The sequence below is a fragment of the Actinoplanes sp. M2I2 genome, assembly GCF_023544445.1.
GTDB lineage: Bacteria > Actinomycetota > Actinomycetes > Mycobacteriales > Micromonosporaceae > Actinoplanes.
This window is the reverse complement of the sequence record NZ_JALPVJ010000014.1, coordinates 224382-280771: the sequence shown is the minus strand read 5'-3', so window position 1 is coordinate 280771 and position 56390 is coordinate 224382. Positions and strand designations below refer to the sequence as shown.

Annotated in this window: 51 protein-coding genes (2 of these 51 cut by a window edge); 35 read left to right on the top strand and 16 right to left on the bottom strand. The window is 72.7% G+C overall.

From position 1 onward, the window contains the following. Positions 1 to 886 carry the 3' portion of a diacylglycerol kinase family protein gene (locus HJC40_RS28650; RefSeq protein ID WP_250005713.1) on the top strand. It extends 386 nt beyond the left edge of the window, so the window shows 886 of its 1272 coding nt (coding positions 387–1272); the start codon falls outside the window, past its left edge; the stop codon is at positions 884 to 886. Here the strand turns inward: HJC40_RS28650 and HJC40_RS28645 are convergent. Beyond that, entirely contained in the window at positions 866 to 1633 is a 768-nt protein-coding gene (locus HJC40_RS28645) for a metallophosphoesterase (RefSeq protein ID WP_250005711.1), read from the bottom strand. The two genes, HJC40_RS28650 and HJC40_RS28645, sit on opposite strands and share 21 nt — an antisense overlap. Positions 1634 to 1745: 112 nt before the next feature. Between HJC40_RS28645 and HJC40_RS28640 the strand changes: the two genes are divergently transcribed. From HJC40_RS28640 to HJC40_RS28610, 7 genes are all read left to right on the top strand, one after another. Continuing rightward, positions 1746 to 2594: an MEDS domain-containing protein gene (locus HJC40_RS28640; RefSeq protein WP_250005709.1), complete on the top strand. Its 849-nt coding sequence runs from the start codon at positions 1746 to 1748 to the stop codon at positions 2592 to 2594. Between the two features lie 52 nt (positions 2595 to 2646). Further along, the gene (locus HJC40_RS28635; protein WP_250005707.1) at positions 2647 to 6429 is read left to right on the top strand and encodes a P-loop NTPase fold protein; all 3783 of its coding nucleotides are present in this window, start codon (positions 2647 to 2649) and stop codon (positions 6427 to 6429) included. A gap of 47 nt (positions 6430 to 6476) precedes the next feature. Further along, positions 6477 to 7592 (top strand): nuclear transport factor 2 family protein, encoded by a 1116-nt coding sequence (locus HJC40_RS28630; protein WP_250005706.1) that lies wholly within the window; start codon positions 6477 to 6479, stop codon positions 7590 to 7592. After that, on the top strand, positions 7576 to 9588 hold the full coding sequence (locus HJC40_RS28625; RefSeq protein WP_250005705.1) for an AAA family ATPase: 2013 nt from the start codon (positions 7576 to 7578) through the stop codon (positions 9586 to 9588). The genes HJC40_RS28630 and HJC40_RS28625 overlap by 17 nt, the downstream gene beginning before the upstream one ends. A gap of 88 nt (positions 9589 to 9676) precedes the next feature. Continuing rightward, positions 9677 to 10333, top strand: coding sequence for a DUF3159 domain-containing protein (locus HJC40_RS28620; RefSeq protein WP_250005704.1), 657 nt, complete (start codon positions 9677 to 9679; stop codon positions 10331 to 10333). Positions 10334 to 10392: 59 nt separating this feature from the next. Beyond that, positions 10393 to 10566, top strand: a complete 174-nt coding sequence (locus HJC40_RS28615) for a CsbD family protein (protein ID WP_203821349.1) — start codon at positions 10393 to 10395, stop codon at positions 10564 to 10566. A gap of 304 nt (positions 10567 to 10870) precedes the next feature. Next, positions 10871 to 11452, top strand: a complete 582-nt coding sequence (locus HJC40_RS28610; RefSeq protein ID WP_250005703.1) for a DUF3455 domain-containing protein — start codon at positions 10871 to 10873, stop codon at positions 11450 to 11452. 74 nt (positions 11453 to 11526) lie between these two features. Here the strand turns inward: HJC40_RS28610 and HJC40_RS28605 are convergent, their stop codons facing one another. From HJC40_RS28605 to HJC40_RS28595, 3 genes are read right to left on the bottom strand one after another with little or no spacing between them, the layout of a single operon-like run. Beyond that, on the bottom strand, positions 11527 to 12615 hold the full coding sequence (locus HJC40_RS28605; protein WP_250005702.1) for a sensor histidine kinase: 1089 nt from the start codon (positions 12613 to 12615) through the stop codon (positions 11527 to 11529). Next, a complete protein-coding gene (locus HJC40_RS28600; RefSeq protein WP_250005701.1) occupies positions 12612 to 13685 on the bottom strand; it encodes a hypothetical protein in 1074 nt (357 codons plus the stop codon). The genes HJC40_RS28605 and HJC40_RS28600 overlap by 4 nt, the downstream gene beginning before the upstream one ends. 15 nt (positions 13686 to 13700) lie before the next feature. After that, the gene (locus tag HJC40_RS28595) at positions 13701 to 14204 is read right to left on the bottom strand and encodes a hypothetical protein (protein WP_250005700.1); all 504 of its coding nucleotides are present in this window, start codon (positions 14202 to 14204) and stop codon (positions 13701 to 13703) included. Between the two features lie 78 nt (positions 14205 to 14282). Here HJC40_RS28595 and HJC40_RS28590 point away from each other — a divergent pair, with 78 nt between their 5' ends. The 6 genes from HJC40_RS28590 to HJC40_RS46700 all read left to right on the top strand — a co-directional run bounded on the left by HJC40_RS28590 (position 14283) and on the right by HJC40_RS46700 (position 21354). Continuing rightward, a complete protein-coding gene (locus HJC40_RS28590) occupies positions 14283 to 14987 on the top strand; it encodes a response regulator (RefSeq protein WP_374272953.1) in 705 nt (234 codons plus the stop codon). 136 nt (positions 14988 to 15123) lie between these two features. Next, positions 15124 to 15948: an alpha/beta fold hydrolase gene (locus tag HJC40_RS28585; RefSeq protein ID WP_250005696.1), complete on the top strand. Its 825-nt coding sequence runs from the start codon at positions 15124 to 15126 to the stop codon at positions 15946 to 15948. An 85-nt stretch (positions 15949 to 16033) separates the two neighbouring features. Next, positions 16034 to 16987 carry a trypsin-like serine protease gene (locus tag HJC40_RS28580; RefSeq protein ID WP_250005695.1) on the top strand — a complete coding sequence of 318 codons (954 nt, stop codon included), beginning with the start codon at positions 16034 to 16036 and terminating at the stop codon, positions 16985 to 16987. 147 nt (positions 16988 to 17134) lie between these two features. Next, positions 17135 to 18115: an ATP-binding cassette domain-containing protein gene (locus HJC40_RS28575; RefSeq protein ID WP_250005693.1), complete on the top strand. Its 981-nt coding sequence runs from the start codon at positions 17135 to 17137 to the stop codon at positions 18113 to 18115. Then, the gene (locus tag HJC40_RS28570; protein ID WP_250005690.1) at positions 18112 to 18939 is read left to right on the top strand and encodes an ABC transporter permease; all 828 of its coding nucleotides are present in this window, start codon (positions 18112 to 18114) and stop codon (positions 18937 to 18939) included. Before HJC40_RS28575 ends, HJC40_RS28570 begins: the two co-directional genes overlap by 4 nt. A gap of 234 nt (positions 18940 to 19173) precedes the next feature. Beyond that, on the top strand, positions 19174 to 21354 hold the full coding sequence (locus HJC40_RS46700; RefSeq protein WP_374272950.1) for a DUF222 domain-containing protein: 2181 nt from the start codon (positions 19174 to 19176) through the stop codon (positions 21352 to 21354). 993 nt (positions 21355 to 22347) lie between these two features. Here HJC40_RS46700 and HJC40_RS28555 read toward each other — a convergent pair. The 3 genes from HJC40_RS28555 to HJC40_RS28545 form a co-directional block, all read right to left on the bottom strand. Then, positions 22348 to 22980 (bottom strand): uracil-DNA glycosylase, encoded by a 633-nt coding sequence (locus HJC40_RS28555; RefSeq protein WP_250005689.1) that lies wholly within the window; start codon positions 22978 to 22980, stop codon positions 22348 to 22350. A 16-nt stretch (positions 22981 to 22996) separates the two neighbouring features. Next, positions 22997 to 23575, bottom strand: a complete 579-nt coding sequence (locus tag HJC40_RS28550; protein WP_250005687.1) for a dihydrofolate reductase family protein — start codon at positions 23573 to 23575, stop codon at positions 22997 to 22999. 67 nt (positions 23576 to 23642) lie between these two features. Continuing rightward, a complete protein-coding gene (locus tag HJC40_RS28545) occupies positions 23643 to 24482 on the bottom strand; it encodes a helix-turn-helix domain-containing protein (RefSeq protein ID WP_250005685.1) in 840 nt (279 codons plus the stop codon). A gap of 134 nt (positions 24483 to 24616) precedes the next feature. Here HJC40_RS28545 and HJC40_RS28540 point away from each other — a divergent pair, with 134 nt between their 5' ends. Continuing rightward, positions 24617 to 25531, top strand: coding sequence for a cytochrome P450 (locus HJC40_RS28540; protein ID WP_250005683.1), 915 nt, complete (start codon positions 24617 to 24619; stop codon positions 25529 to 25531). Between the two features lie 145 nt (positions 25532 to 25676). Continuing rightward, a complete protein-coding gene (locus HJC40_RS28535; protein ID WP_250005681.1) occupies positions 25677 to 27314 on the top strand; it encodes a PAS domain-containing protein in 1638 nt (545 codons plus the stop codon). 76 nt (positions 27315 to 27390) lie between these two features. Here the strand turns inward: HJC40_RS28535 and HJC40_RS28530 are convergent, their stop codons facing one another. After that, positions 27391 to 28512 (bottom strand): NAD(P)/FAD-dependent oxidoreductase, encoded by a 1122-nt coding sequence (locus HJC40_RS28530; RefSeq protein ID WP_250005678.1) that lies wholly within the window; start codon positions 28510 to 28512, stop codon positions 27391 to 27393. A 29-nt stretch (positions 28513 to 28541) separates the two neighbouring features. Here HJC40_RS28530 and HJC40_RS28525 point away from each other — a divergent pair, with 29 nt between their 5' ends. The 3 genes from HJC40_RS28525 to HJC40_RS28515 are packed head-to-tail and all read left to right on the top strand — an operon-like array spanning position 28542 to position 31339. Next, positions 28542 to 29285 carry a TetR/AcrR family transcriptional regulator gene (locus HJC40_RS28525; protein ID WP_250005676.1) on the top strand — a complete coding sequence of 248 codons (744 nt, stop codon included), beginning with the start codon at positions 28542 to 28544 and terminating at the stop codon, positions 29283 to 29285. A gap of 19 nt (positions 29286 to 29304) precedes the next feature. Further along, entirely contained in the window at positions 29305 to 30051 is a 747-nt protein-coding gene (locus tag HJC40_RS28520; protein WP_250005674.1) for a bifunctional 2-polyprenyl-6-hydroxyphenol methylase/3-demethylubiquinol 3-O-methyltransferase UbiG, read from the top strand. 4 nt (positions 30052 to 30055) lie between these two features. Beyond that, entirely contained in the window at positions 30056 to 31339 is a 1284-nt protein-coding gene (locus HJC40_RS28515; protein WP_250005673.1) for an MFS transporter, read from the top strand. Between the two features lie 6 nt (positions 31340 to 31345). On the opposite strand, the gene HJC40_RS28510 is transcribed toward HJC40_RS28515, so the two are convergent. Beyond that, complete coding sequence (locus tag HJC40_RS28510; RefSeq protein WP_250005671.1) at positions 31346 to 31930, bottom strand: sensor histidine kinase; 585 nt, start codon at positions 31928 to 31930, stop codon at positions 31346 to 31348. Between the two features lie 161 nt (positions 31931 to 32091). Between HJC40_RS28510 and HJC40_RS28505 the strand changes: the two genes are divergently transcribed. Together HJC40_RS28505 and HJC40_RS28500 are read left to right on the top strand one after the other, a co-directional pair. After that, positions 32092 to 32823: a phosphotransferase enzyme family protein gene (locus HJC40_RS28505; RefSeq protein WP_250005670.1), complete on the top strand. Its 732-nt coding sequence runs from the start codon at positions 32092 to 32094 to the stop codon at positions 32821 to 32823. A gap of 78 nt (positions 32824 to 32901) precedes the next feature. After that, positions 32902 to 33570 carry a GPP34 family phosphoprotein gene (locus HJC40_RS28500; RefSeq protein WP_250005668.1) on the top strand — a complete coding sequence of 223 codons (669 nt, stop codon included), beginning with the start codon at positions 32902 to 32904 and terminating at the stop codon, positions 33568 to 33570. A 15-nt stretch (positions 33571 to 33585) separates the two neighbouring features. On the opposite strand, the gene HJC40_RS28495 is transcribed toward HJC40_RS28500, so the two are convergent. Then, positions 33586 to 34329, bottom strand: a complete 744-nt coding sequence (locus HJC40_RS28495) for an SDR family NAD(P)-dependent oxidoreductase (RefSeq protein ID WP_250005666.1) — start codon at positions 34327 to 34329, stop codon at positions 33586 to 33588. Positions 34330 to 34449: 120 nt separating this feature from the next. On the opposite strand from HJC40_RS28495, the gene HJC40_RS28490 reads away from it, so the two are divergent. Then, a complete protein-coding gene (locus HJC40_RS28490) occupies positions 34450 to 35184 on the top strand; it encodes a hypothetical protein (RefSeq protein WP_250005664.1) in 735 nt (244 codons plus the stop codon). Positions 35185 to 35192: 8 nt separating this feature from the next. Here the strand turns inward: HJC40_RS28490 and HJC40_RS28485 are convergent, their stop codons facing one another. Then, entirely contained in the window at positions 35193 to 35966 is a 774-nt protein-coding gene (locus HJC40_RS28485) for a P-loop NTPase (protein WP_250005662.1), read from the bottom strand. A 116-nt stretch (positions 35967 to 36082) separates the two neighbouring features. Between HJC40_RS28485 and HJC40_RS28480 the strand changes: the two genes are divergently transcribed. Continuing rightward, on the top strand, positions 36083 to 36586 hold the full coding sequence (locus tag HJC40_RS28480; RefSeq protein ID WP_250005660.1) for a hypothetical protein: 504 nt from the start codon (positions 36083 to 36085) through the stop codon (positions 36584 to 36586). A gap of 20 nt (positions 36587 to 36606) precedes the next feature. Here the strand turns inward: HJC40_RS28480 and HJC40_RS28475 are convergent, their stop codons facing one another. Next, the gene (locus tag HJC40_RS28475; RefSeq protein ID WP_250005658.1) at positions 36607 to 39894 is read right to left on the bottom strand and encodes a BTAD domain-containing putative transcriptional regulator; all 3288 of its coding nucleotides are present in this window, start codon (positions 39892 to 39894) and stop codon (positions 36607 to 36609) included. A gap of 210 nt (positions 39895 to 40104) precedes the next feature. On the opposite strand from HJC40_RS28475, the gene HJC40_RS28470 reads away from it, so the two are divergent. The 7 genes from HJC40_RS28470 (at position 40105) to HJC40_RS28435 (ending at position 46465) form a co-directional block, all read left to right on the top strand. Then, positions 40105 to 41025 carry a tripartite tricarboxylate transporter substrate binding protein gene (locus HJC40_RS28470; RefSeq protein ID WP_250005656.1) on the top strand — a complete coding sequence of 307 codons (921 nt, stop codon included), beginning with the start codon at positions 40105 to 40107 and terminating at the stop codon, positions 41023 to 41025. A gap of 40 nt (positions 41026 to 41065) precedes the next feature. Continuing rightward, a complete protein-coding gene (locus tag HJC40_RS28465; protein ID WP_250005654.1) occupies positions 41066 to 41563 on the top strand; it encodes a tripartite tricarboxylate transporter TctB family protein in 498 nt (165 codons plus the stop codon). A 1-nt stretch (position 41564) separates the two neighbouring features. Then, positions 41565 to 43073: a tripartite tricarboxylate transporter permease gene (locus HJC40_RS28460; RefSeq protein WP_250005652.1), complete on the top strand. Its 1509-nt coding sequence runs from the start codon at positions 41565 to 41567 to the stop codon at positions 43071 to 43073. Positions 43074 to 43205: 132 nt separating this feature from the next. Continuing rightward, positions 43206 to 44405 (top strand): hypothetical protein, encoded by a 1200-nt coding sequence (locus HJC40_RS28455; protein ID WP_250005726.1) that lies wholly within the window; start codon positions 43206 to 43208, stop codon positions 44403 to 44405. A 234-nt stretch (positions 44406 to 44639) separates the two neighbouring features. After that, positions 44640 to 45173: a hypothetical protein gene (locus HJC40_RS28450; RefSeq protein WP_250005650.1), complete on the top strand. Its 534-nt coding sequence runs from the start codon at positions 44640 to 44642 to the stop codon at positions 45171 to 45173. 153 nt (positions 45174 to 45326) lie between these two features. Further along, entirely contained in the window at positions 45327 to 46151 is an 825-nt protein-coding gene (locus HJC40_RS46695; RefSeq protein ID WP_374272964.1) for a helix-turn-helix domain-containing protein, read from the top strand. Between the two features lie 17 nt (positions 46152 to 46168). Continuing rightward, complete coding sequence (locus tag HJC40_RS28435; RefSeq protein WP_250005648.1) at positions 46169 to 46465, top strand: hypothetical protein; 297 nt, start codon at positions 46169 to 46171, stop codon at positions 46463 to 46465. Here HJC40_RS28435 and HJC40_RS46275 read toward each other — a convergent pair. After that, positions 46435 to 47373, bottom strand: a complete 939-nt coding sequence (locus tag HJC40_RS46275; RefSeq protein WP_250005646.1) for a TetR/AcrR family transcriptional regulator C-terminal domain-containing protein — start codon at positions 47371 to 47373, stop codon at positions 46435 to 46437. The two genes, HJC40_RS28435 and HJC40_RS46275, sit on opposite strands and share 31 nt — an antisense overlap. Before the next feature lie 117 nt (positions 47374 to 47490). On the opposite strand from HJC40_RS46275, the gene HJC40_RS28425 reads away from it, so the two are divergent. The 3 genes from HJC40_RS28425 (at position 47491) to HJC40_RS28415 (ending at position 51618) form a co-directional block, all read left to right on the top strand. Next, positions 47491 to 48225: an ABC transporter ATP-binding protein gene (locus tag HJC40_RS28425; protein ID WP_250005644.1), complete on the top strand. Its 735-nt coding sequence runs from the start codon at positions 47491 to 47493 to the stop codon at positions 48223 to 48225. Further along, positions 48222 to 49523, top strand: a complete 1302-nt coding sequence (locus HJC40_RS28420; RefSeq protein ID WP_250005642.1) for an FtsX-like permease family protein — start codon at positions 48222 to 48224, stop codon at positions 49521 to 49523. Before HJC40_RS28425 ends, HJC40_RS28420 begins: the two co-directional genes overlap by 4 nt. A gap of 214 nt (positions 49524 to 49737) precedes the next feature. Beyond that, positions 49738 to 51618 carry a translation factor GTPase family protein gene (locus HJC40_RS28415; RefSeq protein WP_250005640.1) on the top strand — a complete coding sequence of 627 codons (1881 nt, stop codon included), beginning with the start codon at positions 49738 to 49740 and terminating at the stop codon, positions 51616 to 51618. A 36-nt stretch (positions 51619 to 51654) separates the two neighbouring features. Here HJC40_RS28415 and HJC40_RS28410 read toward each other — a convergent pair whose 3' ends face one another. Next, on the bottom strand, positions 51655 to 52218 hold the full coding sequence (locus HJC40_RS28410; protein ID WP_250005639.1) for a TetR/AcrR family transcriptional regulator: 564 nt from the start codon (positions 52216 to 52218) through the stop codon (positions 51655 to 51657). Positions 52219 to 52304: 86 nt separating this feature from the next. On the opposite strand from HJC40_RS28410, the gene HJC40_RS28405 reads away from it, so the two are divergent. After that, a complete protein-coding gene (locus HJC40_RS28405) occupies positions 52305 to 53417 on the top strand; it encodes a zinc-binding alcohol dehydrogenase family protein (RefSeq protein ID WP_250005638.1) in 1113 nt (370 codons plus the stop codon). Between the two features lie 137 nt (positions 53418 to 53554). On the opposite strand, the gene gap is transcribed toward HJC40_RS28405, so the two are convergent. Continuing rightward, a complete protein-coding gene (gap, locus tag HJC40_RS28400) occupies positions 53555 to 54559 on the bottom strand; it encodes a type I glyceraldehyde-3-phosphate dehydrogenase (protein WP_250005637.1) in 1005 nt (334 codons plus the stop codon). 97 nt (positions 54560 to 54656) lie between these two features. After that, positions 54657 to 55610, bottom strand: coding sequence for a GlxA family transcriptional regulator (locus HJC40_RS28395; RefSeq protein ID WP_250005636.1), 954 nt, complete (start codon positions 55608 to 55610; stop codon positions 54657 to 54659). 67 nt (positions 55611 to 55677) lie between these two features. Here HJC40_RS28395 and HJC40_RS28390 point away from each other — a divergent pair, with 67 nt between their 5' ends. Beyond that, positions 55678 to 56390, top strand: partial view of a thioredoxin gene (locus tag HJC40_RS28390; protein WP_250005635.1) — the 5' portion only. The gene runs 220 nt beyond the window's last position; the window shows 713 of its 933 coding nt (coding positions 1–713); its start codon is at positions 55678 to 55680; the stop codon falls past the right edge of the window.

Genomic DNA, 56390 nt, shown 5'->3' with positions numbered 1-56390 from the left:
CGTCCTGCTGATCAACCCGCGGTCGGGTGACGGCGCCGCGGCCCGGGCCGGTCTGGCCGCGGCGGCGGCCGGTCGCGGGATCCGGACGATCACGCTGGAGCCGGGCGACGACCTGGCCGCGCTGGCCGAGCAGGCCGTCCGGGAGGGCGCCGACGTGCTGGGGATGGCCGGTGGGGACGGGTCCCAGGCCCTGGTCGCGGCGACCGCGATGCGCCACGGTGTCGCCCATGTCTGTGTGCCGGCCGGCACCAGGAACCACTTCGCCCTCGACCTGGGGCTGAATCGCACCGACGTGGTGGGCGCGCTGGACGCCTTCACCGACGGTGTCGAGCGCGTCGTCGACGTGGGCTCGGTCAACGGGCGGATCTTCGTCAACAACGCCTCGCTCGGCGTCTATGCCGCGGTGGTCCGCTCGCGGGGCTACCGCAATGCCAAGATCCGTACGTGGGGTCGCCTGTTGCCCGAGTTGCTCGGCCCGTCCGCCCCGCCGCCCGACCTCGCGTTCGACACTCCCGACGGCCGGTCGGTCAGCGGCGTGACGCTGGTGCTGGTGTCGAACAACCCGTACGACCTGTCGCGGGTCGGCCGGGCCGGTGGGCGGCCCCGGCTGGACACGGGCCGGCTCGGTGTCGTCAGCGCCCGCGGCGCCCGCCCGGTGGGGGAGTGGGTGACGCCGGGCTTCGAGGTGCGCTCGGCGGCGGAGGTGCCCGCCGGCCTGGACGGGGAAGCGGTGCTGCTGACGCCGCCGCTGCGCTTCGCCTCGCTGCCGGGCGCGTTGCGGGTGCGGGTGCCCCGGACGTCCACCCCGGTCCGGCGGGGTGCCGCCCTCACCCGCCGGGATCTGGACGCGCTGATCCGGGTGGCCTCAGGTGTGCCAGCCGTCTGACGTGCGGCGCCATGCGGTCTCGTCACGGGTGCGGAACGTCCCGTCGTCCCAGTGCCGCACGGTCAGCCGCAGGGTGTCCCCGTCGGCGTCGAGCACGGTGTAGGACTGGCTCTCGCCCGCCCGTACGCGCCGGGAGCAGGCCGTCCCGCTCATCAGCGCGACCATCCCGCCCAGGCCGGCCTGGGCCGCCACATGGTCGTGCCCGCAGAGGATGACGTCCACCTTCGCCGCGGCCGCGGCCCGCAGCGCCGGACCGGCGCCGTGCACGAGGGCGTCGTCCGGTCGCTGCGCCGGCCGGAACACGGGGTGGTGCAGCATCAGCACCTTGAGATCGGCCGGCCCGGCCAGGGCCGAGCCGATCCGGGCCACCTGCGCCGCGTCGACCAGGCCACCCTTCCAGAGGTACGGCCGGGCAGTGCTCAGCCCCAGCAGGAGCAGACCGCCGTCGCGGACGAGCGGCTCCGGGTCCGGGTCGACGAGCCTGCGGTACGCCCCGAGCGGCTCGAACGCCCGCGCCGGCCGGTCCAGCGGCAGGTCGTGGTTGCCCGGCACCGCCGTCCAGGGCCGGCCGATCGACCGCAGCAGGCCGGTCGCGGCCCGGAACTGGCCGGTCCGGGCCCGCATCGTCAGGTCCCCGCTGACCAGCACCCGGTCCACGTCCCGGGCGGCCAGGTCGTCGCGGAGCCCGGCCACGACCGCCGGGTCCTCGGCCCCGAAGTGCAGGTCGGTCACGTGGGCCAGGCGCATGCACCGAGACTAGATCGTGGTTGCGCGTCACTTTGGTGTCGTGCGACTCAGCGCGGAGGATCCGGCTTGTCCGGGGACTACCGTGAACCCACGCCGAGCCCGGGAGGTGAGCATGATCGAGACTTCGGTCCTCGATCGTCACCGGCTGGGCGACCACGCATGCGTGATCGTCGACGACGACCGGTCGCGGCTCGCCGCCCTGGCCGTCTACATCCGGGCCGGCCTGCGCGACGACGACCGCGTCCTGTATCTGGGCCCGGGCGGCGACGAGCTGCTCGACGGCCTCGCCGGGCTGGGCTTCGACGGCGCCGGCGCGCGCAACCGGGGCCAGCTGCTGCTGTCCACCCCTGAGGAGTCGTATCTCGCTTCCGGCGCCTTCGACCCGGAGGTGACGATGGGCGGCTGGCGTCACGAGACCGCGCTGGCCCGGGCGGCGGGCTATCGCGGGCTGCGCGCGATCGGCGACATGTCCTGGGCGGCGCGCCCGGTGCCCGGCGCCGACCGGCTGATCGGCTACGAGGCACAGGTCAACCGGGTCTTCGCCGACGGCTCGGCGATGGCGATCTGTCTGTACGACCGGCGGTTGTTCGGCCATGACGAGCTGCGGCGCGCCACCTGGTCGCATCTGTCGTGCGTCGATCACGCCACCGCCCCGGGCGCCCGGCCGGGCATGCGGGCCGTCCGGCTCACCGATCCGCCCGGCGTCCGGCTCGAGGGCGAGGCCGACCTGTCGAACCGGCACGCCCTGCAAGCCCTGCTCGAACACCTCGTCGAGGACACCCCACCGGTCGAGGGTCCGTTGACCGTGGACATCGCCGATCTCCGTTTCGCCGACGACGCCGCCGTCCGGGTCCTGTTGCGGACAGTGGCGGCCGGGGCTCCCCGCCTCCGCGTCGTCGGGTGTTCCCCGGCGATCCAGCGCCTGCTGACCTTCAACGGCGCCGAGGCGATCGCCCGGTAACGCGTACGGGTGAGGGACCGGACGGATCGATCCCGGGCACTACTCTTTGGACATGATCCGGCGTCGACCGCGTCCGTCAGCCCCGGACCCGCCCGTGCTCGCGGAATCCCTGGCCATCAACGACGTGGCCAGCCTCGACGACCACCTCGGGTTCGCGCGCTTCGCCGTGCCGCTGGCCGACTACATCGCCGCGATGCGCCCCGAGCAGACACCGTGGACGGTCGGTGTCTACGGCGAGTGGGGCAGCGGCAAGACCAGCTTCCTCAAGCAGGTCAGTGCCGAGCTGACGAGCCGCGGTATCGAGCCGGTGTGGTTCAACGCCTGGAAATACACCCGGGAGGAGGAGCTCTGGCAGGCGCTGATCCAGACGGTGCTGGACAGGGTGCGGGTCACCGGCCCGCCGCCGCGACGGGTCTGGGTCAAACTGCGGATCTGGTTCCGCTCGCTCAACGTACGCTCCGGTCTGCTCGAGGTCTCGCGTAAGGTCTTCGTGCTGTTGTTCCGGATCGGCCTCATCGCGCTGGCCCTGTTCATGGCGGCCACCGTCCTTGTCCCGCAGGCCAATCCGGCCATGTCGGCCGCCCTCAAGAACGCCCCCTGGCTCGCCGATCTGCTGGGCCGGCCGTGGGCGGCCGCCGCGGTGGCGATCGGCGCCACCCTGGCCGCCAAACCCGAGTCGCTTTTCAAGATCTTCGACATCCGCCTGGGGGTCGACCTCTCGGCGTTCCAGAAGAGGCGCAGCTACCGGGAGAAGATCGCGTTCCTCGAGGAGTTCAGCGAGGACTTCCGCGACATCATCCGGATCGTGTGCCGCGACCGTCCGCTGGTCGTCGTCATCGACGACCTGGATCGGTGCCTGCCCGAGCAGACGCTGCAGATCGTCGAGACGATGAAGCTCTTCCTCGACGTCCAGGGGTGCGTCTTCCTCGTCGCGGTCGACCGCGACATCATCGAGAACGCGGTGTCCGTCCGCTACCAGGACCTCGCCTCCCAGGATGTGCTGCGGCGGCGGATCTCGGAGACCTATTTCGAGAAGATCGTCCAGCTGCCCTTCTCGCTGCCGCCGGTCACGGCGGCCGCGGCGGACAACCTGATCCGGAAGATCTCGTCCGACGCCGACGTCCACCTGTGCCTGCCGATCCTGCGGGGCAACCCGCCCTTCAACCCGCGGCGCATCAAACGGATGGTGCAGACCTTCACCCTGCTCAAGAGCTTGGCCGGCACCGACCTGAGCGATTCGCCGCTCGTGCCGCCGCTGCTCGCCAAGATCGTGGCCATTCAGACGGTCTACCGGGACGTCTACGACGCCGTCGTGGACGATCCGGGTCTCCTGGCCGCCCTCGAGCAGTCCTATGCGGTGGCGCCGTCGTCGGAGGACCCCCCGGCGGCGAGCACCGGCCGGATCCTCGAGGACGAGCGGGCCCGGCGGTTCGCGGCGAAACACCCGGAGCTGCCCGCGCTGTTCCGCCACCGGCTCTCCAGCTCCGACTCGTTCACGCGCGTCTCGGCGGGCGAATATCTGTCCTTCGTCCGCGCGGTGGTTCCCACCGAGGTCACGCCGGACGGAAGCAGGGACGCGGCTCCCACCTTCACGATCTGGCATCTGCGCGACGACATCGCCTGGGCCGAGTGGCTGGCCCGGCAACTGTCCGATGCCGGTTACCAGGTCCAGCTGGGCGGCGTCGACGTGCCGCCGCCGGCCGGATACCTCGTCGTCGTGCTGTCCCGGCTGGCCGCCGAGACGGTCACGGCCCAGCAGTGGGCGGCCCTGCGCGTCACCGGAGCCCGGCTGCTGGTCACCCGGGTCGCCCCGGCCGCCGTGCCGGCGATGCTGGCCGAGGAGCAGACCCTCGACGTCGAGAGCCTGCAGGAGCACGAGGCTCGCGCCGTGTTGCTCAGCGCGCTCGACCCGCGCCACCGCCGGCCGGCCGACCTGGGCTCGGCCGGCAGCACGCCGGCGGCGTCCGCGCTGCCCTACCCGGGCCGGGGCCTGCGCGTCACCAATGTCCGGCAACCGGCCAAGGGCCTGGTGCACCGGGCCGGGGTGAGCGACCGGCTGGCCCGGTGCGTGCTGGAGAACCGCACCGACGACTCGCCGACCGTCTGTGCTCTGATCGGCCTGCCCGGGGCCGGCAAGAGCGAGGCCGCCCGCCACTACGCGCAGAGTCACGCGGACGAATACCAGGTGGTGTGGTGGATCGACGGCGGTGACGCCGCACGTGTCGAAGCCGCCCTGCTGGCGTTGGCGCACGAGCTGGGCGCCGTCCGTCCGGGCCTCGATCCGCTCACGGTGATCGGCGAACAGCTGGCCGGCCCCGGCCGGTGGCTGCTGATCATCGACGGAGCCACCGACCCGGGGACGCTGCGTCCCTACCTGCCGCTGACCGGCCGCGGCGACGTGCTGATCACGACGCGGCGGCAGAGCTGGTCGCAGACGGTCCGGCACGTCGGCATCGGGCCGTTCGACAGCGACGAGGCCGTGGCCTTCCTGGCCGGTCAGCTGCGGGACGAGTCCCCGGAGGAGCTGCGGTCCCTGGCCGAGGCGCTCGGCCGGCTCCCGTCGGCGCTCAACGCCGCGGTTCGCCACCTGCGTCTGGTCGCGGTACCCGCGCACGAGTTCCGCAAGCGGCTGGCCGAGGAGGATTTCGCGTTCGTCGAGCGCGCCGGCCTCCTGTCCGACATCACCCTGCTCCCGGCCGAGGTGGGCCCGCCGGCCTTCGTGGCGGCCCTGCCCTTCCCGCGCGCGCTGGCCGGCGCCTCCGAGGAGGCTCTCGGTCTTCTGCACGAGCATTCCCTGATCCGGTTGAGTGCCGGCAGCCTGCACCTGCATCCCTTGGTGCAACTGGCCGCGCGCGCGGTGCTCGACGCGGAGCAGTCCCGCGAGGTCGTCCGGCAGACCGTCTCGGCCATCGCCCGGGATCCGCTCCCTTTCGTCGCCGGCCGGGGCACCGGCAACCTGGCCGACCACCTGGCCGTGCTGGCCGCTCACGGCGCCCGGCTGCTCGTGCCGGCCGAGGCGATGCACGCCGATCTGGTGACGGCGGCGCGCGGGCTGATCGACGCCGGCAGCTACCTCGACGCGGGGCGGGCCGCCCGGCTGATCGCCGAGCTTCCCGGCGTGTCACCCGACCGGCGCCGGCAGGCGCAGAAGCTGCTCGCCGAAGCCGTGGTCAACCTCGGTGGGGGAGCGGCGTGCGTGCCCCTGCTGCGCGGGCAACCGGACGCGGCCGATCTGCTCATCCGGGCCTACCTGCAGAGCGGGGACACCGACGCGGCCCTCACGGTGCAGAACCGGCCCGGGGTGGGTTCCGACCTGGCCACGATGATCAGCGTGGCCGACATCAACCGCGAGGGCAACCCGCGGGTGGCCCGGCAGGTGCTCGCCCCGATCCTCGACGAGCACCGGCGCCGCCACGACGACGACGCGCTGGTGGCCCGGGCGCTGGTCACCCTGGCCGGGGTGGAGTTCCAGATGGACGACCTCCCGGGCGCCCGCACGCGCTACGAGCAGGCCCTGGAGGTGCAGCGCCGGGTTCTGCGGCCGGGTCACCCCGACATCGCCGAGACGCTCCGGCCGTACGCCGCTGTCCTGGCCGCCCTGCACGAGCCGCACCTCGCGCGGGCCGCCCTGCTGGAGGCCATCAGCCTCTGGTCGGTCGTGGTCGGCCCGCGGGACAGGCTGCTCCGAGGTCTCTGGCGCCAGCTCGCCGACATCGCCCGGGATCTCGGTGACGCCGGCGCGCTCGCGGAAGCGGAAGAGCACCTGCGGGAGGACGCCGGTCGTGTTCCGCTCGCGGCAGACTCCTTAACGGTCGGTTATCAACCGACCGGCTGACGGTTCATATGCCTTGTCTCGCAACCCGCAGCGTTTACTGTGTGCCGATGCGCACAACGGATCTGGTCGCCGAGGTGGCCGCCGCGTGGGTGGACGGCAGCGTCGAGGCCCGGCCCGAGGACCGTTCCGATCTGCGGTCCCTGCTCCGGCGGCCGGACGCCGAGCCACCGGACTACGACCGTGTGCACGCCTCGTTCGCGGCCGAGTTCCTCCTGGTCAACTTTCACAAGTGTGTGCGGGCCCTGACCGAGGCCCGCCCGGAGCCGGCCGCCACGGTGGTCGACCTGGGCTGCGGCAGCGGCGCCGCCTCGGCCGCGGCCCTGGCCTACCTGGCCGAGGCCGGCCTCGAGGAGGTGCGGGTGCACCTGCTCGACCGGTCGGAACGTCAGCTCCAGCACGCCGAGAGCCTGGTGCGCGAGGTCGCCGCGACGCTGGGCAAGGAGCGACGGTTCGATGTGGAGGTCGTTCCGGCCCTGGGCGACTGGCCGACCGAGCGGCCGGCGCAGTGGCGCGGCCCGGCCATGGTGCTCGCCTCCCACGTCCTGACCGAGAATCGCGCTCACGCCTGGGATTTCCTCAACCGGGCCGTCGCCCTCGCCGGTCCGCGCGGGAGCGTGACCGTCGTCGAGCGCGCCGATGACGGCGTGTGGCCGGCCCTGGACAAGCTGGTCGGCGAGAGCGTGCTCGTCCGGCGCTTCGGCCAGGGGGACGTCCGGGCGGCCACGGCCGACGGTGAGGACCGGACCTGGGCGACCCGGTGGCTCACCTTCGAGCCGGGTCCCCACGCCGGGTGCGAGGAAGCCGTGCGGGGCTACCTGACCGCTTGGCGCAAACGAGATCCGGACCTGCTGGAGAAGGTGTTCACCGAGGGTGCCCGCTATCGGGACAAACCCTTCCACCCGCCTATTGAAGGTCTGACCGGAATTCAGGAATACTGGCGCAGCCACGTCGCGTCCCAGCGCGCCGTCTCGGTCCGCGTCGACTCCATCGCCTATCGGCCCGATGCCGCCCACCTGGAGTGGACTGCCTTCCTCGACGAGGGAGGTGACGACGTCAAGCGGGTCTACGGCTTCATGGTGATCGAGGTCGACGCGAGCGGGAAGATCCGGGAACTGAGGGAGTGCTACCGCTCCCAGAGGGAGGCACGTGACGCAGCTGTCTGACCTCGACCGGGAGATCGCCGAGAGCCGGGACCGCGTCCTGGCCGCAGGCCGAGCCCTTCTCACCTTCTACGAGCCCACCGTCGGCGCCTTCATCCGGGACACCCTTGCGACGACCGGCGGCGCGGGAACCCCGCCGGTGATCGGCAAGACGTCGACCTCGCGGGCCCACCTCGCCCTGCTGGAGCTCTACCGCCTGCTCGTGGAGTACGACCGGCCGGCCGGCCACACCGTCAGCGAGACGGGAGCGTTGCGCGACGAGGTGTCCACCGTCGTCCGCGCTCTCACCGACCAGCACTTCGCCGCGCTGACGAGCGATCCCGGCCGGGTCCGGGAGTCGGCCACCAACGGGGTCAACATGTTCACCGACGCGCAGGTCCTTCTCTCGTCGGTGCTGCGGCAGACGACGCGACCGCTCACCGGTGTGGGCGGCGACATCGACGAGGCTGTGCTGCGGCTGTGGCAGGAGACCGAGCAGAACCTGCGCGCGTGGGAGGGCGGCCGCATCACCGCGGGCGACCAGACGCACGATTTCATCACCCTGCACGCCGTCCGGGCCGGGGACGCGCTGGGCCTGGCCCGCGCGCAGCCCCAGCAGTGGTGGCCCGAGCTGGGCGTCCGCATCCGCCGATCGATCCTCGTCCAGCTCGGCCGGCAGTCCGCCGGGATAACGTCGCAGTTCGACCCGGCCGAGCTCGCGTTCAGCGTCGCGCTGCTGCACCGCTTCCAGCTGCCGGACTACCGGCCGCTCACCGACCGCAGCCTGGTCGTGATCGCCGAGGAGCAGACCGACGACGGTTCGTGGCCGACGTCCCGCCTGATCTCGTACGGCGGCCCGCAGCAGCTGTTCGTGGCCAGCTTCGAGGTCGCCCTCACGCTGTCCGAACTGCTCATCAGCCAGCTCGACCGGGGCGAGCACGGCAACGTGGACGCTCTGCTCGGCGTCCTGCGCAAGACGCTCCAACTGGTCGACAACACGTTCATGCGGGTCGGCGACCGGGCCGGGTGGTGCAACGACCGGGCCCGGTCGCCCGGCCGCCTGGAGTCCTGGGCCACCGCGGTCGTGCTGCTCTTCCTCATCCGCTACCACGACGCGCTCGTCCGCCTGCGCCAGGAGCGGGTGCTGCTCGGCTACGAGGTGACCGCCGGGACCCGACGGGACATCCCGTGGCCCGATCTCGCGCTCTCGCTGGGGGTCCTGACCGCTCCGGACCCCGGCCACCTGGAACGGATCTCGGACCCGACCGACGACGGGACGCTGTCCGTGGCGATCCGCCGGCATTTCGTCGAGCCGATCGTCACCCATCCGGTGCAACGGCCGGCCGCCACGTCGCTGCTGCTGCCCGGCCCGCCCGGCACCCGCAAGACCAGCCTCGTCCAGCTGGTGGCGAAGGCCCTCGACTGGCCGCTGCTCACGCTGACCCCGTCCGACTTCCTGCGGCGCGGCAACCGGGACTTCCACGACGTGGCTCTCGACGACGTGCTGAACGACCTGATGCGGCTGCGCCGGGTCGTCATTCTCCTCGCCCAGTGCGAGGACGCCCTGCGCCGGCCGCGCGGAGCCGGCTCGTTCGGCGGCCGCAACCTGGCCACCGGTCTGCTCAGCCGGCTCAACCAGTTGCGCCGCAACCAGTGGGTGCTGATCTTCGCCGCGCCCAACGAGACGCGGGACAACCTCGACCCGTCGGCCACCCGGGCCGACCGTTTCGACTTCATCCAGGAGATGCACAACCCGCCGCTGACGGCCCAGCGCCGCTACTTCCGGTCCCGGATGCCCCAGGCGGCGGCTCAGACGGTGCTCGAGCGGGCGCTCTCCGACTACGCGGGCCGGGTGCGGGCCAACCACGACGGGGCCCGCACCGAGGTGACGTTCGCGCTGCTCGACCAGCTGATGAGCCGGATCCGGGCGGACGAGAGCCTGCTCGAGCGCGGTCAGCTCCCCCGGCTGATCGAGCAGCTGGCCGATCCCGGACCGCCCCCGCTGCCCGCCGGCGAGTGAACCGCGGCCCACGCGATCTGACCTGGGGATGAGGCCGCGTACCGGCTGCAGTTAGGCTTTCCTAACGTGGAGCGATGCGGGGTGGGGGATGACGCAGCCGGAGTCGCTGTCGCAGCTGCTCAACGGGCGGCGCGCGGCGATCGACGCCACGCTGCCGGCGGCCGGGTTCGTCGTCGGCTGGCTCGCCGCCGGGCAGTCGATCTGGGCCGGGGCCGGGGTGGCGGTCGTCGCCGCGATCGGCGTCTCGATCTGGCGGCTGCGTCGCCGGGAGAAGCCGCGCGCCGTGCTGATCGGCCTGCTCGGCGTGTGCGTGGCCGCGCTGATCGCGTTGCGCACCGGTCGCGCCGAGGACTTCTTCCTGCTCCAGCTGCTCAGCAACGCGGCCAGTGCGCTGGCCTGGGCGGTGAGCATCGTGATCCGGTGGCCGCTGCTCGGGCTCGTGGTCGGCGGGGTGCTCGGCCAGCGGACCAGGTGGCGCCGCGACCCGGCCCTGCTGCGCTCCTACGGCCGGGCCAGCTGGGTGTGGGTACTGCAGTACGTCGTCCGGCTGGCCGTCTTCCTGCCGCTCTACGCCGCCGGGCAGGTGGTCGCGCTCGGCGTCGCCCGGGTCGCCCTGACCTGGCCCCTGGTCGCCGCGTGCCTGGCCGTGAGCTGGTGGGTGATCCGCCGGACCCTGCCGCCGGGCCATCCGGGGCTGCGCCACCCGGTCACCCCGGCCGAGCCCGTCCCGCACCGTGGGCCGTGATTGCCGCTTGGCCGGGTTGGGTATCTGCGGGTCGTAGGCACGACGATGTGGAGGCTGCCATGGCATTCGACGACAAGGTCGACAACAAGGCCGAGGAGTTCGGCGGCAAGGTCAAGGAAGGCGTCGGTCGCGCCACGGACGACGAGCAGCTCGAGGCCGAGGGCAAGGCCGACCAGAGCAGCTCGAAGCTCAAGCAGGCCGTGGAGAACGTCAAGGACGCCTTCAAGTCCTGACCCACGCCGTTCAGACCGGCGGCCCGCGGCACCTGGCGCCGCGGGCCGTCGTCATGAGCGTCACCCTCCGCAAGCCGTCTGCTCGGCCGGCGGCGCCGGTTCAAGCCGTGTTCACCCGGCGGCCACGCTCGGCCGGCTGACCACAGCATGCATTCTGGCCTGCGGAAACACCGGGGGGTCAGCCGTTCGGACCATCCAGGTAGGACGAACGGGCACCATTGACGCCGATGGACATCTGCACGCGGCCCGGGACCGTGTCTGGTGTCGACGGGGCGACGCTCACGCCCCCGGACGAGGAGATTCCATGCTCAACACGAAGCGTTCCCGGGTTCGCGCCGCCGCCGGGGTGGGGATGGCGGCCGTGGTCGCCACCGTCGGCGCCGTGACCTACAACGCCTCAGCCGCGGAGCAGGCCGCCGTCGTCGCGCCGGCAGCCGTCGGGCCGGAAGCCCGCGCGGTCTCGATCCCGGGCATCCCGGCGGCGATCAAGCCGCCGAAGGGCGCCAAGCCGATCGGCGCGTACGTCGTCGCGACCGGCACCCAGACCTACACCTGCACCGGCGGCGTCTTCACCGGGGCCTCCGTGCCCGAGGCCCAGCTGATCGGCACCGGCGGCCGCATCCACCACTTCGGCGGCCCGAGCTGGCAGTCGACCCGTGACAAGTCCCTGGTCAAGGCCAAGAAGGTCGGCGAGAGCGCGCGCACCGGCACGATCCCGGAGCTGCTGCTCGAGGTCACCGAGAAGTCCGGCAGCGGCGTCATCGGCACCTCCACCCACATCAGCCGCCTGCTCACCTCGGGCGGCACCGCCCCGGCCGGCGCCTGCACCGACGGCGCCACCAAGGCCGTCAAGTACGGCGCGGTCTACGTGTTCTGGAAGGTCTGACCGTAACGCTTCCCGCCCCTCGACCGGGTCGCCATCCGGTCGAGGGCGGTCGGGCCCGGACGGGTCAGGACGGGTCAGGACGGCAGGTCGGCCCGGACGAGCCAGCCGCCGCCCGGACGCGGACCGGCGCGCAACTGACCGCCCTGTTCGCCCACCCGCTCGCGCAGCCCGGCCAGTCCGCGTCCGGTTCCGCCGAGCGCCAGAGCCGTACCGGTCGGCGCCTCGTTCTCGACCCGCACGCTCAAGGCCCGCCCGGTCCCGGTGACCACTACCCGCACCGGTGCGCCGGGGGCGTGCCGCAGGGCGTTGGTGAGGCTCTCCCGCACCACGCGGAAGGCCAGGTGGGACACCGGGGCGGTCACGCCGTCCCGGTCACCCTCGAAGCGGCACGTCACGTCGAGACCGCTGCGCGCCGCCCGTGTCACCACCTCCTCGATCAGCGACAGGTCGGCCCCGCCGACCTCCGCGCCGCCGAGCAGGTCGACCAGGCGTCCCAGATCGGCCGTGCCCTGCCGGGCCGACTCCGCGATGGTCCGGAACGTCTCCCGGGCCCGCGCCGGGTCCCGGTCCACCAGCCGCTGCCCGGCCGCCGCCTGAATGATCATGATGCTGATCGCGTGGCCCACGATGTCGTGCAGCTCGGCCGCGATCCTCGAGCGCTCGTGCCGCACCGCGATGCCGGCGAACAGCTCGCGTTCCTCCTCGAGCTCGCGGTTGCGCTCGGCCAGCCGGGCCGCCGCCTCCTGCCGCAGCCGCAGCACCGTGCCGGCGAAGAAGCTCGGCACGGTGAACATCGCCACCGCGACCAGGCTGGTGTCCACGATCGTCGACAACAGCCCGACGTACGCGGCCAGGCCGGCCCCGGCGACCCAGGCCGCCTGCCCGGTCCAGGCCAGCGCGGCCACGCCGGTCAGCAGCGCCATGATGACCAGCGCCGGATCGGGAAACCACGCGTCCGCCCCGGCGGCCGCGGCGGCCAGCCACAGCCCGCCACCCACCGCCACGACCGCGCGCGGGTGCTCCCGCCACCCCAGCAGCGTGAGGCCGCTCGCCAGCAGCAGGGCCGTCACCGGGCTCCCGGCGCCGTGGATCGCCGTCGGCAGCCCGACGACGGCCAGGGTCAGCGCCGCGATCGCCGCCTTCTCGAGCCGCCGTCCGGTCATCCGGACACGGGCAGCTGCGCCACGACGCGCGCCCGCCCCCGGGTGACCTTGACGTCGACCGAGCCGCCGAGCAGCCGCGCCCGTTCCCGGGCCCGGGCCACCGCCGCCCGGATGTCGGCGCCGCGGTTCACCGAACCGTTCACCCGGATCTCCAGCGCGTCGTCCTCGAACCGGACGGTGACCTCGAGCCCGCCGAGCGCGGTGACGAGGTATTCGACGATCCGGTACACCGAGAGCTCCACTGTGGCCGGCAACGCCCGGGGATCGCCGGTCACCGTGAGCCGGGATTGCGGGGACCGCCGGCGTGCGAGCAGCGCGTCGAGATGCGCCACCGTCGGGGTCGGCGCCAGGTCGACCTCGCCGCCGCGCAGCAGCCCGACGATCTCCCGCATGTCGTCCATGGTCCGGCGGCCGCCGGCCTCGATCGACTCGAGCACCGCCCGGGCCTCGGCCGGATCCAGCCCGTCGGCCGACTCGGCCGCCCGCGTCAGCTGGTCGAGCCGATCCCGCAGCAGCCCGTCGAGCTGGTGGGACAGGCTCGCCCGGTCGTCCGCGACCATCAGCGCGGCCCGCTCGTCGCGCAGCCGCCGCAGTTCCTCGTCGCGGCTGCGCAGCTCCCGGTTGAGGGCGGCGCGTTGCCGGGCGGCCCGGCCGACGCCGAAGACGATCAGCGCGACCGGCACCGCCAGCACCAGGGTGCCCGGCCCGGCCGCCGTGTCCACCACGAGCACGGCCGCACACAGCAGGACGCTGAGAGCCAGATTGAGCCAGGCCTTCGTACGCTCGTAAGCCAGCGCGCCGAGGAAGGCCAGCGTGAAGGCGAGCGGCAGACCCGCGCCGCAACGGGTCACCCACCCGAACACCAGATCGTGCACCACCATCGCGGCCAGCGCGACACCGGTGACCACCAGGACGCTGCGCCGCCACCACAGCACGGGGACCGTGGCGGCGGCGAACACCGGGATCAGCCAGACCGAGCCGCCGTCCCTCACGTCGAGGCTCATCAGCAGCGCGCCCAGAGCGGTGAGGACGCCCGCGACCAGCCAGTCGACCGTTCTGACCTCGCTCATGGCCGAATCCTCGTCTCAGGCGGTTACGAGCTGCTTCTTGGCAACTCGATTCTGGACCGCGAAGCCGATGCCGTAGAAGAGGGCAGCCGCCGGAAGTCCGACTTCCAGCCCACCGGGGAGCCCGCCGATCGAGCTGTCCCGCACGAGCGTCACCACGATGAGGGCTGCGACGCCGGCCAGCCCGACAGCCTGGTTCCGCGCGCCGCCGGCGAAACGGGCCACGGCGTACGCGAGGGCGGCGGCCAGCGGCAGGCCGACGCCGCACCGCGTCAGCCACCCGAACGCCACCACATGCAACGCCATCGCGGCCACGGTCACGCCGATGACCGCCAGGATGTTGCGCCGGCGCCACAAGATCGGCACGGTGGCGAGCAGGAACACGGGAAGGATGACCCACGAGGTGCTCGACACCGGGTGGGCCAGGCCGGAATCGCCGTCGGCCAGCAGATTCTCGACCATGAGCAGGACGCCGCCGGCGGTGAACAGGCCGGCCAGCACGTAATCCGAGGTTTTTCGCATGCCCTGACGCTAGGAACCGGACCGCGTGGCCCTCGTCTGCCTCCAGGACGATGTTCGGCGGTGGCATCGTCCTGGAGGATGACCCCGCCGAGGTGCGGCGAGCGGGACAATCGGCCCGTGACCGAGAAGATCCGGGTGCTTGTCGCCGACGACCAGACCCTCGTACGCACCGGCTTCCGCGTCATCCTCGAGGCCGAGGGCGACATCGAGGTCGTCGCCGAGGCCGGCACCGGCGCCGAGGCGATCCGCCAGGCGCAGTTGTCCGAGCCCGACGTCATCCTGATGGACATCCGGATGCCCGAGCTCGACGGCCTGGCCGCCACCGAGGAGATCCTGCGCCATCCCGATCCGCCCACGGTCGTGGTGCTGACGACCTTCGACCAGAACGAGTACGTGTACCGGGCGCTGCGGGCCGGCGCGGCCGGCTTCCTGCTCAAGGACGCCCCGTCGACCCGCCTGATCGCCGCGGTGCGGGCCGCCGCCACCGGTGACTCCCTGATCGAGCCGTCGATCACCCGGCGCCTGGTCGAGCGTTTCGGCACGCCGCCGGCGCCGTCCGGCCCGCCGCCCGAGCTGGCCGCCCTGACCGAGCGCGAACGCGACGTGCTGCGGCTGGTCGCGCGCGGGCTGTCCAACGCCGAGATCGCCGCCGAGCTGGTGGTGGCCGAGACGACCGTGAAGACGCATGTCGCCCGGATCCTCACCAAACTGGGCATCCGCGATCGCGTGCAAGCCGTGGTGCTCGCGTACGAGACAGGTTTCGCGCAGCGATCGCAGAGCTGACCAGCAGCTTAACCCCGATGTGACAGGGACTCCGGAAAGTTGTCCTTCATCACGTAAAGCTGTCGCAGAGCAGGTCACCGGGCATAGCTTGACCAGCGGGGGAGCACTCCCCGCGGACAACTGAGCGGAGACCGGTATGGGTTACGTGACCACCACCGACGGCGTCGAGATCTTCTACAAGGACTGGGGTACGGGCCAGCCCATCGTCTTCAGCCACGGCTGGCCGCTGTCGGCCGACGACTGGGACACGCAGATGCTCTTCTTCCTGCGCAACGGCTACCGCGTCGTCGCCGCCGACCGGCGCGGCCACGGGCGGTCCACTCAGGTCGGTGACGGCCATGACATGGACCACTACGCCGACGACCTCAAGGCCGTCGTCGAGCACCTCGACCTGCGCGACGCGATCCACGTCGGTCACTCGACCGGCGGCGGCGAGGTCGCGCACTACATCGCCCGCCACGGCGAGGAGCGGGTCGCCCGCGCCGTGCTCATCAGCGCAGTGCCGCCGCTGATGCTGCAGACCGAGGCCAACCCGGGCGGCCTGCCCAAGAGCGTCTTCGACGACCTGCAGGCGCAGCTCGCGGCCAACCGGTCGGAGTTCTACCGCGCGCTGCCCTCCGGCCCGTTCTACGGCTTCAACCGCCCCGGCGTGGAGTCGTCCGAGGCCATCATCGAGAACTGGTGGCGCCAGGGCATGATGGGCGGCGCCAAGGCCCACTACGACGGCATCGTCGCCTTCTCGCAGACCGACTTCACCGAGGACCTCAAGAAGATCACGGTGCCGGTGCTGGTCATGCACGGCGTCGACGACCAGATCGTCCCCTACGCGGACGCCGGCCCGCTGACCGTCAAGCTGGTCAAGAACGGCACCCTGAAGTCGTACGAGGGCTTCCCGCACGGCATGCCGACCACGCAGGCCGACACGATCAACGCCGACCTGCTGGAGTGGCTCAAGTCCTGAGCCCCGCCATACCCCTCCGCGTCCCCGGGCCGTGTTCCCGGGGACGCGGACTGTGATTGGCGCGGTGCCTCTATTGTCGTCCCCGATGCAGACGCTATCGAGGGTCCTCGTCGCGGTGGTCGCCATCCTCTCCACCGGGGCGGTGAGCACGCCGGCCCACGCGATCGCGAACGGTGAGGGCGTTCCCGACGGAACGTACGAGTTCGCGGTCAAGCTCATCGACATCGGCATCCCGACGGCCGATGGCGGCAAGCGCAACAGCTCCTGCTCCGGCGGCCTGATCTCACCGCACTGGGTGCTCACGGCTGGCCACTGCTTCAAGGACGAGAACGACCGCCGGGTCTCGCGCACCGTCGCCGACAAGACGATCGCCACCGTCGGCCGCGCCGACCTGAAGGGCAAGGCCGGGGTCAGCGTCAACGTCGTCGAGGTCCGCCAGCACGGCACCGCCGACGTGGCGCTCGCCCGGCTCGACAAGGCGGTCACCGGCGTCACGCCGCTGCGGCTCAACCGCAAGAAACCGGCCGACGGCCAGCGGCTGCGGCTCGTCGGCTTCGGTCTGACCAGAGGCACCGCCAAGCGCACGGCCGACCGCCTGCAGACCGGCCAGTTCGAGGTCACGTCGGTGTCGAAGAGCGAGCTGGGTATCGAGGGCGTGGCTCCGCGCAAGACGACCAGCGCCTGCCCGCACGATTCCGGCGGGCCGTACTTCACCGGCGGCAACCCCCCGGTCGTGGTCGCCGTCGTCAGCCGGGGCCCCACCTGCCCGCACAGCGGCGCCGACACCTCCACCCGCGTGGACGCCGTCGCGCCCTGGATCCTCTCCGTGGTGGGCGCCGATCTGAAAGCCACGGCGAAGCCCAAACCGGCCAAGACCCGCCCGGCCGCCCAGCCGCAGGCCGCGTCGGCACCGCGCCCGGCCGACGACGAGCCCGTGTCACCGCTGCTCTGGGTGGCCGCGATCCCGCTCGTCCTGCTGGTCGGGGCGCTCCTGGTGTGGGCCGCGAAGCCGCGCCGGGGGTCGCACCGCCGCCGCTGACAGCCTCGCCGCCCGAGTGCGGCTCCGTGTGCGGTTCCCGTGTGCGGCGGTGTCAGCCATATGTGCGCGGGATGTCAGCGGGACAGGCGAACCTTCACGTCGAGAGCCGGCGCCCCATGGCGCTGCTCGCGACGGAAGGAAAGTGACATGAGTGACCTCGTGGTGCGCGCGGAAGGACTCCGCAAGCGCTTCGGCAAGACCCAGGCGCTCGACGGGGTGGATCTCGCGATGCGCCGCGGCACCGTGCTCGGCGTGCTCGGCCCCAACGGTGCCGGCAAGACCACGGCTGTCCGCGTCCTGGCCACGCTGCTGCGCCCCGACGAGGGGTACGCCGAGGTGGCCGGCATCGACGTGCTCAAGCAGCCGGCCCGGGTACGTCGCCGCATCGGCCTGACCGGGCAGTACGCCAGCGTCGACGAGGACCTGACCGGCACCCAGAACCTGGTGCTGATCGGTCAGCTGCTCGACCTGACGACCCGGGACGCGAAGAAGCGCGCGGCCGAACTGCTCGAATGGTTCGACCTGGCCGAGGCGGCCAACCGCCGGGCCAAGACCTACTCCGGTGGCATGCGCCGCCGCCTCGACCTGGCCGCGAGCCTGGTCGGCCACCCCGAGGTGATCTTCCTGGACGAGCCCACGACCGGCCTCGACCCGGCCAAGCGCGAGGACATGTGGGGCGTCGTGCGCACCCAGGTCACCCAGGGCGCCAGCGTGCTGCTCACCACCCAGTACCTGGAGGAGGCCGACGCCCTGGCCGACGAGATCGTGGTGATCGACCACGGCCGCGTGATCGCCCACGACTCGCCCGACGGCCTCAAGCGCCGCGTGGGCGGCCTGACCCTGCACGTCCGCCCGGCCGACCCGGCCCGGGTGCCCGACGTGATGCGCATCCTCGACGCGGTCGCCGCCCCCGGCACCGCCGCCTCGGCCGACACCGCCGCCGGCGCCCGTCCCGGCGCCGTGAGCGTGCCCGTGGCCGAGGACACGGCCCTCGACCATGCCGTACCCGCCCTGCGCCGGGCCGGCGTCGAACTCGTCGACCTCGGCCTGCACCTGCCCAGCCTCGACGAGGTCTTCCACGCCCTGACCGAGGGAACCCCCCACTCCAAGGAGAGTGAGCTCGTATGACCACCCTCGACGTCCCGGCCCGCCACCTCTCCGGCGACATCGACCGTCCCCGCGGCGGCGCGATGGCCGCCCTGGTTCGCCACAGCGTGGCCCTGGCCCGGCGAAGTCTGATCAAGACCGTCCGTACGCCCGAGGCCCTGATCGACGTGACCATCCAGCCGGTGATCTTCCTGCTGCTGTTTACCTACCTGTTCGGCGGCGCCATCGCCGCCGGCGACCGAGGCGCCTACCTGCAGTTCCTGCTGCCCGGCCTGCTCGCCCAGTCCCTGGCGCTGGGCGGCATCGCCCTGGGGCAGAACCTCAACGCGGACATCGAGAAGGGCGTCTTCGACCGCTTCCGCTCCCTGCCGGTGGCCCGGTCGGCCCCGCTGATCGGCGCGGTGGCGGCCGACGTCGTCCGCTACCTGACCGTCTGCGTGTTCATGCTGGGCTTCGGCACGCTGATGGGCTTCCGCGTCGAGACCGGCTTCGTCCCGGCGGTGGCCGCGGTCGCCCTGTCGATCGGCTTCGGCCTGTGCTTCTGCTGGATCTCGGTCTGGGTCGGCATGCTCGTCCGCACCCCCGGCGCCGTACAGGGCGTGATGTTCCTGCTGATCTTCCCGCTGTCGTTCGGCAGCAACGTCTTCGTGCAGACCGACACCCTGCCCGGCTGGCTGCAGGCCTTCGTCCAGGTCAACCCGATCACCCCACTGGTCTCGACGATCCGGGGCCTGCTGATCGAAGGCCCGGTGGCCCACAACCTGACCATCACCCTGGCCTGGATGGCCGGCCTGCTGGTGGTCTTCGTGCCCCTGGCCCTGCGCGCCTACGCCCGGCGCGCCTGAGCCACCCACCCGCTGCGACCGCCCCGGGCCCGCCCTTCCCAGGCCGGCCCGGGTCCGGCGCCGTCACCACCTCGCAAGTCAGCGCCATGACGGGGCCCAGGTCGGAGCCGCCGATGCCGATGTTGCCCACGGTCTTGATGCGCTCAGAACCCGCGACCATGGCAAGCCCTGCGAACGCCATTGCCTGCCCCGACCTGACGTCCGAACCGCGGCGTGATCAGCTTCAGATGGTGAATGTCGATCTCCACGCCAGTCGGCGAGACCCGGAAAGTGTCGTACGCCTGCTCGACCATGGTCCCCGTGATGGCAGACGTGCGACAGCTCAGCGAGAAAGCGGCAACCCTGGCCGCGACCCCGTTGTGGCCGTTGGCCAACGACGACCTCACCGCCTGCCTGAAAGCAGCGCATCGTCTGGAGCAGTGCGCCGCGGCGTTGCAGGCACGGCTGGCGCAGCAGGCCACCACCCGCGGCCTACCCACGGCGCAGGGCCACCGCAACACCGCCGCCTGGCTCCGCCGCCTGCTGCTGCTGGACCCCCAACCGGCCCGCGAGCTGGCCGCCCAGGCCGCCGCACTGAGCCGCCGCCCAGCCGTGCAGCAGGCAGTACTCGACGGCCACCTCAACCTGCGCCAGTCCACCGTGATAGCCGAAACCCTCGACGCCCTCCCCAAAGACCTGACCCACCACAACAACAGCAACGCCCACGACAGCGCCGACGCCCACGATCACCACGACGGCGGCGACTGTCGCCAGGACGCCCAAGACGGCGCCCACGATGACCACGACGGCGGCGACTGTCGCCAGGACGCCCACGACGGCGCCCACGATGACCACGACGGCGGCGACTGTCGCCAGGACGCCCACGACGGCGCCGGCGGCGTTTACCAGAGCCACGGCGACGGTCAGGGCGGCGGCGATAGCCAGAACGGCGACCGCCACGACAGTCAGGGCTGTGGCCCTGGCGGGGAACACGGCGTGAGCGACGTATCGCGGCTGGTCGAGCTGGCCCAGACCACGATGATCGGCATGGCCGAGCGGCTACCGGCCTACCAGCTACGCCGAGTGGGCGAACGCATCTTGGCCCACGTCGCCCCGGAACTAGCCGAACGAGCCGACGAAGCAGCCCTGGCCCGTCAGGAAGCCCGCGCCCACCGCCGTCGCAAGTTCACCTTGTCGCTGCCGTCCGACGGCCTGGTCCGCGTCTCCGGCCTGCTCGGCACCGAAGACGCCGCCATCATGCACGCCGCCCTGCACCCGCTGTGCACCCCCATTCCCGGCGACGACAGCACCGCAGAACACCGCCGCGCCGACGCCCTGATCGACATCTGCCGACTGGCCCTGCGCACCGGAGAGCTGCCCGCCGACGGCGGCGAACCACCCCAGCTGGCCGTCACCGTCCCCTACGATTTGCTCACCCGCATCCCGCTGGCCGGGGTTTCAGGCCTCGGCCTCTCGCGCAGCGGCAGCTCTCGCACCGAGACGTCGCGCAGCGGCAGCTCGCGCACCGTCACCTTGAGCGACGGTGACTCGCATGCCGTCGTTGTGGGTGCCGGGAGCTCGCGTGTCGGCACTTCGGGCGACAGCCCTTATGCCGTCGCTATGGGCGGCAGCAGCTCGCGTGTCGGCACTTCGGGCGACAGCCCTTATGCCGTCGCTGTGGGCGGCAGCAGCTCGCATGTCGGCACTTCGGGCGACAGCCCGCATGCCGTCGCTGTGGGCGGCAGCAGCTCGCATGTCGGCACCTCCCGCGACAGCCCGCAGGCGATCGCTGCAGGCGGTGTTGGCTCGCAGGCCGGCACCCCGAGCGGTGGTGGCTGGCACGCCGGCACCTTGGCTGCCGACAGATCGCACGCCTACATCGTGGGCAGCGGCGGTTCGCATGCCGGCACCTCGGGCAGGGGCAGCTCGCAATCCTTGACCTTGGACACCGTCCCCTTGGACACCGTCCCCATGGACACTCTTGTCCTTGGTGCCGGCACGTTGGGCATGGGGACCACCGACACCGGCCACCGCCTGTCGGCCGCCACGATGCGCCGGCTGGCCTGCGACGCCCGGATCCTGCCGTTCGTCCTCGGTGGCGCCGGGCAGATTCTCGACACCGGACGCGCGCGCCGACTCGCCACCGGCCCGCTACGCCGCGCCCTGCATGTGCGCGACCAGGGGTGCGCCTTCCCCGACTGTGATCGGCCGCCGCGCTGGACCGACGCCCACCACCTCATCGCCTGGACCAGCGGCGGTCGCACCAGCCTGGACAACCTGGTGCTGCTCTGCCGGCATCACCATCGCCTCATCCATCATCCGGGCGGCGGCTGGCAGATCCGCCTCGGCGCCGACCAGCGCCCCGACTTCTACCCACCGCCCACGATCGACCCGCTGCGACGGCCTCGGCGCAACATCTATCATCGCCGCCGATAGCCGCTGATCACTGGTTCGGCGGCGCCAAGCGGGCTGCCCCAGCGCCGTCCGAACCCGAGCCGTCTCCGCGAGCGGTTGCACTCGCGGCTACACGAGAAGCAGGCAGGCAGGCTGACGACCGCGGACTCGGCCGTGGGCGGATCCGGCGGCGCAAGCAGTTCTGGCGGCGCGGGCGGATCTGGCGGCGCAGGCGGTTCTGGCGGCGCGGGCGGTTCTGGCGGCGCGGGCGGTTCTGGCGGCGCGGGCGGTTCTGGCGGCGCAAGCGGTTCTGGCGGCGCTGATGCCGATGGGCGGCGGTTCTGATCGTCGTGATGATGGGCGGGGCGGGTCGGACGGCGTCGCTGGGTCAGCGGGTCGGGCGGCGTCGCTGGGTCAGCGGGTCGGGCGGCGCAAGGGGCCGGGCGGCGCCGGCGGGTCAAGCGGGTCAGGCAACGCCGGTGGGTCGGGTGGCGCCGGTGGGTCGGGTGGCGCCGTTACTTCAGGCGAGTCGGGCGGCGCGGTGGTCCGGTGGCGCAAAGGGGTTCGCGGCGCCGGTGGGCCGGGCGGTGCCGACGGGGAACGGCGAGCGCCACGAGTCCGAGGCGCCGGGCGGTGATCGCGTACAGGCCGGCCAGTCTCATTCGTGTCGGTTTCCGGTTGAGGGGTGGCGAAGCACCTGGTCGGCCGAGGGTGACGCGGCACGGCGCACGGCGGTGCGTCGTGCGGGTTGGCCGGCGCTGGCGGACCCGCGGCGCGCCCGGTGGGTCGGGCGGCGGGCCGGCTGGGTCGGGCGGCGGGCCGGCTGGGTCGGGCGAAGCAGGGGGTCCGCGGGCTTGGTTGAGCTGGAACGCGCAGCAGGCCCTGGACGCAGCGCCGCCCCACCTCGGCCCGGTCCGGGGCGGATTGGCGGGCCGGCTGGGTCGGGTGAGTCGGGTGAGTCGGCGGCAATGGGATGTGGTGGTCTCGTGGGTAGCTGCGATTGCCGGCTGCGCCCTGCCGCGTGGGGGTTGGGGTTCAGGCGTGTACTGCGTCGGCTGTCTGTTGGTATGCGAGTTCGCGATTCTCACGCCGTTGCGCTCGGATTTGCGGATCTGGGGACCACAGGGCTTGGCGGCCCGGGTGGTAGGTCTCGATGACCACCAGGTGCCGCTCTTCGGCTGAGCCGGGGTGTTTGCGGGTCAGGCGCCGCCAGACATCTCGGGCGTCACCGCCCTGAAGCAGGACCACCTTGATGCTGCTGAGGATGTTCAGGAGCTGAACCAACGGCTGGACTCCCGCTTCGAGTTGAGCCGCGTCGGGCTTTCGGTTGATGTACCAGGGGTAGGCGTTCCAGGGCGTGATGTCAGCTGCTCGGAGGCCGACCTGAGCGAAGGCGACGCACTGTTGCTCGGCGGTCGGGTCGTCGTTCTCGATGGAGAGGAATCCGGAACCCTTGCCGACCTGGGTCATCGGGCCCGGGTCGCGCAGCACCGACAGCACAACTGCATCGACACCGCCGTGGGCGGGAGCCACCTGAGGCATCCAGCCGCGTTCGCCTCCGGACAGCCTGTCCACAAGCTCGTTGACCGGGCGCACGTGGCGTGCGTACCGGTTGCGTTCCTGATCCTGCCGGTAGTCTTGCTCCGCCATCTGCCGGACCAACGTCATCGCTCCGCTCGGTTTGTCAACGGCGCACCTGATAGCGCAGGTGAAGCACCCGGTTGCCCGGCACGACGTCAGGATCCTCCAGCAGGTGCTGCGCGTCCACCGAGCCGAAGTATCGCTTTCCGGAGCCGAACACGACGGGTACGACGTCCATGCGCACCTCGTCGACCAGGCCCGCGGCCAGCGCCTGGCCGCCTACGTCGCCGGCGGCTACCTCGACCGTACGGTCACCGGCAAGCTCCTTCGCCTTGGCCACGGCTGCCTCGACGCCGTCGACGAAGTGGAACGGCGCCTCGGGGTCCCAACCCTCGGGGGCGGGCCGGTGCGTCACGACGACCACGTGGTCGATCCCGCTCGGGGGCTTGCCGTCCCAGCCGTCCGTCATGTCGAAGACGTGTCGGCCGGCGATCGTCGCCCCGATCTGGTCCCAGTACGGTCGGACGTAGTCGTGGGACGTCTGCGACACCTTGAGCACTCCGCTCTCGTCCAACGGGACGTCACCGCTGGTCAACCAGTCGAACAGGGGTCCGGGCTGGTCGTTCTCGTCCGCGATGAAGCCGTCGGCCGACACCGAGCTGTACATGACCACCTTGCCCACGGGGCTCTCCTCTGTTTGGGGGTGCGCCCCAAATTAGCGTCTCGTGAGCTGGTGTTCTTGTAGAAAATCAATCCGACGGCAGCGACCATCCGTCCAGGGTGTGGCCGGGATGGTCACGCAGGAACCGTCGCCGGGCTTCGACGTACCGGGTCGGCGTCAGCCCGGTGAACGCCCGGAACTCGTGGCCGAAGTGGGCCTGGTCGAAGTAGTCGGCGCCACCGGCGAGGTCGCCCCAGTCGACCGGTCCGGCGGGGTCGAGAGCCAGCAGCGTGGTGGTGAAGCGGTAGCTGCGGGCCAGCCGCTTCGGCGTGACGCCGATGAGCTCCTTGAACCGCTGGGTCAGATGGGTGCTGCTGACACCGGCTGCCGCCCTCAGGTCGCCGATCGCCACCGCCCCGCCGGTCGCCGCGAGGACGCCGCTCGAATGGCGGACCAGCCCCAGACCGGCGGTTCCGCGCAGCCGTCGCATCAGCTCCTCCTCGAGCAGCGTCAGCATCTCGTACGGGTCGTTCGCCGTGGCCAGCCGGTCGCGCAGCTCAGCTGTGGCGGAGCGGCCCCAGACCTGCTCCACCGTCACCGGCCGGTCGCACAGCTCGGACACGGGCATCGGCAGGAAGGGCGCCGGCCCCCACGGCTTGAAGTGCACGCCGACGGACCGGGTCCGGGGTGGGTAACCGAACTCGAACGCGCGGGTGGGCGTGGTGACCAAGCAGCCGTCGGCGTATTCGGCCGTCCTGAGGTCGGTGCCGGCCCGGATGCGGAACGGCGCTCCGAGGTTCACGATGAGGAACGCCGCCGGACTGGCCGGCAGCGTCAGCCGGGCGTACGGCGGCGCACCCTCCAGGTAGTAGAGGTCGTCGATCAGCCCGTCCAGCGGCGGTCGCGGCACTCGGGACACGTACTCCACGCCCACAGCATCGCCGACGCCCCGCCGCCGACGCCCGCCGGGATGGTCCCTGCCGCGCGCCGGAGGGCGCACGTCGTGTCGCCCCGCAGCGATATCGCGAACTGCACACGCGCCTGCGCCGGATGGTCTCGTCGGTGTTCACCCCGCGGCGTGTCGAAGGGCTCCGGCCCCGGATCGCCGAGATCAGCGACGAGTTGCTGGACGCGATGGCCGGCCAGGAGAAGGTCGACCTCCTCGACGCGTTCGCGTTCCCGCTGCCCATGCAGGTCATCTGCGAGTTGCTGGGCATCCCGGCCGGCGACCGCGACGACTTCCGGGCCTGGTCCAGCGTCATCGTGGCGTCCGAGGCCCGTCCCGGCGAGTTTCCGGGCGCCGTGATGTCGATGGTCGCCTACCTGCGGGAGATCCTGGCGTTGCGCCGGGCCACCCCCGGCGACGACCTGCTGTCGGCGCTGATCGAGGTGCGCGACAGCGAGGACCGGCTCTCCGAGGACGAGTTGACCTCGATGGTCTTCCTGCTGCTGATCGCCGGATACGAGACCATGGTCAATCTGCTCGGCAACGGCACGTACCTCCTTCTCGATCAGCGGGAACGCTGGGAACAACTTCGCGCCGAGCCGGCTCTGCTGCCGACCGCCATCGAGGAGTTCCTGCGCTTCGAGTCGTCGGTGGACACCGCCACCTACCGCTTTCCCGCCGAGCCGGTGGAGATCGGCGGTCAAGAGATCCCGGCGTACGCCCCCGTCATGGTCAGCCTCCTGTCGGCCAACCGCGACGAAGCTCGTTTCCCCAACGCCGGCTCCGTACAACTTGATCGCTCGCCGAACCTCCACCTGGCGTTCGCGCACGGCATCCACCACTGCCTCGGCGCCCCGCTCGCCCGCATCGAGGCGCAGGTTGCCTTTGCCGGGCTCATCAGCCGTTACCCGTCCCTCGAGCTTGCTGTGCCCGCGGCCGACCTGGCGTGGACTCCCGGTGTCCGCATGCGCGGACTCGTCGCCCTGCCGGTCACACTCGGCCAGGCCGCACAGCAGTCCACCTCGGCCTGATCCGCGGCGCACCTGTTGCACCGTCTCGGGACGTCGGGACTGCAGCATCACCGCTGGGGCCTGACCTTGGGGCGGAACGGGCGCGGGACATAGCTCTACGTACAGTGACATGGACACAAAGCGACCCCGCTGGTACTAGTTAACGGTGCTGAGGGCCATCGAATGGGCCGTGCTGGGAATCGGCAGCGCGGCCGCCATCGTCTACGGGGTCCGTCGTCACCGACCGGCCCGGATCGGACCGTGGCTGCTGCTCGCCGGGGCCATCGGGGCGAGTGCCGCCGGCGACGTGCTGACCGCGCTGAACCGGCCCGGCGCGGCCGATATCTGTTTCTACGCCATGTTCGTCCTGGTCGCCTGTGGTCTGCTGCAATTGACCCGCGTCGGTGCGATTCTCGTCGACCGGGCCCGGCTCATCGACCTGCTCGCGTTCGCTTGCTCGGTGCTGCTGGTGGTCTGGGTGTTCGTCGTCGGTGATGCGGGCCGGATCGGGAACATCTCCGGGGCGTACGTCATCGGCGCCCTTTTGCTCCTCGCGGTGGTCGTCCGCCTGTTGATCGCCGTGGGCCGGAACCTCTCGGCCCTGCTCCTGGTCGTCGGCGCGGTGGGTGTGCTGGTCAGCGACATCGTGCAGCCGCTGTGGCCGGGCCGGCTGAGCGAGTCCGGGTTCGTTCTGCTCTACCTGGCCTGGGGCGCCGCCGCGCTGCACCCGTCGATGGTGCGGCTCACCGAGCCCGCGGTGCCGCGACCGAGCCCGTGGCGCGGGCGCTGGGCGGCGTTGCTGGGCATCTCCGTCGCCACCCCGCCGGTCGTTCTGCTGGTCGAGGCGGTCAACGGCACGGTCGGCGACGGCGTGGTGATCGCCGTGGCCGGTGCGATCACGCTTCTCCTGACCATCACGCGGCTGACCGACTCGGTGACCCTGAACGGCCAGGCCCTGACCCGTGAGCGCGGCTTGCGGCAGGCGAGCGCCGCGCTGGTCGCCGCGGCCGATACGGCGGCCGTGGACGAGGCCGTACGGGCTGCGATCGCCGAGCTCATGCCGCCGGGCGCCATCCGGAGCATCGACTTCGCCATCGACGACCGCCGGCTCGCGCTCGAGGCGGTCCCCGGGCTCGGAGCCGGCCCGCCGCACCGCAGCTGGTGGATCGAGGACGCGGATCACGACTACGCCACGCTGGTCTGCCCTCTGTGGCTGGAGCCGCTGGCCGTCGCCCGCCCCAACGGTGGCGCGCTGATCCTGGTGGGTCGCCGGGACACGCTCACCGCCACCCGGGACACCCTCGAGGTGCTGGCCGGTCAGGCGGCGCTCGCGCTCGACCGGATCGCCCTGGTCGAGGCGGTCGGCCGCCGCGACAGCGACCTATATCTGCGCGCGGTGATCCGGAACAGCACGGACATGATGGTCGTGATCGACGAGGACCAGCGCATCCGGTACGCCAGCCCGTCCCTGCGCGAGCTGCTGGGCGCCGACGATCTTCCGCCGCTGGCCACGCTCGACGATCTGGTGCATCCGGACGATCGCGACCAGTTGCGTCAGGCTTTCCGCGGCTCCGGCGACGGTGTGCTGTTCTGCTCGCTGGTGCGGACCGACAAGAGTCAGGTGCTGGTCGAAGCCACGTACCGTGACCTGCGCGAGGACCGCCTGGTCCAAGGCTTTGTCGTGACCATGCGGGATTTTACCCAGAGCCATGAGCCGAACGAGCAGCTGCGTCATGGCGACAACCTGGAGGGTCTCCCGGCCCGGGTGAACCGGCGCAGCTCTCGACACAAGTTCCGCTACTGACCCCGACCATCACGCGAAGCCCCGCCGCTGAATCCTGATCCTGGTGTCCCAGGATCATTCGGGCGACCTAGCAATGTCAGTCGGTGGCCCGCTCGGTGGGCCGCGGGGTGAAGAAGCGGACGATCTCGTCGGCCGCGGTGGGGGACAGCATCATCGCGTGGACTCGCGCGGACATCTCGGCTATCGGGTGGATGCGGGTGAACATCGCTTCCTCGTACGCCCGGATCGCCGCGTCGGGGTCGGTGGGGGCGCCGGCCAGGGCGGCGGCGAGGTCGGCCGCGTCGAGCATGGCTTGGTTGGCGCCCTCGCCGACCGGTGGCATGAGATGCGCGGCGTCGCCGACGAGGGTGATGCCCGGCTGGTGGTTCCAGCGTGCGCCCGTGGGCATCGACTCGATCCGGCGCGGGGCCGGCGGACCGTCAGCGGCGGCGATGAGAGCGGTGAGGCGGGGGTTCCAGCCCTCGAACGCGTCGAGCAGAGCGCGCTTGCTGCTGTAGGCGGCTGCAGACCGTTCATCGACCGGCAGGGAGACCCCGACCCGGATGCTGCCGTCGCCAAGGCGTTGCGCAGCCAGAATCCGTCGCTCGCCCAGGCACCAGAGATTCCCCGGACCGACCAGCTCGGCGAGATCCGGGTGGCGCCGGTCGGCGTCGCCGACGGTGAGCTCGACCAGCGTGGACACGGCTGACGGTGTCACGTCGGTCAGCCGCGACCGGACCACTGAGCGGGCCCCGTCCGCGCCGACGAGAACGTCGCAGTCGGCCCTGTGGCCACCGGCGAACCTCAGCTCGAAGCCCCCGCCGGGTCGTGGCGCCGCCGCGACCAGCCGGTGCTGCCACCGGACGGCGCCGGCCGGGAGGGAGTCGAGCAGCAGATCCCGCAGGGTGGCGCGGTCGATCTCGGGACGTCCGGAGAACGAGCCGGGCTGCGGACGGTGATGCACCAGGGTGCGGCCGGCCGGGTCGAGGATGCGGTGTTCCTCGCCCTCCGGCCGGGCCTCGGAGCGGAACCGGTCGGCCAGTCCCGCGTCGGCCAGCGCCCGCTGCCCGGACTCGGGGTGCAGGTCGAGCATTCCACCCTGGGATCGTGCCGATCGGCCGGCCTCGCGTTCGTACACCACAGCCTCGATGCCGTGCCGATGCAGGATCCGGGCCAGCACCAGGCCGCCCAGGCCGCCGCCGGCGATCGCCAGTCGCAACGTTCGCTCCTTGCCGTACGATGTACCTTATGGATACGCCGTACGGTAGCGCACCGTTGCCCGTGTGGGAACGGCCTGAACCTCAGCCGCGGGCGGCGCCGGTGCCGCTGAGCCGTGCGAAGATCGCCGCTACCGCGATCCGGGTCGCCGACGAGCACGGCTTGGACGGCCTGTCGGTCCGCAAGATTGCCAAAGAGCTCGGCGTCGGCCCGATGCGGCTCTACGACTACGTGACCAACCGATCCGAATTGCTCGACCTCATGGTCGACGCCGTGTACGCCTGGATCGCCGAAGCCGAACGCCCGCGCGGGTGGCGCGCCACAGTCCTGGCCATCGTGCACCGGACTCGGGAGGCGGCTCTCGACCACGAGTGGTTCGCCGACCTGCTGGGCGCGCGGCCCCACCTGGGACCCAACGCCCTCGCCGTCGGCGAGTCGACCGCGGCGGCGTTGATCCAGGCCCCGGGCGTCCACGGTGTGGACGACCTCCAGCGGACGTTGGGCGCACTCAACGCGTTCCTCGCCGGGGCGCTCCGCAACGAGATCACCGAGCGGCGCACCATCCGTTCGACCGGCACCGACGTACCCACCTGGCAGGCCACCCTCGGGCCGTACCTGACACGCATGCTCGAGACGGGCCGCTATCCCACCATTGCCGGGCTCGTGACCGACGGCGCCCACCTCGACGCCGCCGAGACTTTCCACCACAACCTGATCACCGTCCTGGACGGCATCACCGCCCATCGGCATAGAGCCGGTCGGACGCGGCGGTGAGCCGAGGATCTGTGCGAGCATGACGGACGTGTCGGGCAGCCGCGATATCGACCTCTGGAACCGTGCCGCCGATCAGTACGCCGATCACGTCACCGGGACCAGCGACTCGTTCTACCGGCGGCTGAGCCCCTTCCTCCGGCAGTCCCTGGGCGAGCTCACCGGCCGGCGCGTGCTCGATCTCGGCTGCGGGCACGGCTGGCTGAGCGCCCGGTTCCGGGAGGCCGGCGCCGTGGTGACCGGCATCGACGGCAGCGCGGCGTTGATCGGGCGGGCGGCCGCCGCCTTTCCTGGCATCGAGTTCCTCACGCATGACCTGACCGCCGGGCTTCCGCGCCCCTTGCCGTCGTACGACGCTGTGGTCTCGCACATGGTGCTGATGGATCTGCCCGAGCTCGAGCACCTGGTCCGAGACGTTCGGGCCTCGCTCAGGAGTGGCGGAACGTTCGTCTTCTCGATCCTGCACCCGAGCTTCTTCGCGCAGCCGCCGGTCGAGGAGGCCTCGACCGGGGAGCGTTACCGCAAGGTCACCGGCTACCTGCGCCACGAACGCCGATGGATCACGACGTTCGGCGGCCATCAGCACTACCACCGCCCGCTCTCGTGGTACATCGATCTGCTGACCCGCAACGACCTCGTCGTCACCGGGCTGCACGAACCTCCGACCCTGCCGCACCACGCCGAGCCCGAAGCCCGGTGGACCGACTACGAACGCTGGTTCGCCACCATCCCGACCATGCTCGCCGTCCGGTGCCGGCCCGCTTCGTAGACGGATGCGCTTTCTGCCGCGACGCGGGGGCCGCGATCCCGAGCAGCCGTACGACAGGACCGAAGACGCGGGGCCGCTGAGCTCGCCGGCGTTCCGGTGGTATTTCACCGGTCGCTCGGTGTCCCTGGCCGGCAGTTTCATGTCGCCCGTCGCCCTGGCCTTCGGAGTCCTGGAGATCACCGGCAGCGCGGCGTGGCTGTCCGCGGTGCTCGCCGCCGCCCTCATCCCCATGGTCGCGACGATGCTGCTCGGCGGTGGCGTCGCCGACCGCTACCGGCGGGACACCGTCCTGAGCCTGACCAGCCTGGGCGCGGGAATGACCCAGGCCGGCGTCGCCGTTCTGCTGATCACTCATCAGCATCCCGCGCTGCTGTTGCCCCTGGCGGCCTTCAACGGCGTCTTTCAGGGACTGACCACGCCCGCCCTGCGCGGCATCCTGTCGAACCTGACTTCCGGACGTGGTCTCCAGCAGGCCAGTTCGCTGCTGGCCGCCGCGGGCAACACCGCCCGGATCCTCGGTCCGGTCGCCGCCGGACTGCTCACCGCCTCGGTCGGCGGCGGCTGGGCCATCGCCGTGGACGCGGCGTCCTTCCTGCTGGCGGCCGTCTGCTTCGCCCGGATCTCCCTGCCCGATCTACCGTCGCGGGCCGACGGTGGCCCGTCCCTGCTCGGCGATGTGCGCGAGGGATGGGCGTACTTCCGGTCCCAGCCCTGGATCTGGTCGGTGACCCTGGCCTTCGCCGTCTTCAACGCCGTCACCATGGGCTTCTGGCTGGTCCTCGGGCCGGTGATCGCCGCCGGCACCATCGGCGCCCGGGGCTGGGGTCTGGTGCTCAGCGCCCGTGGGGCCGGGGCGCTGCTGGCCAGTGTGGTGCTGGTGAAGGTGCCGGTCCCGCGGCGGCCGATGAGGCCGGCGCTGTGCTCGATGACGCTGGCCACGCTTCCGTTGCTCCTGCTCGGCGCCGGCGCGGACCTCGCCTGGCTGATGGCGGCGACGTTCGTGGCCGGGATCGTGGCCGAGTTCTTCACCGTCGTCTGGGAGACGGTCAACAACACGCACATCCCCGAGCGGCTGCTGTCCCGGGTGGGGGCTCACGACGAGTTCTGGTCGACGCTGTCCCTGCCGATCGGTCAGCTGTCCGCGCCTGTCCTGGCGGCGGCGATCGGGACGGCAGCGGTCGCTCTCACCGGCGCCGGCCTGGGTGCGGCGGCCATGCTGCTGGTCGCGTTGCTCGTACCGTCGCTGGGCCGGATCGACCTCACGAGAGCGGGGGAGCGTCCTCGCTGAGCGGGGTCACTGCCCGCCGCCGGCCGGAATCGCCGGCACGGAGGCTGAGATGGCGGTGCCGCCGCCCGGCTCGGACTCGATGTCGAGCCGGCCCGCGAGGCGCTGCACCCGCTGTCGCAGGCCGGCGAGCCCGAACCCGCCGTTCGCGGAACGGCCGGCCCGTCTGGTGGGATCGAAGCCCACGCCGTCGTCCCGCACGTCCAACGTCACCAGATTCGCCATGTAGGACAGGGTCAGGCCGACGCGGCCAGCCCGCGCATGCTTGGCCACGTCGGCCAGGGCCTCCTGCGCGGCCCGCAGCAGCGTCACTCCGACGTCGCTGTGCATCGGCCGCGGGTCGCCGGTGACGGTCAGCGCCGCCTCGATGCCGTAGACCTCCGACCAGCGTCGGGTCACCTCGCCGATCGCCTCGGGAACCCGGGCCCGGCCAGCAGTCCGGGCTCGACCGCGTGCACGGTCCGGCCAGAGCGGCAGCAGCAGGGCGACGACGGCGCACACGGTCAGCAGCACGTACGGCAGGACCCGGAGAGCGACCGTCTCCTTGCGTTCCCAGCTATCGAACTCCGCGCGCAGCTCGGCCTCGATGCTCACGCCCCACCCCCATCGGCAGTGCCGCACGACCGGTCCGCCGGCCGCGATCGTCCAGGCCGGCCACCCGGCCACGGGCGTCCCGAAGCGTCCGGTGACCAGCGGCGGCGTGCCGCCCAGGAGGGCATGCCGTTCGAGGTCCGGAGCCCCGTACGATGTCGCCAATGGGCTGGGAGGCACTCGGGCAGTGGGGTGAGGACGCCACCCGCCTCGAACCGCTCGCCGGCGGCGTCGCCAACGACGTGTGGACCGTACGCGTCGACGGGCACCTCGCCGTCGGTCGTCTCGGCACCCGGAGCGACGCCGATCTGGCCTGGGAGACCGAGCTTCTCCGATACCTCGACCGTGCGGGGCTGACCGTGCCGGTGCCGATCCCGGCCACCGACGGCCGGTTGTTCGCCGACGGCCTGGTCGTGATGACCTACCTGGAGGGTGGACCGCCCGAGACGCCGGCCGACTGGCGCCGGGTGGCCGCCGCGCTCCGCGAGCTGCATCGGCTGACGCGGGGCCGGCCGCAGCGCCCGGGCTGGCGATCGTCGACCGACCTCCTGCGGGCCGAGACCGGTACGAAGGTGGACCTCGGCGCGATGCCCCCGGAGGGCGTCGCTCGATGCCGGGCCGCCTGGGCGCGGCTCGCCGGGCGCCGGACGTCCGTCGTGCACGGCGACCCCAACGCCGGCAACATCCGCATGACCGCACGGCAGGTCGGCCTGATCGACTGGGACGAGGCGCACGTCGACGTCTCCGACCTCGACCTCGTGCTGCCCGGCAACGCCGCGGGCCTCGACCACCCCGAGTACGACATCGCCGCGCAGGCTTCGGCGGCCTGGGAGGCCGCGGTCTGCTGGGACGACGCGTTCGCGGTCAGGCGGCTGGCCGAGGTACGAGCGGTCTGAGGTCGCCCCCGCGGGCCCCGGTGACCCCTCGGGGCCGCTCGCCGCGACAGCCGCACCCCGGCGGAATACCGTCGAAGCATGGAGACCGTCGCGCTCGCCGATGAGCTGGTCCTGCTCGCCTATGACGACAGCGGAGCAACCTGGACAGTCGGCGACTATCTCGACTACGGCGTCGCCGGCGCGCTGCTGCTGCAGCTCGGACTGGCCGGGCGGCTGGAGGTCCGCGAGGACCGGTTGGTCGTGGCCGACCCGTCGCCGACCGGGGACCCGACGGCCGACGCGGTGCTGCGCCGGCTGTCCGACGACCCGGCCCGCACGCCGGGCGCCTGGATCCCCGTGCTGGCCCGCGGCGCCCGGCAGCCGATCCTGGACCGGCTCGTCGACGCCGGGGTGCTGCGGCGCGAGCAGGGCAAGGTGTTCGCGGTGTTCTCCCGCACCCGGTATCCTGCGCCCGGCGGCGTCGAACCGATCGCCGAGCGGGACGCCCGTCAGCGGCTCCGCGCCGCCGTCGAGGGCGACGGGCCGGTCGAGCCGCGCACGGCCGCCCTGGGTGCGCTGCTCAGCGCGCTCGGCTGGGAGCGGCAGGTGCTCCCCGATCTCCCCGCCGACCTGGTCAGGGCCAGGATGAAGGAGCTCGGCGCGCAGCCCTGGGCGGGCGCCGCGATCCGGCAGGCCGTGGCCGACGTCCAGCTGGCCGTGCTGGCCGCGATGATGCTGGTGGTCGACCTCGACTCGCCTCCCGACTGACGTCCCGGCCGGGGGTCAGATGGTGAAGCCGCCGTCGACGTTGACCGTGGCGCCGGTGATGTAGCGGGCGTCCGGGCCGGCCAGGAAGGTCACCGCGGCGGCCACGTCGGCCGGCGCCGCGTAGTGGCCGAGGGCGGTGAACCCGTTGATGGTGCCGGCGTCGGGGCCGTCGGCCGGGTTGAGCTCGGTGTCCGTCGGTCCCGGATTCACCAGGTTCACCGTGATTCCCCGGGCGCCGAGTTCCCGGCCGAGCGCCTTGGTCAGCCCGCTCAGCGCCGATTTGCTCATCGCGTACAGCGAGAAGCCGGGGAAGACGGCCCGCTCGGCCACGTTGCTTCCGATGTTGATGATCCGCCCACCGGCTGACATGTGGCGTGCCGCGCACTGCGACGCGACGAAGGGCGCCCGGACGTTGACCGCGAGGGTCTCCTCGACCTCGTCCGGGCCCAGCTGCTCGATGGGACCGAGCCGGAACGAGCCCGCGTTGTTGACGAGGACGTCCAACCGGCCCAGCTCACCGAGAGTCCGGTCGACCGCGCCGACCACCGCCGCGGGTTCGGCGCTGTCGGCCCGGATGGCGATCGCCCGCCGCCCACGCTCCTTGATTTGGTCCACCACGGCGTCGGCGCGCTGGTGATTCCGCTGATAGGTCAACGCCACGTCGGCGCCCTCCTCGGCCAGGCGCAGCGCCACGGCCGCACCGATGCCGCGCCCTCCACCGGTGACCAGCGCGACCTTGCCGTCCATTCCGTTGCTCATGCGAGCAAGCCTGGGCGACGCCGGGCCGGTTGTCTGGCGATGATCGGACGTGGCGTTCCGCGGCCGTTCCGGCGGCCGGGATGCCTCAGGTCCGCGGCCGGGGCGCCGATAGCGCATCCCGTGAGCACTCGCCGTCGGATCGCCTGGGTCGTTCTCTGCACGATGGCCGGCGCGATCGTCGGTGGAGCGCTGGCCGCCCGTGGTCGCAGAGACGCGAAGCCCGCGCCGCCACAACTGGTTCCTTCGCCGCCCGTGGTGCCCGCCGCCGGCGATCGCCCCGGCACGGAACGGTCCCTCGCCCGGATGGCCGTGGGCGCCGCGATCGTCGTCGTCCTGGCGATCACCACCGCCGTCGTGACCAGACCGTCGGACAGCGCCCGGCTGGTGACCCCGCGCCTGGTGACGACCCGGAGCCCGGGCCCGCACGACATGTACGTGGAGGTCGTCGTGCCCGGACCGGTGGGCCGGGACGAGCGCGTAGCCCTGACCGGTGACGACGGCGCCCGGGTCGAAGTAGGCGCCCAGCTCGACCTGGAGCAGCCGTCCCTCGACAACCCGAGCCAGCGGCTGGTCTTCTTCCGGGTGCACCTCCACAACACCGGCACGGTTCCGGTCCTGGCCCGGCTCGCCCGGGAAGCCTGGGTCCTCGACGCGGCCGGCCGAAGCCACAGCGGCGACTACATGCGCTCGGACATGGCCGACATGACCGCCGACCCGCCGATGCTCCAACCGGGCTGGGAGGTCGACCTGACGGCGGGCTTCCCCGTGCCCAAGGACGCCGAACTGACCCGGCTGCACGTCGCGCTTCCCCTCGGCTTCAGCACCCCCGGCGCGGAGTGGAACCTCCGGAAGTAGGCGAGTGGCTACGCCGCGATGTGCGCGGCCACGGCCTTGAGGACGGGAGCGAGGTCGGCGGGGTCGATCGCCGCATGGGGACGGAACGGGAGCCGGGCGAGTCGCTCGACGCCGCCGGCCCAGATGGTGCGCTCCTCGGGGGCCGGCGTGTGCAGTTCGGATTTCTCACCGCAGCAGGGGCACTCGAAGTAGGCCATGTTCTCCACCCCGCCCAGCACCGGCGTCCGCACCTCGCGCAGCGTGCTGAGCGCGCGGGCCGTGTCCAGATGAGAGACCTCGGCCGGCGTCACCACCAGGATGGTGGCCACTCTTCCGGCGCCGGAGAGCACGCCTTGCTGCGTGAAGCTGATGCCGGGGGGAAGATCCACGATCAGGGCCTCGATGTCGCCCCAGTTCGTCTCCTTGATCAGTCGGCCGAGCATGAGGTCGCCCAGGTCCGACCCGAGCGCGAGTCCCTGGTCGCCGGCCATGAGGAAGCCGGCGGACGCGACCTTGAGGCCGCCCACGTCCATGGCTTCCAGGCCGGAGCTGCCCCGGCCGCCGCGCGCCCAGCCCGCGAGAGTGACCGTCCGAGCCGGCACGTCGCGGCGGAGCCCGAGCATGCGGGGCACATCCGGACCGGCGATGTCCGCATCGACCAACCCCGCTCTGCGGCCGTTGCGGGTCAGCTCGCGTCCGATGGCGATGGCGACGCTCGACTTGCCCACGCCGCCTTTGCCGCTGGCCACGGCGATGATCGGCAGTGGCGTCGGCGACTGCCGGGAGTGCCCGGGTTGATCCATCGAGCGATTTTACCGGTCATCGGAGTTCAGGCCCCTTCCGAGCCACGGTGGTGGCGTCGCCGGGTCAGGCCTTTGTGCTCGCTGCGGGGCCGGTGCGGCTCTGACAGGGTGGGGTCATGCGGGCGTTTCTGATCACTGGCAACCCGGGGTCGGGTAAGTCGACTCTGGCCGCGGAATTGAGCCGGCGTGGGCAGGTGGCCATCGACGCCGACGATCTGGCCTCGTGGGAGGACGACTCCGGGGTCGCTGTGGAGTCGCCGGGCCCGGTCGGCGAGGCCTGGCAACTGGCTCATCGGTGGGTCTGGGTGCGGGCGCGGCTCGAGGCGGCGTTCGCTGCTCACGAGGGCTCGGCCGAGGCGGTGTTCGTCTGCGGGATCGCTCAGAACCAGGACGAGATGCTGGACCTCTTCGAGCGGCTGTTTCTGCTGGTGATCGACTCGGCCGCGCAGGAGGAGCGGCTCGCCCGGGCGACGTCGGCCCAGCGTACCGAGGGGGTGAAGCAGCAGATCCGGGACGGGCGCCCGGGTTTTCAGGCTCGGATGCTCGCCTTGGGGGCTGTGCCGCTGGACGGGACCGCGTCGCCGTCGGTACTCGCGGACGCGGTGCTGGCCTCCGTCTGACCGGGCGGTCGGCTGCGGGGTCAGCGGTAGTCGCTGTCCCGGCCTACCAGGGCTGAGGCGGTCTTGCTGTCCAGGTTCCAGCCGGTTCCGTACGCCTCGGCGAACGCCGCCTCGCCGAGGGCCTCGCCGGCCTTGGCGGTCAGCACGCGCACCTGGGGGTCGCCGCGGTCGTGGGTGCCGCGCAGGCGGGCGGCGGCGCCGAGCAGGCGGGCGGCCTCGTGGTGGCGGCCCTGGTATTCGGCCAGGCCGGCGGCGGCCACGGTCACCAGGGCCAGGATCGGGCGGTCGCGGGTCTCGGCGCCGGCCGTGTACGCGCCGCGCAGCGCCCGCTCGGCGCCGGCCGGGTCGTCGAGGGCCAGGCAGAGCGCCGCCCGGACGCTGCCCGCGATGGCCCGGCCGTGGTCGCCGCCGAACTGGGTGCCGGCCGTCATCCCGGCCTCGGCCAGGTCGATGAGCTGCCGGGCGCGGTCCAGGTCGCCCAGGTGGATCCAGGTGCCGGCCTCCAGGGCGTTGAGCAGGACGACCAGCTCGGGGGAGACCGAGCGCGCCGCCCGCTCGCGCAGCGCGTCCAGCATGGCGATGGCGGCGTCGTGGTCGCCGCGCCGCAGGTGCACGTCCACCCAGCGCAGGTCGATGAAGAGCTCGTCGTTGAGGCTGAGCGACCCGAACTGGCGGGCCAGCGCGCGTGCCTGCCGCAGGTCGTCCAGCGCGCCGTCGAGGTCGCCCTCGTACTGCCGCAGCTGGGCGCGCATGGGCAGGGCGGTGGCCTGTCCCCAGCGGTCGCCGACGCGGCTGAAGCGGTCCAGCGCGGCGGCGGTGTCGGCACTCACCTGCTCGAGGTCGCCCTCGTTCTCGGCGAACTGGGCCCGGAACAGGTGGGCCAGCCCGGACAGCCACAAGTCGGGGCTGTCGATCAGCCGCCGGATGAGGACCAGCGACCGGTCGTCGTCGCGCAGGAAGAACAGGCTCAGGGCGGTCAGCGCGCCGGCCAGCCCGGGCAGCGAGGGGTAGGCCAGCAGGCGGTCGGCCAGCGCCCGCAGCTCGGACTCGCCCCGTTCGAGGGCTTCGGGTGACATGGACGAGCGGGCGCCGGCCCGGTTGAGCAGCAGCACCGCCTCGGCACAGTCGCGCCGGAGCGAATAGCCCTTCGCGGGCACCGCCAGCGCCTCGCCCAGCCAGTAGGTGGCATCGGTGTGCCGGCCGAACATCTGCCAGAACCAGGCCAGGTTCATCGCCAGCGTGACCGCGCCGACGCTGTCCGCGGTGTCGCACAGGTGGCGCAGCGCGGCCAGGGCGTTGTCGTACTCGGCGTTCAACTCGTGCAGCGCGTCGAGCTGCCGGTGGCCGCGCAGCTGGGGGTCGAGGCGGCCGATCAGCGCGGCCAGATGGCGGGCGGCCAGGCCTCGTACGAGGGTCAGCTCGCCCCGCCCGGCCAGGTGCTCGGTGCCGTACTCGCGCAGGGTCTCGAGCATGCGGTAGCGGCCGGGCTCGGCCGCGAGCTGCAGCAGCGAACGGTCGACCAGGGCGCCCAGCAGGTCGGGGATCGCCGACGCGGGCACCGCCGTGCCCGCGCAGACGGCTGCGGCCGTGGCCGCCGTGACGCCGCCGGGCAGCACGGAGATGCGCTCGGCGACCGTACGTTCGTCATCGCCGAGCAGCTCCCAGCTCCAGGCGATCACCGCGCGCAGCGTGCGGTGACGGGGGCTGGCCGTGCGGTTGCCGGTGATGAGCAGCCGGAACCGGTCGGACAGCCCGGCGGTCAGCTCGGCCAGCGACAGGGTGCGCAGCCGGGCCGCGGCCAGTTCGAGAGCCAGCGGCATGCCGTCGAGCCCGCGGACCACCCGCACGATGTCGCCCGACGTGGCCTCGTCGACGTCGAAGCCGGGGCGGACGGCCGCGGCCCGCTCGACGAAGAGCCGGACCGACGCCGTACGCCGGATCTGCTCGACTCCGCCGGCCGGGTCGGGCAGGGTGAGCGACCCCAGCGGGACCAGCGCCTCCCCGTCCACGGCCAGAGGCTCGCGGCTGGTGGCGAGCACCCGCAGCGCAGGACAGCGGGGGAGCAGCCCGGCCAGCAGGTGCGCGATCGCGTCGATCAGGTGCTCGCAGTTGTCGACGACGAGCAGGGTCTCCCGGGGGCCCAGCTGCTCGACCAGGACGTCGAGCTCCTCACCGGGGACCTGCATCCGGTTCGACGGCTCGAAGAGCGCCGACCCGCGCAGCCCCACCGCGGTCAGCAGGGCCGCGCCCACCTTGGCCGGCTCGGTGACCGCGGCCAGGTCGACCAGCCAGGTGCCGTCCGGGTATTCGTGACGGTGGCGCCGGCCGGCCTCGAGCGCGAGCCGCGTCTTTCCGGCCCCGCCCGGCCCGACCACGGTGACCAGCCGCCCGGCGGCCAGCAGCGTGCCGACCCGCGTGAGGTCGTCGTCGCGCCCGATGAAGCTGGTGAGCGCGGCGGGCAGGTTGCTCGGCGGCGCCGGATCGTCCCGGCCGGCCGGCACCTGATCGGCAGGCAGACGATCGGGCGGCAGACGATCGGGCGGCACGCGATCGGCGGGCCCGGCCTGGCGCAGCAGCCGCAGGTGCCGCTCGCGCAGGGCCGTGCCCGGGTCGGCGCCGAGCCGGTCGGCCAGGGTCTCGCGCACCGTCTCGTAGAGGGCCAGCGCCTCGGCCTGCCGGCCCTGGGCGGTGAGCGCGTCCATCAGCAGCGCGGCCGCGCGCTCGTCGGCCGGTTCCTCGGTGAGCCGGGTGGTCAGGCGGGCCGCCGCGTCGGCGGGCCGGCCCAGCCCGAGCTCGGCCTGGGCCAGATCGGCCACCGCGACGACCCGGGCCTGGTCGAGCCGGGTGGCCACGGCCGGCGCGACCGCGGCCACGGCGACCGGCTCGGCCCAGAGGGTGACGGCCTCGCCCAGCAGCGCGGCCGCGGCGGCCCGGTCCGCGGCGTGCAGTTTCGCCCGTCCGCCGCTGGTCAGCCGCTCGAAGCGCACCGCGTCGACGTCGTCGCCGGCCACGTCGAGCCGGTAGCCGCCCTCGGCCTGCGTGACCGTGCCGGGAGAGCCCAGCACCCGGCGCAGCCGCGACACCAGCGACTGCAGCGCGTTGACCGGGTCGGCCGGGCGGTCGTCGGGCCAGAGCGCGTCGACCAGCGTGCCCGGGTCGACCGGCCGTCCACCGGCCAGGGCGAGCCGGACGAGCAGCCCGCGCAGCCGGGCGCCGGGCAGGGGCACCACGGCGTCGCCGCGGCACACCTGGAAGGCGCCCAGCAGCGTCACCCGCAGCCGTGTCGCCGAGTCCCCCTGCTCGCCCACGCCCTCGATCCTGCCGCGCCCCGGCCGCCGCACCCAAACCGGCCCCTCGGCGGCAGGTTGACGATTGACTAAAAGATCCAGGTAGCTGAATCTATGGGGAGTGTCGGGCAGAACGTCACGAAAGCGTGGTGAGGACCGATGCGGATCACTTGGCGACCCGCGGCTGCGGGCCCCTTTGTGGCTGCGGGGCTGGCAACGCTCCTGCTCGTCGTGTCCCTGGCGGCCGGCCGGGACGACGAGGGCTTTCTCAACGGGCGGCAGCTGCGGCTGATGGCCCCGGCCGCGCCGGGCGGCGGGTGGGATCAGACCGCCCGGGAGATGCAGGCGGCCCTGCGCGACGAGGCCGGGCGCACCGAGGTCTACAACGTGGCCGGGGCCGGCGGGACGATCGGGCTGAGCCAGTTCGTACGGTTCGAGCGCGACCCCACGCAGCTCATGGTCATGGGCCTGGTCATGGTCGGCGCGATCGAGAGCAACGACTCACCGGTCGCGCTCGACCGCACGACGCCGCTGGCCCGGCTGCTCACCGACTACGAGGTGATCGTGGTGCCGGCCGACTCGCCGGTGCGCAGCATGGACGATCTCGTGACCCTGATGAAGGACGACGTGGGCAAGGTCAGCTGGGCCGGTGGCTCGGCCGGGGGGATCGAGCAGATCCTGGCCGGGCTGGTCACCGACGCCATCGGCGCGAATCCGGCCGACGTCAACTACGTGGCCCACTCGGGCGGTGGCGAGGCGCTGTCCACCCTGCTCTCGGGCCGGGCCACCGTCGGCGTCTCGGGCGTCTCGGAACTGGTCGGCCAGATCCGGGCGGGCACGATCCGGCCGATCGCCGTGTCCAGCCCGCAGCGGCTGCCCACGCTGCCCGACGTGCCCACGCTCAAGGAACAGAAGGTCGACGTGGAACTGGCCAACTGGCGGGGCGTGGTCGCGCCGTCGGGCATCGGCGCCGAGGAAGAGCGCGAGCTGGAGGACCTGCTGATGCGCATGACCCGTACCGAGGCCTGGCAGGAGACGTTGCAACGGCGCGGCTGGCTGGACGCCTCGCTGGCCGGCCCGCAGTTCGACCGGTACCTCATCGATGAGCGCCGGACCGTCACGGACGTGCTGAAGAAGATGGGTCTGGCATGAGTGGCCCGGTGGACGTGCGTCGTCCGGGATGCGGCCCGCGGTGACCGACATCGAGGAGGGGCGCCCGCCGCCCGAGACGCCGGAGGTCGCCCATGCGGAGGCCCGGGCGGCCGGCGCGCTCGGCGTTCTGATGGTCGTCGGCGCGGTGGTCGTGCTGGTCGACGCAGCCCGGCTGCGGGACTCGGACGAGGCGCTCGGCCCGGCCGCGGCGCCGACCCTGGTCGGCGTGTTGCTGGGGGTCATCGGTGGCGCTCTGGCCCTCCAGTCGCGCCGTTTCCTCCGTACGCCGCCGGCCGGGAGACGCAGCCTGTGGCGCCTGGCGGCCCTGGTGGCCGTCCTGGTCGCGTTCGCCCTGCTGCTGCCGGTCATGGGGTACGTGGTGAGCAGCGCCGGGCTGTTCGTCGGCGCCGCGCTGTTGCTGGGCGCGCCGCACCCGGCCCGCGTGGTGGCCTACGGCTGGACGCTCGCCGTGGTCGTGTTCCTCATCTTCGACGTGCTGATCGGGCTGTCGCTGCCCACCGGGCCGTGGGGGTTCTGACATGGGCGACCTGCTCTCCGGCTTCGCCGACGCGCTCACCCCGGAAAACCTGTTGTGGGCGTTCATCGGCGTCACGATCGGCACCGCGGTCGGCGTCCTGCCCGGCATCGGCCCGGCCCTGACCGTCGCGCTGCTGCTGCCGGTCACGTTCCGGCTCGAGCCGGCGGCCGCGCTGATCATGTTCGCCGGCATCTACTACGGCGGCATGTACGGCGGCTCGACCACCTCGATCCTGCTCAACACGCCCGGTGAGAGCGCGTCGGTGGCCACCGCGCTGGAGGGCAACAAGATGGCCCGGGCCGGCCGGGGCGCCGCCGCCCTGGCCACCGCCGCCCTGGGCAGCTTCGTGGCCGGCACGATCGGCACGATCGCACTGTCGGTCGCCGCGCCGGTCGTCGCCGACCTCGCCGTCAACTTCGGGCCGCCGGAGTACGTCGCCCTGATGGCGGTGGCCTTCGTGACGGTCAGCGCGCTGCTCGGCCCGAGCCTGCTCAAGGGCGCGGCCAGCCTGGTCATCGGGGCCACGATCGGGCTGGTCGGCATCGACACCCAGACCGGGCAGGCCCGGCTCGCGTTCGGCCTGCCGTCGCTGTTCGACGGCATCGACGTGGTGATCGTCGTGGTCGCGTTGTTCGCGCTCGGCGAGACGTTCGCCCACCTGGTCGCGGGCACGGGCGACAGCCGCGTGACACCGCTGCGGGGCCAGCCGATGCTTTCCCGCGAGGACTTCCGCCGATCGTGGCCGGCCTGGCTGCGCGGCACCGCGCTCGGTTTCCCGATCGGCAGCCTGCCCGCGGGCGGCGCCGACGTGCCCACGTTCCTCAGCTACAGCCTCGAGAAACGGCTCTCCAAACATCGCGAGCAGTTCGGGCGGGGCGCCATCGAGGGAGTGGCCGGTCCCGAGGCGGCCAACAACGCCGCGGCGGCCGGCGTGCTCGTGCCGCTGCTGACGATCGGCCTGCCCACCTCGGCCACCGCCGCCGTGATCCTGACGGCCTTCCAGTCGTACGGGTTGCAGCCCGGCCCGCAGTTGTTCAGCGAGTCGGGGGATCTGGTCTGGGCGCTGATCGCCAGCCTCTACATCGGCAACGTGCTGCTGCTCGTGCTGAACCTGCCGCTGGCCCGGGCCTGGGTGCGGCTGCTGACCATTCCGGCGTACGGGATCTATGCCGGGGTGCTGGTCTTCGCGTGTCTGGGCGCCTTCGCGGCCGGCGGGACGATCGCCGACCTGCTCGTGCTCACCGTCCTGGGGCTGATCGGCCTGCTCATGCGCGAGGCCGGCGTGCCCGTCGCCCCGGCCGTGGTCGGCCTGATCCTGGCCCCGCTGGCCGAGCAGCAGTTGCGCCGGGCCCTCGCGTTGTCGGAGGGCGACTGGTCGGTGCTGGTGTCCTCGCCGCTCACGGTGGTGCTCTGGGTCGTCGTGGCGCTCGCGCTGATCGCGCCTCCGGTGCTGGCCCGGCGGCGCCGGCGCGTTTCACGAACCCGTGAAGAAACATCCTCGACACATTGACGGCCTCCGAAGTAGATGATCGGATCGAGATCCGAGAATGCTTCGGCTTTGGAGGCCGCATTGTCCCTGGCTCCGTCGTTCTTGAAGGCTCCGTCGGTCTGGCGCCGTCTCGCCGTACCCGTCGCTCTCGCCCTGGTCGCCCTGACCGCCACCGCCGTCCCCGCGCAGGCCGCCCCGCCCACCGCCGCCGTCGCGCTCGGTGACAGCTTCATCAGCGGCGAGGGCGCCGGCGCCTACCAGCCCGTCGTCGACGTGAACGGCCAGGCCCAGGCCTTCCCGGGCTGGTCGGCGGCGAACAGCAACGCCTTCTTCTGCCACCGCTCGGCCAACGCGTCGCTGCTGCGGGCGTCCCTGCCCGGCATCCAGGACCGCTTCAACCTGGCCTGCTCGGGCGGCCAGCCGCAGGACATCGCCAACGCGTCCGGGGCCCGGGAGAAGGGCCGCACCGTCGCCGCGCAACTCGACCAGCTGCGCGCGGTGGGCCGCACCCACGACATCGACCTCGTGCTGATCGGGCTGGGCTCCAACAACACCCAGTTCACCTTCGGCGACGTCGCCGTCAAGTGTGCCAACCAGTTCGTGGCCGACGCGTGGACGGGCTGGTGGGAGTTCTGGGCCTACATCGGCGGGCCGGTCCCGCAGGCCCCGTGCGCGGCCGGCGACCTGGCCACCCCGGCCCAGCTGAGCGCCGCCCGGGCGGAGACCACCTCGGCGGTACGCGAGGTCCTGCGCACCCTGGACGAGATCGACGCGGACGGCGTGCACCGGGTGGTCCTCCAGGACTACACCAACCCGCTGCCGACCGACCTCGAGAGCAGTCTGTGGGAGGAGGACGGCCGCGCCGACGACCGTGACAAGTTCCGCGCGCTGGGCGCCGAACGGTACCGCGCCGGCTGCCCGATCCACCGGGCCAGCCTGGCCGCCGGCCACCTGTTCTCGACCGGGCTGGGCGCCCTGGTGTCCGGCGTGCACGGCGCTCTGCGCAACGATTTCCCAGGCGACGACCTGGTCTATCTGAACGTGCAGCGGGCCTTCGACGGCGCCCGGCTGTGCGAGCGGACCGGCAGCCCCGGCAACGCGCTGGCCACCCCGATCCGCCTGCAGGACGGCCCGACGGGCACGTTCCTGACCGACCTGGCCGGCTACGACAAGATCGCCATCCAGCGCATCGCCAACTCCTGCGTCACGTCCTTCCAGACCTGCCAGGAGTCGTGGCACCCCAACGCGGCCGGCCACGGCGTGCTGGGCCAGTGCCTCACGGGCGCCGTGACCACCGCGTCGCGGGCCGTGCAGTGTGTTCGCTCCTCGAGCGGCGAGATCACCGTCAGCTGACCGGATCGGCCCGGCCGCGAGACCCGCGGCCGAGCCGTCCCGCTCCCGACTCCGCCGGGCCGTCCCGCTCCCGACTCCGCCGGGCCGTCCCGCTCCCGACTCCGCCGGGCCGTCCCGCTCCCGACTCCGCCGGGCCGTCCCGGCTCCCGACTCCGCCGGGCCGGGTCCGGCTACGGGTAAAGCCGGGGAATCCCCCGATGGGTTCTGCGGGCCCGGACGGGCGAGGCTGCGTCCATGACAAGATTGATCGCCGTCGTTGCTCCCGCCTTGATGCTCGTCTACGGTCTCTGCCGGTACGCCGACGGGCTCGACGGCGACCGCGGCAACGGATGGGCGTGGGACGCCGGCCATGTCGCCTTCTTCATCGCCGTGGCCCTCTTCGCCGTCCTGGCCGACCGCCTCCGCCGGGAGCTGCCGAGCCCGCTGACGGTCGTCGCCGAGGCGGTGACCATCGTCGGCGCGGCCGGCATGCTGTGGGTGATCACCGGGGACCTGTTCGACTCGTTCCCGTCCCTCCCCCTCCTTCTCAACGTGCTGGCCTCCGTCCTGTTCGAGGTGGGTCTGCTGGTCCTGCTGGTGCGGCACGCGGTGGCCCGGCGGCTGCCGGCGTGGTCGCCGGTACTGGTGCTGCTGGGCTTCACGTCGATCGCCCTGTCGCTCGATCTGCTGCCGCTGTCCGCCGTCCTGGTCGGCGCCGGTCTGCTCCCGCTGGCCCGGGACGGCCGGCGGTTGCCCGCCGTGGTCGGTGAGCGGCTCGGCTCGTCCTGAGCCGGGCGGAGCTACGGTGGGGCGGGTGTTCACCGACATCGGCGTCTTCCAGGAGAAGCTCGCGACCAGCGGGTTGCCTCCGGTCCGCAGCGGGCGGCACGACCACGGCGAGTTCGAGGCCCGTGTCGTGTCGCGCGATTCGGGCCGCTCAAGCTGGTCGAACTGGTCACGCCGGCGGGCGAGTGCTTCCGGGACGCCCGTTCGGCCCGGCCGGCCGACGAGGCGTGGTGGCAGATCGAGCTGATGATGCGGGGCCGGGCGCTCGTCGAGCAGGGCCGCGGCCCAGCCGACCTCGGGCCGACCGACCTGGTGCTCGTGGACCCGGCCCGGCCGGCCCGGTTCGCCAGCACCGCGTCGGCGCATGTGAGCATCCTGGTGCCCCGGCGGGAGCTGCGGCTGCGGCCCGGCGACGCCGACCGGCTGACCGGCGTACGCATCAAGGGCGACCGCGGTCCCGGGGCCCTGGTGTCCTCGCTGGCGCGCGACCTGGGCCGGTCGCTGAGCGGGTTCCGGGCCGGCGAGGCGCAACGATCCGCGGCCGCCGTGACCGCGCTGATCGCGGTGACGCTCGAGGCCCAGCTGAACGGTGACGTCCGCACCGGTCCCGACGACGCGTTGCGGGACCGGGTCGTCGGCTACATCGAGGCGCGGCTGTCCGACCGCGGGCTGTCCCCGGGGGATGGTCGCCGCGGCCCACCACATCTCCGTCCGCCGCCTCCACAAGCTCTTCGAGGACCAGCCCGAGACGGTCCCGGAGCCCTGATCCGCCGGCGTCGCCTGGAGCGGTGCCGGGCCGATCTGACGCCCGGCCGCACGGTCACGGCCGTCGCCGCCCGCTGGGGATTCCACGACCCGGCGTACTTCAGCCGGGTTTTCAAGGCGGCGTACGGCTACAGCCCGGCAGCGCTGAATTCGGGTAACCGTGCACGCGAAGCCAAGGCTCCCGGGGCCGGTCCCGGCCAGGATGGAGGCTCCTGAAACCCGGAAAGGCGACCATGGACCAGTCGATCGAGACGATGAGCACCATCCCCACCCGGATGTACGAGGCGTGGAACCGGGGTGACGTCGCCGGCTTCTTCGCCGATTTCGCCGAGGACGTCGTCTCCGCGGAGCTCGAGGGCACCATCTACCGCAGCCGGGCCGAGGCGGTGACGGCCCACGAGGAGCTCCACGGCACGGTGATGAAAGGCTCCCAGCGCGCGCCTGGTCTCCCTGCAGACCATGGCCGCCCTGGAGTCCTTCGCCGGCGTCTAGCGCAGAATCAACGCCGCCGGTCCTCGGTCGCCGGCTGAGTGTGCGGCTCGGGATGGGGCGTGAGCTGGGTCTCGAGGCCGTCGAGAAGCCGCTGCAGGCCGTACTCCAGCAGCATGTCCAGGTTGAGCTCGCGGTCGGAGGTGGCCATGAAACGGGCCATCAGCGGGAGCCGGCCGGCGGCCAGCACGGCCGTGAAACGCCGGCGCTGAGTGTCCATCCACTCGGTGTCGGTCATGCCGGTCTCCTGGACGGCCTGGGCCTCGTCCTCCAGGTTGACGGCGGTGCCGCGGACGTAGTTGGCGACGGTCACGGCGGCGCGGAACTGGGTGCTGGGATCGAGGCCGTGGCCCTCCAGGGCTCGCATCGTCCACTCGGTGTGGGCCATCGCGTGCGGGGCCAGCAGCGGGCGGGTGAACGAGACGGCCTGGGCCAGCCAGGTGTGCCGGCGGTACATCGACCACTGCAGGCGGGCCAGCGCCTCGACGCAGGCGCGCCAGCCGTCCCGTGCCGGGTCGAGCCGGGGTGGCGGCGGGTTGGCCGCCATGACCTTGTCCATCATCAGCAGCACGAGCTCCTCCCGGTCGGCCACATGGCGATAGACCGACATCGTCGGGATGCCCAGCTCGCCGGCCAGCCGGCGCATGGACAGGCCGGGCAGGCCCTCGGCGTCGGCGATCGTGATGGCCGTCCGGACGACCAGATCGCGGTCGGGGCCGGTGCCCGGGGATCGGACGCCCCCCGCGACCACCGTGCCGACGCCCGGCCTGGCCCGCACCAGGCCCTCGTCGCGCAGGTGGGCGACCACCTTGGTGGCCGTCGCCATGGCCACGTCGTACTCGGCCATGATCTGGCGGATCGACATGATGCGCTCGCCGGGCGGCGGTTCCCCGGCGGCTATCCGGGCGGCGAGCTCGGCGGCGATCCGGCGGAAGACGGGGACCTTCACGAGCCGAACCTACCCCGTACGGTGGCAGTGCACTAGTGCGCCGGGCTGGAGTGCTCTAGCGAAATCGGGGTGCCAGCACTACCGATTCCTGACGTAGTGCGCTCGTACGGTGTACCCATGACTGATGGGGTAAGCCTCGACTCGCTGTACAAGACCTACGACGGTGGCGTCACCGCGCTCGACGGGGTGACCGCCGCGTTCCCGGCCGGGAGCTTCACCGCGGTGATGGGTCCGTCCGGCTCGGGTAAGAGCACGTTGCTGCAGTGCGCGGCCGGGCTCGACCGTCCGACCGGTGGCCGCGTGTTCATCGACGGCGCCGAGCTCACGGCCACCGACGACACCGCGATGACGAAGTTCCGGCGCACCCGGGTCGGCTTCGTCTTCCAGGACTACAACCTGCTCCCGTCGCTCACGGTGGAGCAGAACGTGGTGCTGCCGCTGCGCCTGGCCGGACGCCGGGCCGATCGCCACCGCGTCCGGGAGGTTCTCGACCGGCTGGGGCTGGGCGACCGGGCGCAGGACCTCCCGGAGCGGCTCTCCGGCGGGCAGCGTCAGCGCGTCGCCGTGGCCCGGGCGCTGGTCACCGAGCCGGCTGTGATCTTCGCCGACGAACCGACCGGCGCGCTCGACCTGCGCAGCGCCCGCGAGGTGCTGACCCTGCTGCGCACGGTGGTGAGCGGGCACGGCCGCACGGTGGTCATGGTGACGCACGATCCGGTCGCCGCCGCGTACGCCGACTCGGTCCTCTTCCTGGCCGATGGCCGGCTGGCCGGGTCGCTGCAGGCGCCCACCGCCGACGCCGCGGCCGAGCGCCTCGCCCACCTCGGCGACCGCGTGGGGGCAGAAGCATGATCGCCGTCGCGCTGCGCAACCTGCGCCACCGTCCCGGCGGCTTCGTCGCCACGTTCCTCTCCGCCTTCCTGGGCGCGGCGCTGCTCATGGCCTTCGCGTCGCTGCTCGACACCGCCTCCGGAGTGGACGCGGCGGCCGGCCACGAGTCGCTGACCACCACGGCGACCGTCGGCGGAGGCTGGTGCCTGATCATCGTCGCGTTCGCGGTGACGTCGACGCTCACCCTGGCCATCCGGCAACGCGACCAGCAGATCGCGCTGCTGCGGTCGGTCGGCGCGACCGGGCCCCAGCTGCGCCGGATGATCGTGGGGGAGGCCGTGGCGGTCGCGCTGGTCGCCTCGGCCGCCGCCGTGCCGGTCGGTCTCGTGCTCGGCCGGGTGCTGGTCGGCCTGCTGCACGACACCGGTCAGGTCGCGACCTCGGTCGGCGCCGCGTTCGGCCCGATCGCGCTGGGCGCCGGTTTCGGGGTCACCCTGCTGGGCTCGCTGGTGGCGGGCGTCGCCGCGGCCCGGCGCGCCGCCGGGCACGGCCGCCGCAAGCAGCGGCCGCGGCTGCGTCGCCTCGGCGCGGCGCTGTTCCTGCTGACCGGGGCCAACTGCGCCGTCCTGACCGCGACGCTGATGTACGGCAAGGGAATCGACGCGATGCAGACCGCCGGCCAGGCCGGCATCTGGGCGTCGATCGGGCTGGCCCTGCTCGCCCCCGAGCTGCTGCGGCTGGTCACGGCCGTGCTGAGCCCTCTGGTACGCCTGTTCGGCGCCCCGGGCGAGCTGGCGTTGCAGGGCCCGCGGCTGTCGTCGGCCGTGATGCCGGTCCTGCTCTTCACCGGCATCGCGACGGGCACGGTCTACATGCAGGGCATCGAGGACCGCGCCGCCGCGGGCACGACCCAGCCCGGCTACGCCCAGGACATCCAGACGCTCAACTACGTGGTGGTCGGCCTGATCACGGTCTTCGTGGCGATCATGCTGGTCAACACGCTGATCGCCGCGACCGCCCACCGGCGCCGCGAGTTCGCCCAGCAGCGCCTGGCCGGCGCCACCCGCGGCCAGGTGACCGCGATGGTGGCCCTCGAAGGACTGCTGATCACGGTGACCGGCGTGCTCGGCGGCCTGGTGGCCGCGCTGTTCACGGTCCTGCCGTTCGGTTCGGCGCGGGCCGGCCGGGTCTGGCCCGACGCGTCCCCGGCCGCCTTCGGCATCGTCGCGGCGATCGCCGTGATGCTCACCGCCACGGCCCTGCTGCGGACCGCCCGGCGGTCGGTGCGGGGCCCGGCCACCGCCGCCGTGCGGAGCTGAAAGCGGTCGACAAGCCGGATCGGCGTCCGTACCGTCACCGGTGTTGATCGTTTCGCGAGGGGAGGACGCCGTGCGCTACCGCACCGCTCTTCTCCTCGTGTCCGGTGGGCCCAGCCTCGGTTGCGCCACCGAGGCTGGTCGTTCCTGACCGCGTCCTGACGACGCGGCCGGGTGGGCGCCGTCCACCTGCGGAACTCTCGAAAGCCCATCAGCCATGCGAAATCTCGGCATCCTCGCGCACGTCGACGCGGGCAAGACCACCCTGACCGAACGCATCCTCTTCCGTACCGGCGCCACCTACAAACGGGGCGAGGTGCACCACGGGACGACGGTCACCGACTTCGATCCTCAGGAGCGTGAACGTGGCATCACCATCTTCGCGGCCGCGGTCGGTTGCGACTGGAACGGCCATCGGCTCAACCTCATCGACACGCCCGGACACGTCGATTTCACCGACGAGGTCGAGCGCTCGTTGCGGGTGCTCGACGGCGCGGTCGTCGTGCTCGACGGCGTCGCCGGGGTCGAGCCGCAGAGCGAGGCGGTCTGGCGGCAGGCCGACCGGTACGGCGTCCCGCGGATCGTGTTCGTCAACAAGCTCGACCGGCCGGGCGCCGACCTCGACGCGGCCGTGCGCTCGCTGCGGGAGCGGCTGGGAGTGACTCCGCTGGTCGCGCAGGTGCCCGTCGAGGGCGGCGTCGTCGACCTGGTCGGCCGGCGCACGCTCACCTGGGTGGACGGCGAGCAGCGGGTCACCCCGGAGTTCGACGGGCCGGCCCGCCGTCGTCTCGAGGAGGCGGTGGCCGAGCTGCACCCGGCGGCGCTGGAAGAGCTGGACGCGATGCCGGACGAGACCCTGCGGGCGGCGATGCGCGACCTGACCGGGGCCGGTACGGCCGTGGTCGTGCTGTGCGGATCGGCCTACCGCGGCATCGGTGTCGAGCCGCTGCTGGACGCGGTGGTCGACTACCTGCCGGCGCCGTCGGGGGATCCGGCGGCTCCGCTCACCGCGCTGGCCTTCAAGGTGCACTCGGGCCGGTCGGGCCGGCTGACGTTCGTCCGGGTCTATGACGGCGCCCTCGCCAAGGGTGACACGGTCTGGGACGCGGGCACGGGACGGACCGAGCGAGTCGGCCGGATCCTGCGGGTGCAGGCCGACCGGCACACCGACGTCGATCGCGCGCAGGCCGGTGACATCGTCGCACTGGCCGGGATCAAGGCGGCCCGGGCCGGCACGACGCTGTCCACCCGGGAGCATCCCGTTCAGCTGGAGGCGCCCCCGACGGCTGAGCCGCTCGTCTCGGTCGCGGTCGAGGGCTGTACGCGGGCCGACGCCCACGGGCTGCCGGGCGCCCTGGCCGCGCTGGTCGAGGAGAACCCGTCGCTGTCGGTGCGCACGGACGACGAGTCCGGGCAGACCCTGCTGTCCGGACTGGGGGAATTGCAAGTGGAGGTGGCAGTGACGAGATTGCGCGAGGCCGGCGTGGCCGTCACGACCGGCCGGCCCCAGGTGTCCTACCGCGAGACCGTGGCGCGCGGCGTGACCGGTCTGATCCACCGGCACGTCAAGCAGGACGGCGGGGCGGGTCAGTTCGCGCACGTCGTGCTCGAGGTGGCGCCGCTCGACGGCACCGGGTTCGCGTTCGCGTCCACGGTGACCGGCGGGCGCGTCCCGGCCGAGTACGTCCGCGCGGTCGAGGCCGGCTGCCGGGAGGCGCTGGCCCACGGTCCGCTCGGCGGTCACCCGGTCGTCGGCCTGCGGGTGGTGCTCACCGACGGAGCCACCCACGTGAAGGACTCCTCGGAGATGGCGTTCCGCACGGCCGGCCGCAACGGTTTGCGGGCGGCACTCGAAGCGTGCGAGCTGGCTCTGCTGGAACCGGTCGCCGACGTGATCGTCCACGCCCCGGCCGAGACGCTCGGCGGGGTGCTGGGCGATCTCGCGTCCCGTCGCGGCCGGATCACCGGCTCCACCGGCGAGTCGGTCACGGCCCTGGTGCCGCTGGGCGAGCTCTTCGGGTACGCCACCGACCTGCGCAGCCGTACGCGGGGACGCGGCACGTTCGCCACCCGGCCGGCCGGCTACCGCCCGGTCTGAGTTCCACGGCCGGCGGTGCGAAAGGCGCCGCCGGCCTCAGGCCACGGCCTCGCGCAGCTCGTTCAGGGCCCGCCGCATCAGATCGGGGAAGTCGGCGGCCGGGGTGGCCAGCCACTCGGCGACGGCGACGGTGAAGACGGCCAGGCCGGCCTGGGCGGCGAAGCCGGCCGTGCGGGGCGGTACACCGCGGCGGCCCAGGGCCTCGACCATGGCCGCGGTCAGCTCGGCGGTCTTGTTGAGGTCGCGCTCGCGCAGCTCGGGGGTCGCGACGAGGACGTCGAGCCGGGTCTGGGCGTCCTCGGCCGACGTCACGGTGGACAGATCCAGCCCGCAGCGGGTCAGGGCGAGCACCGTCGCGTCGATCGCGCTGAGCCGCGGGTCGGCCGAGGCCAGGTGGGCCAGCACGCTCTCCTCGAAGAACTGCGCGTTGGCGAAGAACACCTCGCGCTTGTCGGCGAAGTGGTTGAAGAACGAGCGCTTGGACAGCCCGGCCCGGTCGGCGATCTCGGCCACCGTGACCTCGGCATAGCCGCGCTCGCGGAACAGGCTCATGGCCGCCTGCTGCAGGCGGCCGCGCGCGTCCGGTTCCCAGCGGGCCATGACCGGGAATCTACCGCGTTTGCACCGGGTGCAATCACGTGGCAGGCTGGTGATTGCACCTAGTGCAGTCATGAGGAGTGTGCAGCATGCCCCCGACCGCCCAGCCCACCAACACCGCCGCTTGGATCCGGACCCGCAACGGAGCCTTCGAAGTGGGGCCGGCGCCCTGCACGCCGCCCGGCCCCGACCAGATCGTCGTGCGCAACCACGCCGTCGCCGTCAACCCGCTGGACTGGGTGATCCAGGTGGCCGGCCGGGTCGCCTACTCGTGGCTCACGTACCCGGCCGTGGTCGGCGCCGACCTGGCCGGCGAGGTGGTCGAGACCGGTTCGGCGGTCACCCGGTTCCGCGCCGGCGACCGGGTGCTGGCGCTGGCCGTCGGCACCGACCGCGACGTCGACAGCCCCGCCCAGGGCGCGTTCCAGCAGTACACGGTCGTACCGGAAGTGCTCGCCGCGCCCATCCCGGCGAGCCTGTCCTACCGGGACGCGGCCGTGCTGCCGCTCGGGTTGTCCACCGCCGCCTGTTCGCTGTTCCAGACCACCCACCTCGGGCTGCGGCTCCCGGTCGCCGGCGCGCCGCCGGCCGGGGCGACCGTGCTGATCTGGGGCGGCTCCACCAGCGTGGGCGTCAACGCGATCCAGCTGGCCGTGGCGGCCGGCTACGACGTGATCACGACGGCGTCGCCCCGCAACGCCGGCCTGCTCACCGACCTGGGCGCGAGCCGGGTCTGCGACTACCGCAGCCCGACGGTCGAGGCCGACATCATCGAGACCCTGAGCGACCGTACGCCGGCCGGCGCGGTCGCGATCGGCCTGGGCGCGGCCCCCGCCTGCATCCGGATCGCCGGCGCCTCGCGCGGCAACCGGTTCGTCTCCGTCGCCACGGCGCCGGTCACGTTCGAGAACGGGTTCTCGCTGCCGCGCACCCTGACCGGGATGGTCGGCGGGGTCCTGCGCTGGCAGCTGGCCGCCCGGCGCCGCGGGGTCCGGATGAAGTTCGTCTTCGGGTCGGACGTCAAGAAGAACGACGTCGGCCCCGCGATCTTCCGCGACTTCCTGCCGGCCGCGCTGGCCGAGGGCCGCTACCGGCCGCTGCCGCGAGCCTCGGTCGTCGGCACGTCACTGGCCGGCCTGCAGAAGGCCCTGGACCAGCAGCGCCGCGGCGTCTCGGCGACCAAGCTGGTCGTCGAACTCTGAGGGAACCGACCCCGATCGCGCTCGTCACGGATCGAGGCAGCGCGGTGACGTAGGCGCCGCGGTACAAGCAAGGCCGGTCTGATCCTCCTACGATTCCGCCGTGATCAGGACGACGGCCGGCCGGCGGGCGTGAGCGGTCAGACGCCCCGGGTGGCCAGCAGCTCCAGGGTGTCGATGACCCGGTTGGAGAAGCCCCACTCGTTGTCGTACCAGGCGACGACCTTGACGTGGCGGCCGTCGACCCGGGTGAGGGCCGAGTCGAAGACGGCCGACGCCGGGTTGCCGACGATGTCGGCCGAGACCAGCGGGTCCTCGGAGTACTCGAGGATGCCGGCCAGCGGCCCGTCGGCGGCCACGCGGTAGGCCGTCAGGACCTCGTCGCGGGTGACGTCGCGGGCGACCGTGGTGTTGAGCTCGACGATCGAGCCGACCGGGACGGGCACGCGGATCGAGTCGCCGGAGAGCTTGCCGGCGAGCTGGGGCAGGACCAGGCCGATCGCCTTGGCCGCGCCCGTGGTGGTGGGGACGATGTTGACGGCCGCGGCCCGGGCCCGGCGCGGGTCGCGGTGCGGGCCGTCCTGCAGGTTCTGCTCCTGGGTGTAGGCGTGGACCGTCGTCATGAAGCCGTGCTCGATGCCGGCCAGCTCGTCCAGCACCGACGCGAGCGGGGCCAGGGCGTTGGTCGTACAGGAGGCGTTCGAGACGATCGTGTGGGTGGCGGGGTCGTACGCGGACGTGTTGATGCCGGGCGCGAGCGTGACGTCGGCGCCGTCCGAGGGGGCTCCGACCAGGACCTTGCGCGCGCCGGCGTCGAGGTGGGCGCGGGCGGCCGCGGCCGAGGCGAAGCGGCCGGTCGCCTCGAGCACGATGTCGATCTCCAGCGCGGCCCAGGGCAGCGCGGCCGGCTCCCGTTCGGACAGCACCTCGATGCGGCGCCCGTCGACGACCAGGGTGGAGCCGTCGGCGGTGACCGGGCGGCCCAGCCGTCCGGCCGTGGTGTCGAAGGCCAGCAGGCGGGCCAGGGCGGCCGGCTCGGTGAGATCGTTGACGGCGACGACCTCGAGCTTGCTGTCCCGCTCGAGCAGCGCCCGCAGCACGTTGCGTCCGATGCGGCCGAATCCGTTGATGGCGATGCGAGTCATGGCTCAACCCTCGCGGGCGCCCTGCGGCGCGAACAGTGGCGCCGGCGCCACCGTTCGCAAGGATCACGCCACTCGCCACGTCCGGCCACTCGGGAGGTCACGCCACGAAGGTGCGGCGGTACTGGCTCGGTGTCGTGCCCAGGACGCGCTGGAAGTGCAGGCGCAGGTTGGCTCCGGTGCCCAGCCCGACGCGCACGGCGATCTGCTCCACCGACAGCTGCGAGAGCTCCAGCAGCTCGCGGGCCCGGTCGATGCGGGCCCGCATGACCCACTGCATCGGCGGGTGGCCGGTGTCGTCGGCGAACCGTCGGGAGAAGGTCCGCGGCGACACGGCCGCGTGCCGGGCCAGCGTCTCCAGCGAGAGCGGCTTGTCCAACCGGTGCAGCGCCCATTCCCGGGTCGCGGCGAAGCGCTCGCCGAGCGGTTCGGGCACGCTGCGGGGCACGTACTGGGCCTGGCCGCCGCTGCGGTAGGGCGCCGCGACCAGCCGCCGGGCCGCGTGGTTGGACGCGGCCACCCCGAGGTCGCCGCGCAGCAGGTGCAGGCACAGGTCGATGCCCGAGGCGGCGCCGGCCGACGTGAGCACGCTGCCCTCGTCGACGAAGAGCACGTTCTCGTCGACGCGCACGCCCGGGTGCTTGTGCGCCAGCTGCCGGGTGTAGTGCCAGTGCGTCGTGGCCCGTTTCCCGTCGAGCAACCCGGTCGCGGCCAGCGCGAACGCCCCGGTCGAGATGGCCGCCAGCCGGGCTCCCCGGTCGTGCGCGGCGACCAGCGCGTCCAGGACAGCCCCGGGCGGGTCCTCGCGGTCCGGGAAGCGATAGCCCGGGAGGAACACGACATCGGCCCACGCGAGGGCGTCGAGCCCGTCGGCCACGTGGTAGGACAGGCCGTCCCCGCCGGTGATCAGCCCGGGCGCGGCGCCGCAGACCCTTACCTCGTACGGCATGCTCGCGCGCGTCGTGAAGACCTGGGCCGGGATGCCGACGTCGAGCGGCTTCGCGCCTTCCAGCACGAGCGCGGCGACGCGGTGCAGGCGGGGGAGCGGCGTCACCCGGTTCACGATAGAGCCGGTCGACACATCGCTGGCTTCGGCCCGGCCGGACTGGCACCGTGACAGCATGAGAACGCCCTCGCTGGCCCAGGCCGAGTGGCTCGACTCCCGGCCGCTCGGCCCCGACGACCTGCACGGTCACGTCGTCCTCTACGACTTCTGGACGCTCACCTGCGTCAACTGGCTGCGCACGGCGCCCTATCGCCTCGCGTGGTGGAACGCGTACCGCCGGGACGGGCTGATCGTCGTCGGCGTGCACACGCCCGAATTCGCCTTCGAGCACGACCCGGCCCTCGTGCGCCGGGCGGTGGCCGAGCGCGGCATCGACTACCCGGTCGTCATCGACAACGACTACGCGGTCTGGACGGCTTTCGACAACCACTTCTGGCCGGCGCTGTACCTGGCCGACGAGGAAGGCACGATCCGCGACCACCATTTCGGCGAGGGGGAGTACGAGAAGTCGGAACGCTCGATCCAGCGCCTGCTCGACGTCCGCCGCCCGCTGAGCCGGGTCGAGCCGGCCGGCGTCGAGGCCGAGGCCGACTGGTCCCAGCTGCGCACCCCGGAGACCTATCTCGGGTACGCCCGGGGCGAGCACTTCGCGGCGGCCGGCGACGCCGGGTACGGCCGCCGGCACACCTACACGTACGCGAACTACCTGCACTTCAATCACTGGGCCCTGGACGGCGAGTGGACGGTCGGCAGCGAGCACGCCGACCTGGCCGGGCCGGACGGCGGCATCGCCTTCCGCTTCCAGGCCCGCGACGCCAACCTGGTGCT

What these genes read in the sequence shown, in the direction of transcription:
- HJC40_RS28645 (WP_250005711.1), bottom strand. Translation starts at nt 1,633, where the DNA reads ATGCGCCTGGCCCACGTGACCGACCTGCACTTCGGGGCCGAGGACCCG.
- HJC40_RS28640 (WP_250005709.1), top strand. Translation starts at nt 1,746, where the DNA reads ATGATCGAGACTTCGGTCCTCGATCGTCACCGGCTGGGCGACCACGCA.
- HJC40_RS28635 (WP_250005707.1), top strand. Translation starts at nt 2,647, where the DNA reads ATGATCCGGCGTCGACCGCGTCCGTCAGCCCCGGACCCGCCCGTGCTC.
- HJC40_RS28630 (WP_250005706.1), top strand. Translation starts at nt 6,477, where the DNA reads ATGCGCACAACGGATCTGGTCGCCGAGGTGGCCGCCGCGTGGGTGGAC.
- HJC40_RS28620 (WP_250005704.1), top strand. Translation starts at nt 9,677, where the DNA reads ATGACGCAGCCGGAGTCGCTGTCGCAGCTGCTCAACGGGCGGCGCGCG.
- HJC40_RS28615 (WP_203821349.1), top strand. Translation starts at nt 10,393, where the DNA reads ATGGCATTCGACGACAAGGTCGACAACAAGGCCGAGGAGTTCGGCGGC.
- HJC40_RS28610 (WP_250005703.1), top strand. Translation starts at nt 10,871, where the DNA reads ATGCTCAACACGAAGCGTTCCCGGGTTCGCGCCGCCGCCGGGGTGGGG.
- HJC40_RS28605 (WP_250005702.1), bottom strand. Translation starts at nt 12,615, where the DNA reads ATGACCGGACGGCGGCTCGAGAAGGCGGCGATCGCGGCGCTGACCCTG.
- HJC40_RS28600 (WP_250005701.1), bottom strand. Translation starts at nt 13,685, where the DNA reads ATGAGCGAGGTCAGAACGGTCGACTGGCTGGTCGCGGGCGTCCTCACC.
- HJC40_RS28595 (WP_250005700.1), bottom strand. Translation starts at nt 14,204, where the DNA reads ATGCGAAAAACCTCGGATTACGTGCTGGCCGGCCTGTTCACCGCCGGC.
- HJC40_RS28590 (WP_374272953.1), top strand. Translation starts at nt 14,283, where the DNA reads ATGACCCCGCCGAGGTGCGGCGAGCGGGACAATCGGCCCGTGACCGAG.
- HJC40_RS28585 (WP_250005696.1), top strand. Translation starts at nt 15,124, where the DNA reads ATGGGTTACGTGACCACCACCGACGGCGTCGAGATCTTCTACAAGGAC.
- HJC40_RS28580 (WP_250005695.1), top strand. Translation starts at nt 16,034, where the DNA reads ATGCAGACGCTATCGAGGGTCCTCGTCGCGGTGGTCGCCATCCTCTCC.
- HJC40_RS28575 (WP_250005693.1), top strand. Translation starts at nt 17,135, where the DNA reads ATGAGTGACCTCGTGGTGCGCGCGGAAGGACTCCGCAAGCGCTTCGGC.
- HJC40_RS28570 (WP_250005690.1), top strand. Translation starts at nt 18,112, where the DNA reads ATGACCACCCTCGACGTCCCGGCCCGCCACCTCTCCGGCGACATCGAC.
- HJC40_RS46700 (WP_374272950.1), top strand. Translation starts at nt 19,174, where the DNA reads ATGTCGATCTCCACGCCAGTCGGCGAGACCCGGAAAGTGTCGTACGCC.
- HJC40_RS28555 (WP_250005689.1), bottom strand. Translation starts at nt 22,980, where the DNA reads ATGACGTTGGTCCGGCAGATGGCGGAGCAAGACTACCGGCAGGATCAG.
- HJC40_RS28525 (WP_250005676.1), top strand. Translation starts at nt 28,542, where the DNA reads ATGGATACGCCGTACGGTAGCGCACCGTTGCCCGTGTGGGAACGGCCT.
- HJC40_RS28520 (WP_250005674.1), top strand. Translation starts at nt 29,305, where the DNA reads ATGACGGACGTGTCGGGCAGCCGCGATATCGACCTCTGGAACCGTGCC.
- HJC40_RS28515 (WP_250005673.1), top strand. Translation starts at nt 30,056, where the DNA reads ATGCGCTTTCTGCCGCGACGCGGGGGCCGCGATCCCGAGCAGCCGTAC.
- HJC40_RS28505 (WP_250005670.1), top strand. Translation starts at nt 32,092, where the DNA reads ATGGGCTGGGAGGCACTCGGGCAGTGGGGTGAGGACGCCACCCGCCTC.
- HJC40_RS28500 (WP_250005668.1), top strand. Translation starts at nt 32,902, where the DNA reads ATGGAGACCGTCGCGCTCGCCGATGAGCTGGTCCTGCTCGCCTATGAC.
- HJC40_RS28495 (WP_250005666.1), bottom strand. Translation starts at nt 34,329, where the DNA reads ATGAGCAACGGAATGGACGGCAAGGTCGCGCTGGTCACCGGTGGAGGG.
- HJC40_RS28485 (WP_250005662.1), bottom strand. Translation starts at nt 35,966, where the DNA reads ATGGATCAACCCGGGCACTCCCGGCAGTCGCCGACGCCACTGCCGATC.
- HJC40_RS28480 (WP_250005660.1), top strand. Translation starts at nt 36,083, where the DNA reads ATGCGGGCGTTTCTGATCACTGGCAACCCGGGGTCGGGTAAGTCGACT.
- HJC40_RS28460 (WP_250005652.1), top strand. Translation starts at nt 41,565, where the DNA reads ATGGGCGACCTGCTCTCCGGCTTCGCCGACGCGCTCACCCCGGAAAAC.
- HJC40_RS28450 (WP_250005650.1), top strand. Translation starts at nt 44,640, where the DNA reads ATGACAAGATTGATCGCCGTCGTTGCTCCCGCCTTGATGCTCGTCTAC.
- HJC40_RS28435 (WP_250005648.1), top strand. Translation starts at nt 46,169, where the DNA reads ATGGACCAGTCGATCGAGACGATGAGCACCATCCCCACCCGGATGTAC.
- HJC40_RS28425 (WP_250005644.1), top strand. Translation starts at nt 47,491, where the DNA reads ATGACTGATGGGGTAAGCCTCGACTCGCTGTACAAGACCTACGACGGT.
- HJC40_RS28420 (WP_250005642.1), top strand. Translation starts at nt 48,222, where the DNA reads ATGATCGCCGTCGCGCTGCGCAACCTGCGCCACCGTCCCGGCGGCTTC.
- HJC40_RS28415 (WP_250005640.1), top strand. Translation starts at nt 49,738, where the DNA reads ATGCGAAATCTCGGCATCCTCGCGCACGTCGACGCGGGCAAGACCACC.
- HJC40_RS28410 (WP_250005639.1), bottom strand. Translation starts at nt 52,218, where the DNA reads ATGGCCCGCTGGGAACCGGACGCGCGCGGCCGCCTGCAGCAGGCGGCC.
- HJC40_RS28405 (WP_250005638.1), top strand. Translation starts at nt 52,305, where the DNA reads ATGCCCCCGACCGCCCAGCCCACCAACACCGCCGCTTGGATCCGGACC.
- gap (WP_250005637.1), bottom strand. Translation starts at nt 54,559, where the DNA reads ATGACTCGCATCGCCATCAACGGATTCGGCCGCATCGGACGCAACGTG.